This is a genomic window from uncultured Lactobacillus sp. (genome assembly GCF_947367125.1).
Lineage (GTDB): Bacteria > Bacillota > Bacilli > Lactobacillales > Lactobacillaceae > Lactobacillus.
Window position 1 is genome coordinate 1 of record NZ_CANBCQ010000025.1, and the last position, 40,901, is coordinate 40,901.

The 40,901-nt window shown below is 36.6% G+C and carries 42 protein-coding genes; 34 read left to right on the forward strand and 8 right to left on the reverse strand.

The features are described 5' to 3' along the window. Window positions 1-390: 390 nt before the first annotated feature. The 4 genes from Q0Y84_RS07600 to Q0Y84_RS07615 all read left to right on the forward strand — a co-directional run bounded on the left by Q0Y84_RS07600 (window position 391) and on the right by Q0Y84_RS07615 (window position 4,085). On the forward strand, window positions 391-1,158 hold the full coding sequence (locus Q0Y84_RS07600) for a helix-turn-helix transcriptional regulator (RefSeq protein WP_297952341.1): 768 nt from the start codon (window positions 391-393) through the stop codon (window positions 1,156-1,158). A gap of 103 nt (window positions 1,159-1,261) precedes the next feature. Then, the gene (locus tag Q0Y84_RS07605; protein ID WP_297952343.1) at window positions 1,262-1,948 is read left to right on the forward strand and encodes a zinc ribbon domain-containing protein; all 687 of its coding nucleotides are present in this window, start codon (window positions 1,262-1,264) and stop codon (window positions 1,946-1,948) included. 83 nt (window positions 1,949-2,031) lie between these two features. Beyond that, window positions 2,032-2,970, forward strand: a complete 939-nt coding sequence (locus tag Q0Y84_RS07610; RefSeq protein ID WP_297952345.1) for a hypothetical protein — start codon at window positions 2,032-2,034, stop codon at window positions 2,968-2,970. Between the two features lie 11 nt (window positions 2,971-2,981). Next, window positions 2,982-4,085: a zinc-ribbon domain-containing protein gene (locus Q0Y84_RS07615; RefSeq protein WP_297952347.1), complete on the forward strand. Its 1,104-nt coding sequence runs from the start codon at window positions 2,982-2,984 to the stop codon at window positions 4,083-4,085. Window positions 4,086-4,281: 196 nt separating this feature from the next. Here the strand turns inward: Q0Y84_RS07615 and Q0Y84_RS07620 are convergent, their stop codons facing one another. Then, window positions 4,282-6,210, reverse strand: coding sequence for a hypothetical protein (locus Q0Y84_RS07620; RefSeq protein ID WP_297952349.1), 1,929 nt, complete (start codon window positions 6,208-6,210; stop codon window positions 4,282-4,284). Window positions 6,211-6,561: 351 nt separating this feature from the next. Here Q0Y84_RS07620 and Q0Y84_RS07625 point away from each other — a divergent pair, with 351 nt between their 5' ends. From Q0Y84_RS07625 to Q0Y84_RS07665, 9 genes are all read left to right on the forward strand, one after another. Then, window positions 6,562-7,542, forward strand: coding sequence for a hypothetical protein (locus Q0Y84_RS07625; protein ID WP_297952351.1), 981 nt, complete (start codon window positions 6,562-6,564; stop codon window positions 7,540-7,542). A gap of 278 nt (window positions 7,543-7,820) precedes the next feature. Continuing rightward, window positions 7,821-8,414, forward strand: coding sequence for a hypothetical protein (locus tag Q0Y84_RS07630; protein WP_150352163.1), 594 nt, complete (start codon window positions 7,821-7,823; stop codon window positions 8,412-8,414). Continuing rightward, the gene (locus Q0Y84_RS07635) at window positions 8,411-8,803 is read left to right on the forward strand and encodes a hypothetical protein (RefSeq protein ID WP_150352164.1); all 393 of its coding nucleotides are present in this window, start codon (window positions 8,411-8,413) and stop codon (window positions 8,801-8,803) included. Before Q0Y84_RS07630 ends, Q0Y84_RS07635 begins: the two co-directional genes overlap by 4 nt. Beyond that, window positions 8,803-9,258, forward strand: a complete 456-nt coding sequence (locus Q0Y84_RS07640; protein WP_150352165.1) for a protein-export chaperone SecB — start codon at window positions 8,803-8,805, stop codon at window positions 9,256-9,258. The genes Q0Y84_RS07635 and Q0Y84_RS07640 overlap by 1 nt, the downstream gene beginning before the upstream one ends. Window positions 9,259-9,912: 654 nt before the next feature. After that, window positions 9,913-10,941, forward strand: coding sequence for a hypothetical protein (locus Q0Y84_RS07645; protein ID WP_297952356.1), 1,029 nt, complete (start codon window positions 9,913-9,915; stop codon window positions 10,939-10,941). Window positions 10,942-11,251: 310 nt separating this feature from the next. Continuing rightward, window positions 11,252-11,653, forward strand: a complete 402-nt coding sequence (locus Q0Y84_RS07650) for a hypothetical protein (RefSeq protein WP_297952358.1) — start codon at window positions 11,252-11,254, stop codon at window positions 11,651-11,653. Window positions 11,654-12,446: 793 nt separating this feature from the next. After that, window positions 12,447-12,593 carry a hypothetical protein gene (locus Q0Y84_RS07655; protein ID WP_005718346.1) on the forward strand — a complete coding sequence of 49 codons (147 nt, stop codon included), beginning with the start codon at window positions 12,447-12,449 and terminating at the stop codon, window positions 12,591-12,593. Between the two features lie 353 nt (window positions 12,594-12,946). Next, window positions 12,947-13,216, forward strand: a complete 270-nt coding sequence (locus Q0Y84_RS07660; protein WP_057726813.1) for a hypothetical protein — start codon at window positions 12,947-12,949, stop codon at window positions 13,214-13,216. Between the two features lie 5 nt (window positions 13,217-13,221). Then, window positions 13,222-13,581 (forward strand): type II toxin-antitoxin system PemK/MazF family toxin, encoded by a 360-nt coding sequence (locus Q0Y84_RS07665; RefSeq protein WP_068813410.1) that lies wholly within the window; start codon window positions 13,222-13,224, stop codon window positions 13,579-13,581. 131 nt (window positions 13,582-13,712) lie between these two features. Here the strand turns inward: Q0Y84_RS07665 and Q0Y84_RS07670 are convergent, their stop codons facing one another. Beyond that, entirely contained in the window at window positions 13,713-14,189 is a 477-nt protein-coding gene (locus Q0Y84_RS07670; RefSeq protein WP_297952366.1) for a nucleoside 2-deoxyribosyltransferase, read from the reverse strand. 114 nt (window positions 14,190-14,303) lie between these two features. Between Q0Y84_RS07670 and Q0Y84_RS07675 the strand changes: the two genes are divergently transcribed. Then, entirely contained in the window at window positions 14,304-14,798 is a 495-nt protein-coding gene (locus tag Q0Y84_RS07675) for a PTS sugar transporter subunit IIA (RefSeq protein WP_297952368.1), read from the forward strand. Between the two features lie 25 nt (window positions 14,799-14,823). Here Q0Y84_RS07675 and Q0Y84_RS07680 read toward each other — a convergent pair whose 3' ends face one another. Further along, window positions 14,824-15,627, reverse strand: coding sequence for a tyrosine-protein phosphatase (locus Q0Y84_RS07680; RefSeq protein WP_297952370.1), 804 nt, complete (start codon window positions 15,625-15,627; stop codon window positions 14,824-14,826). A 148-nt stretch (window positions 15,628-15,775) separates the two neighbouring features. Between Q0Y84_RS07680 and Q0Y84_RS07685 the strand changes: the two genes are divergently transcribed. The 16 genes from Q0Y84_RS07685 (at window position 15,776) to Q0Y84_RS07760 (ending at window position 34,039) form a co-directional block, all read left to right on the forward strand. Then, on the forward strand, window positions 15,776-16,270 hold the full coding sequence (locus Q0Y84_RS07685) for a universal stress protein (RefSeq protein WP_297952372.1): 495 nt from the start codon (window positions 15,776-15,778) through the stop codon (window positions 16,268-16,270). A 358-nt stretch (window positions 16,271-16,628) separates the two neighbouring features. Further along, a complete protein-coding gene (locus tag Q0Y84_RS07690; protein WP_297952374.1) occupies window positions 16,629-17,561 on the forward strand; it encodes a phosphate/phosphite/phosphonate ABC transporter substrate-binding protein in 933 nt (310 codons plus the stop codon). A gap of 28 nt (window positions 17,562-17,589) precedes the next feature. Next, window positions 17,590-18,363, forward strand: coding sequence for a phosphonate ABC transporter ATP-binding protein (gene phnC, locus Q0Y84_RS07695; RefSeq protein ID WP_297952376.1), 774 nt, complete (start codon window positions 17,590-17,592; stop codon window positions 18,361-18,363). Next, entirely contained in the window at window positions 18,363-19,160 is a 798-nt protein-coding gene (phnE, locus tag Q0Y84_RS07700; protein WP_297952378.1) for a phosphonate ABC transporter, permease protein PhnE, read from the forward strand. The genes phnC and phnE (Q0Y84_RS07700) overlap by 1 nt, the downstream gene beginning before the upstream one ends. Then, window positions 19,160-19,972: a phosphonate ABC transporter, permease protein PhnE gene (phnE, locus tag Q0Y84_RS07705; RefSeq protein WP_297952380.1), complete on the forward strand. Its 813-nt coding sequence runs from the start codon at window positions 19,160-19,162 to the stop codon at window positions 19,970-19,972. The genes phnE (Q0Y84_RS07700) and phnE (Q0Y84_RS07705) overlap by 1 nt, the downstream gene beginning before the upstream one ends. Window positions 19,973-20,131: 159 nt before the next feature. After that, on the forward strand, window positions 20,132-20,617 hold the full coding sequence (locus Q0Y84_RS07710) for a hypothetical protein (protein ID WP_297952382.1): 486 nt from the start codon (window positions 20,132-20,134) through the stop codon (window positions 20,615-20,617). A 56-nt stretch (window positions 20,618-20,673) separates the two neighbouring features. Next, the gene (locus tag Q0Y84_RS07715) at window positions 20,674-22,071 is read left to right on the forward strand and encodes a metallophosphoesterase (protein WP_297952384.1); all 1,398 of its coding nucleotides are present in this window, start codon (window positions 20,674-20,676) and stop codon (window positions 22,069-22,071) included. A 123-nt stretch (window positions 22,072-22,194) separates the two neighbouring features. Continuing rightward, on the forward strand, window positions 22,195-24,144 hold the full coding sequence (gene asnB / locus Q0Y84_RS07720) for an asparagine synthase (glutamine-hydrolyzing) (RefSeq protein ID WP_297952386.1): 1,950 nt from the start codon (window positions 22,195-22,197) through the stop codon (window positions 24,142-24,144). 21 nt (window positions 24,145-24,165) lie between these two features. Then, entirely contained in the window at window positions 24,166-25,449 is a 1,284-nt protein-coding gene (locus Q0Y84_RS07725) for a carboxylate--amine ligase (RefSeq protein WP_297952388.1), read from the forward strand. 188 nt (window positions 25,450-25,637) lie between these two features. Beyond that, on the forward strand, window positions 25,638-27,845 hold the full coding sequence (gene nrdD / locus Q0Y84_RS07730) for an anaerobic ribonucleoside-triphosphate reductase (RefSeq protein WP_297952390.1): 2,208 nt from the start codon (window positions 25,638-25,640) through the stop codon (window positions 27,843-27,845). Next, window positions 27,845-28,558 carry an anaerobic ribonucleoside-triphosphate reductase activating protein gene (gene nrdG, locus Q0Y84_RS07735; protein WP_270770209.1) on the forward strand — a complete coding sequence of 238 codons (714 nt, stop codon included), beginning with the start codon at window positions 27,845-27,847 and terminating at the stop codon, window positions 28,556-28,558. The genes nrdD and nrdG overlap by 1 nt, the downstream gene beginning before the upstream one ends. Window positions 28,559-28,609: 51 nt before the next feature. Beyond that, window positions 28,610-29,188, forward strand: coding sequence for an iron-sulfur cluster assembly protein (locus tag Q0Y84_RS07740; protein ID WP_297952394.1), 579 nt, complete (start codon window positions 28,610-28,612; stop codon window positions 29,186-29,188). Further along, complete coding sequence (locus Q0Y84_RS07745) at window positions 29,181-30,377, forward strand: DUF438 domain-containing protein (protein ID WP_297952396.1); 1,197 nt, start codon at window positions 29,181-29,183, stop codon at window positions 30,375-30,377. Before Q0Y84_RS07740 ends, Q0Y84_RS07745 begins: the two co-directional genes overlap by 8 nt. Then, entirely contained in the window at window positions 30,378-30,674 is a 297-nt protein-coding gene (locus tag Q0Y84_RS07750; protein WP_297952398.1) for an LPXTG cell wall anchor domain-containing protein, read from the forward strand. A 129-nt stretch (window positions 30,675-30,803) separates the two neighbouring features. Continuing rightward, window positions 30,804-32,021 (forward strand): MFS transporter, encoded by a 1,218-nt coding sequence (locus tag Q0Y84_RS07755; RefSeq protein ID WP_297952400.1) that lies wholly within the window; start codon window positions 30,804-30,806, stop codon window positions 32,019-32,021. 80 nt (window positions 32,022-32,101) lie between these two features. Beyond that, the gene (locus Q0Y84_RS07760; RefSeq protein ID WP_297952402.1) at window positions 32,102-34,039 is read left to right on the forward strand and encodes a M13-type metalloendopeptidase; all 1,938 of its coding nucleotides are present in this window, start codon (window positions 32,102-32,104) and stop codon (window positions 34,037-34,039) included. Between the two features lie 172 nt (window positions 34,040-34,211). Here the strand turns inward: Q0Y84_RS07760 and Q0Y84_RS07765 are convergent, their stop codons facing one another. Both Q0Y84_RS07765 and Q0Y84_RS07770 read right to left on the reverse strand, forming a co-directional pair. Beyond that, a complete protein-coding gene (locus Q0Y84_RS07765) occupies window positions 34,212-36,233 on the reverse strand; it encodes a KUP/HAK/KT family potassium transporter (protein ID WP_297952404.1) in 2,022 nt (673 codons plus the stop codon). A 278-nt stretch (window positions 36,234-36,511) separates the two neighbouring features. Further along, window positions 36,512-36,946, reverse strand: coding sequence for a hypothetical protein (locus tag Q0Y84_RS07770; protein ID WP_013085710.1), 435 nt, complete (start codon window positions 36,944-36,946; stop codon window positions 36,512-36,514). A 191-nt stretch (window positions 36,947-37,137) separates the two neighbouring features. Here Q0Y84_RS07770 and Q0Y84_RS07775 point away from each other — a divergent pair, with 191 nt between their 5' ends. Together Q0Y84_RS07775 and Q0Y84_RS07780 are read left to right on the forward strand one after the other, a co-directional pair. Beyond that, on the forward strand, window positions 37,138-38,217 hold the full coding sequence (locus tag Q0Y84_RS07775) for an NB-ARC domain-containing protein (protein WP_005721691.1): 1,080 nt from the start codon (window positions 37,138-37,140) through the stop codon (window positions 38,215-38,217). 67 nt (window positions 38,218-38,284) lie between these two features. After that, window positions 38,285-38,491 (forward strand): hypothetical protein, encoded by a 207-nt coding sequence (locus Q0Y84_RS07780; protein ID WP_013085713.1) that lies wholly within the window; start codon window positions 38,285-38,287, stop codon window positions 38,489-38,491. A gap of 144 nt (window positions 38,492-38,635) precedes the next feature. On the opposite strand, the gene Q0Y84_RS07785 is transcribed toward Q0Y84_RS07780, so the two are convergent. From Q0Y84_RS07785 to Q0Y84_RS07795, 3 genes are all read right to left on the reverse strand, one after another. Beyond that, window positions 38,636-39,010 carry a type II toxin-antitoxin system PemK/MazF family toxin gene (locus tag Q0Y84_RS07785; RefSeq protein ID WP_023488853.1) on the reverse strand — a complete coding sequence of 125 codons (375 nt, stop codon included), beginning with the start codon at window positions 39,008-39,010 and terminating at the stop codon, window positions 38,636-38,638. After that, entirely contained in the window at window positions 38,997-39,272 is a 276-nt protein-coding gene (locus Q0Y84_RS07790) for a hypothetical protein (protein WP_005721688.1), read from the reverse strand. The genes Q0Y84_RS07785 and Q0Y84_RS07790 overlap by 14 nt, the downstream gene beginning before the upstream one ends. 105 nt (window positions 39,273-39,377) lie before the next feature. Further along, the gene (locus Q0Y84_RS07795; protein ID WP_297952417.1) at window positions 39,378-39,797 is read right to left on the reverse strand and encodes a hypothetical protein; all 420 of its coding nucleotides are present in this window, start codon (window positions 39,795-39,797) and stop codon (window positions 39,378-39,380) included. 152 nt (window positions 39,798-39,949) lie between these two features. On the opposite strand from Q0Y84_RS07795, the gene Q0Y84_RS07800 reads away from it, so the two are divergent. Together Q0Y84_RS07800 and Q0Y84_RS07805 are read left to right on the forward strand one after the other, a co-directional pair. After that, a complete protein-coding gene (locus tag Q0Y84_RS07800; protein WP_195922191.1) occupies window positions 39,950-40,165 on the forward strand; it encodes a DUF1659 domain-containing protein in 216 nt (71 codons plus the stop codon). A gap of 35 nt (window positions 40,166-40,200) precedes the next feature. Next, window positions 40,201-40,473 carry a DUF2922 domain-containing protein gene (locus tag Q0Y84_RS07805; RefSeq protein ID WP_005718399.1) on the forward strand — a complete coding sequence of 91 codons (273 nt, stop codon included), beginning with the start codon at window positions 40,201-40,203 and terminating at the stop codon, window positions 40,471-40,473. The last annotated feature ends 428 nt before the right edge of the window (window positions 40,474-40,901 follow it).

The window sequence follows — 40,901 nt, forward strand, 5'->3', positions numbered from 1 at the left end:
ACTTTGATTAAATAAATAATTAAAAAATCAATTTACGAGAAAGATCTATTTACACAAAAGATTTGACAGTTTCATTTTCTTATTTAAGTAAAATTGAAAATAATAAACTTAGCTTAACGTGTTCGATATCAAGCTATTATTACTTCATTATTAATGGTGATATTCCAAGCGCTATCAAAATTTTGGATTACTTAAGAATTATCGGTTTCAAGAATATTAATAGTACTTTGCCTTCTTTCGATTGAAATGGTTACCTTGTCATGATTTATGACAAGGTATTTTTTTAGTCGTTTAGGAAGATTCACGGACAATATTTTTCATTTTAAATATCATTGCGTCAGAGGATTGAACAAATAGTGAAAAAATCTTGATAAGGATTAGGTATTTGAAATGAAAATTAATGAGAAGTTATTAGTAGTAAGGAAAAAGTTAGGCTTAAGTAAAGCAAAGATGGCAGATGGAGTTATTGATCCATCATATTACTCTAGAGTTGAAAGAGGTGAATCTAGTATCTCAGCTACTGATTTAATTGGGCTTTTGCAGAAACATAATGTTTCAGTTGTAGACTTTCTATCAGAATTTGGTGATATTCAGCCTAAAATTGAGGTTTATCAAAGGCAAGCGTTGAAAGCATTTAATAATAAAGATCTGGAAAAGTTAGAAGAAATCAAAAACGATCCACAATTGAATTATGTAATCTTAAAGAAAATTGTTGAAGGGATGCTAGATTATTTAACTACTGGTAAAAAGGTGGAAATCTCTAGTGATCTTAAATCATATCTTTCTAATGTCGATCATTGGTCGGACTATGATTTATGGAATTTATGGGTTTGTTTGCAGGTATATTTACCAACTTATTTACAGTCATTAGCTGAGATGGCAGTGGCTCAATTTCTAAAACATGATTATGAAAAAGAGAACTACATTAGTTTAGAATTAGCGGCCAAGATTGCAATGACCAATCTGAAGCTAGCATATAGTTCTGGTGAAGATGGCCTTGTTAGAAAGATGATTGATTTATTAGATAAATTTCCAGCGGTAAATAGTACATATTTTCCTAAAATGGTGGGCAAGTATTATGAGGCCGCTTATAATCAAGATAAATTGATGAAAGCCAAGATTGAAGATGCTTTGGAAGTGATGAAAGGGCTGAAATGATTATTCGAATGCCATTTCATGCAAATTCGAATATTTATTTGTGGTCTGAAATAGAAGATATATATTGTGATGGATGATGTAAAAAAGTGTAAGGAGTTATTTTATGGTAGAATCTAATATTTCTGCAAACGAGAAAAATAAATTTTCAGTTAGTTTATTGGCATTTTGGGTAAAGGGAAGCATTATTGCCGATAATAATTTTGTTCACATTGATATGCCTAATACTGTTCTTTTTGGTTTAATTCCAGCAGGAAAAAATAAGAAGAGTATCCCATTACAATCAATTTCTAATGCTGAAGAGAGCAATTGGTATAAAATTGCTAATATGATTTTCGGTATAATAATAGCTATTGCCGGATTCTATTCTTTTCAAGAAGAGGCCTTTGGTGGATTAGTACTGGTGCTATTAGGTATTTTACTATTTCTTACTGGTTTTAAGTTTAGAATGACAATTGAAAGAAACAGTGGTGTAACAGAAAGTATTGATGTACCTTTCTTTGAAGGGGAAAAAATCAGAAATTTAGTTTCTGAAATTAATGAGAGTGTTGCATCATATCAACAATCATCCAATTATAGAGATTATGGCGCTCAAAGCACTCAAGCAATTATTAATGCTATGAATGCTAATACACAAACTCAGCAGGTTAATAATGTTGCCTCAAATCCTGTTCAACCAAATTCAGTTGGCAGTAACGATTCAACTGGTCAATTTTGTCCTAATTGTGGAACAAAAAATGCAGGGAGTGCATCATTTTGTACTCATTGTGGCACTAAGCTAGTGAATAATTAGAAGGTAAAATAAAGACTCAAGGGGCTCGTTCAAATAATGTTGGATGAGCCTTTTATGTTGAATTTAGAAGGAACATAATAATTGTGAAAAAGAATATTTTGCTAACTTGCATTGCTGTAGCGGCATTGTTAACTTTAAGTGGCTGTAAACATCAAACTCAAAGTGGTATTACTTATACTCACCATAAATCAAAACCTATTTCTAATGATAAGACCAATAATTCAACTTCAACAAATCGGACGAATCAGAAATCCACTGATGATTCAGATGATCAGTCCTTAGCCAAAATTTCGAATGATGAGTGGATTTTGATGGGCTATATGGCTTATGCTCGGAAAAATTACGAGCAAAGTGAAAATGTGCATAGTACTGCAGAAATGGTAAATGCTGTCGAAAACGATTTAGATAATGATGATTTAACCTGCACTAAGGACGCTGATAATAAATACAGTTTTAGTAATAAGTTTGGTAGTGTAGATGGATCTGTATCTTCTGACAATATTACAATTACTGGGGACGGTACTACTACAGTTGATAAGTCTAAGCTAAAAGATGAATATGTTGATCATATGAGTCAAATTCAAGCAATGACTAAAAAAATTGGCAGTCAATCTGATAACAATCATCATGTTGATAAATTTTCTTTACAAGAATATGTAGTGGCTGGTTTTCTTGAAGCTAACCGCCATGGTAATACACCTAAAGAAAAAATTGAACATGTTGAAAACCAAATAGCTAAAGGAATTCATGTCACTAATGATGGGTATCTTTCAGGATTATATAAAAATAATGGAAAATATGGAGCAGCATATAATCCTTCCACATCCCAATATACTGATTTTACTTTTAACGGTAATAATATTACGGGAACCAATATAAGTGCTGGTGTAATATCAGGGAAATTACATCTTACTAAACAAGAATTGGAACGTAAGTATGGTCCATATAGAGCTGATTTAACTAAAATTCTGCAAGGACTTGAGTATAACAAGAAACATGCAATAGATTTTTATAAGAAGTAAGGGTGGAAAAGGTGAATAACTTTTGTCCTAATTGTGGTAAAAAAATTGATTCTGGTTCTAATTTTTGCCCATACTGTGGTGCAAATTTAGTATCTGGAAAGTTTGCTCCTAAAAAAACAATAAATAATCAAGCTTCTAAAAAGCCAATCGTAAAACCTGTTAAATCTGCTAATATATCCACCGCTGAACAATTGGGTCTTACTAGAAAGCGCGTAAATTCAAATCGTCTTAAGAAACATAAACGAATAAAGACACTACCAATTGTAATTGCGATAATAGTATTACTTATTGCTGGGACAGGATTGGCAGTGGGAAACTACTTCAGACAAGAAGCAGAACTAAATAGTATTCCTAAGGATAAATTAGCCGGATTAGCAATTACATATGCTCATGTGCATTACCCTCAGAACGAGGCTTGGAAGCAAGTTTATAGACAGGCGTTTAAAGGAAATGTCTCGATAGCTAAAAGAAAACACTACGAGATTAATGGAATAGAGCTTGAAGCGACTAAGGGAAATAGCTTATATGTAATTAATGATAAAGTTGCCTATACAATTGAAGCTCATGGTAAAAATAGTCAGTCAGACTTTATTCTGAGTGATGGCAAAAAGAATTTAGGTACAGTTAATGTATCTAAGGCTTATCATGAGGTCAAACAGAATCACTTACTAGATCGAGCAAATAAAATTAGCGCTCGTCAATCAACGGCCCAAACTATAGGAGTTAAACAGCTAGGAGTATTGGTTGGGGCTAATTACTTAGACTTGAAGAGTGTTAAATTTCAAATTGATGCTAAGGCAAGAAATAAAGACAATGATGTATGGGGATATAACTCTGACGGTAAACTGAAGGGATACTATTGGATTCACCTTGGTTTAGATGGTGCATCAGAATTTTTCTATAGATTGTCAGGCAATAAGGTAATTGTTAAAAGGCTGGATGTAGAGGATGCGCCAAATGCAGCCAGTGCAAAAATGATCACAGAAACTATGTTACTAAATAAGTTGCTTCAGAAATATTATTCAACATCAGCTCAAAAAGAGATTGTGAATCAGTTAGCTGAAATGCTATCAACAAATGATACAGATTCAAGTAGTGATACTCAAGATAATTAATCAGTCGAGTAAGTTATGCTTGTCCCAATTTTCAAATTGCTAAAAAGGGAAAGGTGACTAGCTCTCCTAGTATAAAGTCGCTAAACTGTCAAAAGTTTATTAGCGGCTTTTTAGTTTGCTCTACTTTTTCTACAAATTGCGGCAGGTTAAAGAGCGCTATAGTTGATTTAACCGTTTTGTAGGTTGTGATTGAGCTTCAGTGAGCCACAGTGCCGCTGGTTTGGGTAGTAACGTATTCCTTGACAGAATCGTCAACATGAGTTGAACCAACTTTATCTTTGCTTACGTCAAGCGTAGTGCCTTTCTTAATCAAATTGTTTGCCATCTTAAAATCAGTTAGATTGTATTTAACGTGATCTGCGGTAACTGGAATGATCAAGTGATAGACGTGGTTGTAGAAAGCAGTATTGCTGGCTTTTAAAACGCTTTTCTTAGCCGAAGCTATAACAAGGTGTTTGCCATCGCTTAGTTTTTTAGGATCAGGGATGTCGAACCAGCTGGTTACATTTTTAGCATGTCCCAAGTAGCCGTAGCTTTGTTTATTAGAGTCTAGCATTAATTTTCCGGCTTGATCGCCATTTTTGCTATCGTTGCTGTAGTACTTGGTATTAGAAGCTGTTTGATAGACCTGAGGTTTGCCGACAGTCAATTGTTCATCAACTTTGTCCTGCAATTGGAATGTTGGCAAGCCTTGATAGTTCATATTATCAGTGCTTCCAGTAACACCGCCAGTCCTCATGCCTGGCCACTCAACATCGCCATAGACATCAAAGTAGAACTTCTTGTTTTTAGAGCCAGCGAGTGCCAAGTGGGAATAGTATTTGCCTTTTTCGCTGGTACCGACTATTTTGCCCGTAAACGTGATTGGCTTGTCAGGTTCATCAGCGGTTCCGCCCAGTGAAAAGTAGTCTAATCCGGCTTTTTTATCGACTTTGCCCGTTGACTTAAGGGATGCTGGATTATAAAGATGTTCACGCTTGCCAATATCAGTTGAACGTACAAACGTCGTATTCATATATCCTAATCCCTTAGTAACATAAGGGTGTTTCTCATACATACCGTAAGTAGTGTGGTAACCGTTCATGTTGTGGTGAAAAGTAATTACTAACGGATTTCCGTTTTGGCTCCACTTGTCAAAGAACTTGATCCAGCCACGTGGGTCATGCGTATAAACAGTATCGCCGCTAATGCCCTTAGGAACATAATCATCGCCTTGGACTTTAGGGTCACCCTCAAAAGTTGTGTTGGTTGGGTTAGAGCCATACGCGTTATCATATTTGACCAAAGTATGTGACTTGTATCGCTTCTTCTTTTTGGAGTCATCATAGCCGTAGTAAACCCTGTCGCCAGCTGAACCGCCTTTGATCAAGTTGCCCACGCTAAAGTGTTGTCTTTCATCCATATCCTTTAAAGTGTAGGCAGACTTAGGATAAACACGTTTATGCGTCTTATGATCATAAAACTGAATAGCAACCGAAATCGAGCCTTTGCCTTGAGCAGATAGACCAATACTGTTGGTGTCAAACCAAACTTGATTTCGAACATTCTTTGCGTGTTTACTAATATAATTATAAATATTGTGGCTTTCAGAAGACCCGTGTTTCTTGTCAAGGTAGTATTGCTTTATCCTATTGAAGTCTTTGTCTTGGGCTTGATTCCAGCCAACTACTACCATTGCCGCATCTAAGTGTTGCGCAGTCATCTTGCCGTGGGGCCTAAATGAAGCTGCGTTTTCATAGAAACAGCCAATTTTGCCAGCTAGATCACCAGCAGTTTCAGCACTAGACGGGATTTTCCAAACAAAATTGGTGGTATTGCCATCCTTATTCTTAGTGAACGAAATACCGCTTGGACCAAATGGTTTGGCTTTTAAGATGTTTTCAGCCTTCTTTGCCTTGCCCTTATATGTAGTTTTAGAATTGTGAAAGACTAAGTAGCCTTGGTTCATGCCTTTGCCTGGCTCTTTTTTCTTTGGACTAGCGAACCAGCTCATTGCTTGGTTTTGGGGCAAGCCTCTAAATGAACCAGCATAAGCAGTGCTAGTAGTCGCAATTCCGCCAGCTGCTAGCAATATCGTACTGACAATCAGAGCAGTCTTCGGAATGAACCTTTGTTGCTTTTGCATATTTTATGCTTCCTTTCTATTAATGTATCCGGATATTCTATTATCAAGGAACAAAAAATAAAGTTAGACATAGTTTAAACAAATGAGCCTAAACTACATCCACTGTTTATTTTAAGAAAAAAGAAGCTTTGTTTTTCAGAGGGCCAAAAAATAATGCCGATATTTTCTCTTTCAAATAACGATCCTCATGTAATTTGGCATAAGAGTAAACTTAATCAGTCTTTCTAATTATGATAAATTCAGTCAAAACAATAAATATATATAGATGGATGGATAGAACTCCCTCGACTTCACCTTGGCAGCTTTGTAAAAAAATAAAATTTAAGAAATTATTTAGAGAGGATTTTTACTATGAAGACAAATAAATTAATGACTAAATTAAGTCTGGTATTGTTGTTATCAGGCATTTTTGGTGTAGGAATGAAGGCCAACACTGTTCACGCAGATGACTGGGGATTAGATGTCGGTTACGGTTTAAACAAAGGACTAAATGATCAAAACGATCAAGCTAATAAGCAACACAGCGTACACGATTCCGACTTTGATACGCCTTATGGTTATCACTTATTCGGGCCTATTTCAGATGTGCCAATGTTTACGCCAAGTGAAATTAAAGCACAGTATTCAAGAGATAACTTTAAGACAATTTCAGGTAAAGAACAGCGCGAAATGGATAAAGCTGATAATTATAGACATCCTGTTAAACTAAAGGGATATCGAGTAACTAAATTAGTTAAAAAGTATTACAACAGTTGTTCTACTAAATTTGCAAAGTTTAATAAATTAAGAAGTCATTATGATTCATACGACGATTTGGTTCATCATAATGGATTTTTTTTATGCGGTAGTTTAGCTCCCGATGGTAGAATATATCACAGTAATAATGATAGCGATCCTCATGAAATGCCTAGTGAATATGTATTAGGCTACAAGAAAATTAATGGTTTTTGGATGGAATTAATAGCTTATAAGTTTCCACATCAAAATGTCTTAGTGCACCCTGAATTCAATATGATTAGACCAATGGCATCTAAGGCAGTTTATAAGGTTATTAAACATACCAACACATATGTTGACGGTGATGATGGTACAGCTAACGGTTTTGGCGACAAGGATCATCAATATGCCCAAGTTTCTGAAGCTATTGAAAAAGGAACTAGAATTCATCTTATTGATGACAAATCCAACTGGCGTGCTAATTACAATGTTCAAAAAGTAGACGGTAGTCAACAATGTGGTACAACAAGTCTATCAAATTCCGATGCCTTTAAAGGTGGAGGTGGCTACATTAGCCTGATCAACTTCAACAAGTACTTCAAGCGCATCAAGTAAGCTTCAGAGCTGTCATGACATTATTTATTGCGATGACTAAGTTAATTAGAGTCAACTAATCTTGGCTCTTTTTTTCTTTGCCGTTCTTTTTTAGCACACTTTTCTTTAGAGCGTTTTTTATCAGGTTAAATTTATTTAATATAATTTGAAAGTATTGTGAGGATAGAAAATGATTATTTACAATGTAATTACAACAAATATAAAGCTTTAAATATTGTAATCTATAGTGTAAAAAGATAAACTAATGTATATTATACTTAGGATGATGAGGTTATCATGTGGAAGAATTGAAGATACAAATACCGCTATTTCATGTTGATACCCAAAAAAACAATGAAAATTTTATTATGGGAGGAACGCTACCACCATCTTTAGAGGACGGTGATTGGGCCGGAAAAGGGGTATATTTTTGGGATAATTTAGGAAATGCACAATATTGGTTAAAAGAAAAAAACAGAAAAAATCAAAAACAAAAATATAATATTGTAAGGACATATTTAAGTGTCCCAGCAAATGAAGTACTAGATTTAACAGAACCCACGGAAATAAGGAGTTTTGAAGAAAGTATATCTACGATGCAAAGAATGAAGTTGCTAGATAAAAAAATAGGGACTAAGCATAAAGGGGCAATCATAAACGCCTATTGGAAGGTTTTGAATTCTTTTGGAAATGCAACTTTATTTTCAGTAGTAAAAGTTATAGGATATTATCCTAAAATTAATAATAGTATTTACTTCAAAGAAAATGACACTCAAAAGAATATACAGCCTTATGTAACAATTAAAGGTAAAGTGATCTATGCAATTAGAGATTTGCAAGTATTGAGTGATAATTATAGAAAAATTATTGAAGTTAAGGAGGAAAGACTATGAGTTTTGAATTACCTTCAGTTACTGAATTAGAAAAAATGATTAATGCTCTTAGTGACAAAGAGTTTAATCAGATTCGGACTGAGTACTCAGCTGAAGTATTTTATCAAGAGATGAAAGAATTACAGAAACGCATTAATAAAACGTATAGTAATACGATTACACATAATTATATTACTAATTCTGAAAGCTCCTTAGATAATAAAAACTTTGATAGTAAGAATATTACTCCAACTAACGTTGATCCCCTTAAAGAATCAATCTCTACAATAAAGAAAAATATGCAATTTAATAGGAAGAATGATATCTTCGCTAATTCTACTACATTTGTTAGTTCAGGTTTCAGAAAGAAAACATCTTTAAAGTTAAATGAAAAAGGAAAAGCAGCATAATGGATACACAAAAAAATAAAAGTAATTTTAGTTTTATTCCACCAACATTGGTAGAGTCTATATTTATAGAAAATCCTGAATATAAAGGCGATTTTTGCTCTGTAAAAAATTTAAAATTTAATTTGAATACTAGTGTGGAAAAACCAGAAAAAAATCCTGCTAATAGTGATCAAAATCAAGCAGTTGTAATGTTAACTTTAGCCACAGCTAACGATTTGGAATTTACTGAAAATGATGCATGCTATTTAAGAATAACAATGAAATCTAAATTTGTTTGGCAAAAAGATTCCTATAATGATAATGAAGTTGATTCGTTATTAAAGATTAATGCTCCTAGCTTGCTATTATCATATATTCGTCCTCAAGTTGTAAGTTTAACTGAAAATTCAGATATCCCTACACAACATGTTCCATTTATTGATTTTTCACAAAATATTTTCAAAGATAAAAATTAAAACGCTTTATTATGAGGAGGTAGGTATTGTTCATCATGATACCAAAGTATTTTATGGTGATAACCTGCGCGGCTCTACAACAATAAATAGAGGCATTGTCAGCCTGATCAACTTCAACAAGTACTTCAAGAGAATCAAATAAGTAATTTAGAGTCATATCTTATCCGATATGCTCTTTTTTTCTTTGCCGTTCTTTTTATCATCCCTAAACAAAAAAGCAGGCTCTTTCTCCTGCCTTAGTTTCCATTATTATTCCTGCTTTCTAAGCCCTTGATCTGCTCTATCGCCCATTTCCCGTTTCTTTTCTTGATCTCTAATCCGTATTCGTCTGGTTCGATGTCGCTTTCCTTCGTTGTCCCCGTTAGCACTCCGCTTTCTGCTTTCGCGTAATAGTGTCCTTCTGCGTACTTCGTGATTGTCATCTTCTTTACGAACCGTTCGTTTTTGTTACAAGGTAGATCACGTAAAAACGTGATCGATAGGATTAAAGATCCTTAATAAATTAGTGTGAGTGGTGATTGCCATATATTAGATAACATTTTTTGACAAGTGCTCCCATGCAATTTTGCATCTTCATAAGATTAATTGGACTCTTGGTTTACGATAACTCCAGTTAAGTAGTAATTATGAATAGATAATAAGGTTAGATTATTTATGTATAAATACAATAAGGTCAACAAAATTATTGATAATATTATAGGAATAGGACTAATTACATTAGTCGAAATACCTGTAGCAATTAATTTGTATCAAGGCAATAACTGGATGTGGTTGCTGTTAGGGGCCGGAGTAATAGTAATAAGTTCTCTTATTGTTACAACCGATAGGAGAACATTAAATGCTGCATGTATACTATACTGTTTTTCTGCTATTTTGATGTTTGTTGGATTAGGCTTGTTTTTGCAAATTTTAGTTCAATTAAAAATGATAGAAAAGAATGGTGTCGCTACTTTGTGGGGTAGTTCAATTGCTGTTATTACTATATTAGTTACTGTATTTAAATATCTTGCCTCTAATCAACTAACATGGGAATTTTCCATTTATCCTAAAGAAGGAATAAATTTCAGTAAGAAAATTCCTGAAATTGACTCAAAAATAAAAGAAATTAATATTAAAGCCAGATGTAATAAAGATAATTCTAATTTAAAATTGTTAGGCTTGTGTGCTGGAGTAAATGAGGTAAAGATTGCCAAAAGAAAAGGAAATTATATCTCTTTAATTTATAATCCTAAAACGGATGTTCCAATAACAGATGATGATATAAAGTCAGCTTTAAACGATCTTAGATCTTATCCGAGCCATAGCGCAAAGTACAGCATAGATAAAACAGTAGATTTAACAAATGTCAAAACGGTTCTAAGTAAAGCGAATGCTAAAAAATGGTGTCATCCATTTAATTATCATAGAGTATGGATTGTATTTATCGATGACTTCGGAGAATTTTTCGCTATGCCATTCAAAGTGAAAGATGAACCAGACAAAAAAGATGAAGGTGAGAATAATAAAGGTAATGAAAATAAGGTAGTTGAGAAAATGCAAAATAAATGTCTACCTATTAAAAGTACCGATTTAGTTTATGACGTAGAAACCAGAGTTGAATATTGGAAGAGCCCAGATGGAACCCTAACTCCACGTTATGAAGGAAAAGATAAGTCGTTGTGTCTTTATCTTGAAAAAGAGTAGTCCAAAAAAATACTGGTTGAAAGATCAAAGATTGATATGAACCCCGAAATTCGGACAAGAATTTCGATCTTTTTCTTTGCTACTAACTAAATATGCATATGTGAATATTCTAGGTGAAAAATCAATTAAATTAGCCAGTTTAGCTACAATAAAGTATCCATTCATACGATGGGGATTCTCTTTCTAAGCAGCGAGTGAGTCCTTTTATGATTATTTCAGCTGCGGAGATTGGAGAAGTAAAAGATAAGCCAGAAGCTAAAAAGATTGCTAATAAATTGTCTATTTATAATGAAAATGAGGAGAGATGAAAATGAAGAAAGTTATTTCAATTATTGGATTTATTGCACTAGCTTGTGCGTTTGTAAGTGTAGCAGAGGTGAATACGACTTCAGTTAGTGCGGCCAGTTTCGCTCAGCGCAATCATTTACGTCCTTACATTGTTCCTAAAAAGTTTCGTGGAACTTGGCGAAGAGGAAAGGAAGTCATGCGTATAACTAGGAGAACAATTGGCTCTAGTAAAGCCTTAACTTATCGCTATAAGAGCAATATTAAGTCAAACTTATCTGGAGCGGATAGGGTTCTATTTGTTCAAAAGCATGGTAAAGAATTGACTTATAGTGGACCACAGAGCTGTGGTATGGGAATGTATAGAAGTGGTAAAAATCTTGTATTGACCGGGATGGGATGCAAGTTTATTTATCATAGGGCTTAGAAAAAATAAAAAATCGTGGTAGTATAAAGATACAGAAGAAGAAACATCTTGCATATGCGAGAGATTAAGACATAAAAAAATCGCTACTCTAATCGGACAAATGAGTAACGATTTTTTCGTTCAACCAAATTTTACAGCAGAAAAACTAAGTGCATTGGTCATAGACTAGTGACGCTTGTGTTGTTTTTTAGAGCGTCTCTTATGGGTATTGCGCCGTCGGCGATGACGAGCATTATAGCGAAAGGAATTATTAGGTGCCTTTTTGTTTTTCATTAGATTGAGTTTATTTAATATGACTTGAAAGTATTGCTAAAATATAAAATAATTATTTTATGTAATCGCTTTCAATTTCAAAATAAATGTGCTATATTATGAGTGTAAAGAAATTAAGAAATAAAAAATATTTAAATAAGTTTAGGTAAAAGGAGACAGGTGAGTTCCGATGGGCACTTGAGAGTAGAAAGTCAGATATATAGAAAGGTTTGTGATACCAATGGGCATCGTAAATTGAAAACACAATGTAGTTCAATAATCGTCAAGTGATATTAATGTACATAAGAGGCCGTGAAATTATTAGTAGGCATAGAATAATAACTATTTGATGAATCACTTGGATTAGGATTAAGAAAGACTTTCATACATGATAAATATTAATAAGAAATGACCTTTCGCTGAAATGAAGTATGCGAAGGGTCATTTAATTTTGGCTTGAAAAACGTTTGGTATTTAGCATTATTGTTATCTGTTAAATATAATATGAAGTACATGTACTAGGCCGATAGAGAGGAAAGTTATGACAACAGACTCAATTAATTTTAAAATCGATGCAGAAAGTAAAAAAGTGATGATTAAAGAATTAGCAATTATTAATGGCTTAATTCCTGATGATGATAATACAGTAGATAATCTAAATGATTATTTCAAAAACTTAGGAATTTAATGGTTTATTGGTCTTTTATCTGATGTAGTAAATCATGATTTAGTAAGTCGTAATTTAGTAAAATATAATTTAGAAGATGGTGATTGTATGTTTATTGGACGAAAAAAGAACTTACTAAATTAGAGTAATTTGATTAGCGTGGCTAAAAGGCATTACTACTTGTTTTCAAAGTCAGGTTTTACGGATTCATGTACGGAGCTGGCAGAACAAATGGGGTGCAAGTTGATTAGTTTTGATGAAATGTAATATCATTTTTCCTATTATTTTTATCTGTTGTGATCGGAGTAAGTACTTGTGCTTATATAGCTGCGAGTATATACTAATATTTACACAGAATGATAGGAGTGAATCATATGAAAGATCAAATTTTAGGAACCTATACAGTAAGGAAGACAGGAAACGCTAATTCAGTTACTATTCCAGCAAGTACCGGTTTTAAAAAAGGCGATAATGTGGTGTTAATTCTAAAGCCTAATGGCAATCTTGAAATGAAAAAAGAAAAAACTAATTTTTGGGACGAAGTACCAAAAATGTCTGCTCAAGAAAAAAGATTGCAGATTGAAGATTTGGGATATGATCCATTAGAACAAAGACCAAAAGGTAGAGAAAGAGTTGAGGAATAAAAGTTATGGAATATCCTAAGCAAGGTGATTTCGTATTTATGGATGCTGAACCACATGCTGGTCATGAAATTGGAGGATATGATCCAGAGAATCAAAATGATAGAAGACCATATCTCGTGTTAAGTAAAGAAGCTTTTAATTACAAAACTGGATTAGTACATGCGATGGCCATATCTTCCAAGGTCAGAGAAAGTCCATTTAGAGAGCGTATTGTAGATTTTGCGGCTGGGATAAATGGGGATTTGCTTCTGACACAGGTTCCAGAGTATGATTTTGAAGCTAGAAGAGGAGAAATAGTAGGTCATATTACTGATCAAGGAAAGTTAGAAAAGGTTCTTGGAATCTTTTTTGATGAATTTAGGTAATCTAAACAAAGAAACGGCACCGCTAGATAATTAGCGATGCCGTTTTAGTTAGGTTTAGCAATAATCAACTAAGACATAATAAACATACTAACCTAGCTTAGGTAGCTATATTATTATGCCTGCTTATTTGCTTAATAAACTGCGCCGTCGTAGAAGTTGTAACGTGGACGGTTAAAGTCAAAGTCCTTTAATTCACTGATCTTGATGGCATTGTCACAAACGCCCCAGCTCATCAAGTTAATTGGCTTACCGTAATCTTCATCAGGAATAACTAATAAAATATACTTGCCTTGTGAAAGGGCGTAACCGAGTTCCATACCTAAACCAACGTCTTCTTCTTCAGGTAAGTAAACACCCAGCATAACGTCACTAGACTTGATCCCAACCAAGTCGCCGTGGTAAGTAGCTGATGCCCATTCAATGTCATGCAAATATTCTGGATGTTCATCAACGCGGATATCTTTGTATTGATTATCAAGTGGAACATAGCTGTTTTCTAAATCAACAGTAGGATTTTGCTTCAAAGCTTCCATTGCTTCTTTGTAAGCCTTGTTCTGCTTTTCATTGAACCAACCGGCACCAAAGTATAAAGTTTTTGTCTTTGTCATGATTTTCCCCTTTAAAAAATAATTTACTTTAACTTTAACATCTTTTTGGTTGAAAAAAAGGTCTTGTTAACTTATGGTGAAAATGTTAATTCCATATTAGGAAGGAAAAATCCAATGAATAATCAAAATCTTTTTGCAGCCGATGCAGTTTTTATCTCTGACCAAACCGAGCAAGATATGGTTCTAAAGGAAATCTATGATCATTTGCGTGAGAGTGGCTATGTGAAGGGAAACTTTTTACAGCATATCGTTGAAAGAGAACATAATTTTCCTACTGGTCTGGATACTGCAACATTAGGTAAAAATATTCCTAATGTTGCTATTCCGCACACGGAAGGGGAATTTGTTAATACGAAGTTAATTGTTCCAGTTGCCTTGAAAACACCAGTAGTTTTTCATAATATGATTAATCCGGCGCAGGCACTGGAAGTGAAATTTCTTTTTATGCTTTTAGATAATGATCCAGATGGGCAAGCTGCTTTGTTAGCACAAGTGATGGATTTTTTGGCAAATACTCCAGTCAATGAATTGCGAGAGGTGCTAAACTTTACAGATCCTAGTGCGATCTATGCTTTTTTAGAACAAAAATTCAACAAAAGAGAAGACTAAAAATTTTTCAGTCTTCTCTTCTTGGTTAATCTTCAAGATAAATAGCACGTAACTTCATGATGTCTGCGCTTGAAAGCTTCATTACATCACGCAAGTAGTTGTTAATGCCGCCATATTCGTCATTTAGCACCTTAACCGCGTGGTCAAGATATTCGCTGCGAACACTTTGGATGTCACGAATAGATTGCAAAACATTGTCATTCTTGCCATTTTGCCGGGCATGTTCAACCATGCTATCAACAAAATCTTTGGTAGTGATATTGGTTAAAAGATAGTCCTGCTTAATTGTAGCTAAAGGTACACCAAGAGCAGATAAAATAAGTAATGCACCGAAGCCAGTTCTGTCTTTACCAGCAGTACAGTGAAAAATGACACTTTCGTCTTTGCCGGTATTTTTAAGTAAAATATCAAAGAATTTGCGGTAAGCTTTTTGTGCAGAAGTACTTTCGATCATATCTTCATAAGCATAATGCATATGATTAAAACCAAAGTCAGCGTCATCACGGGCTTGTGTATCAAGGTCAGTAATACTTTTGGATGAGTTGGTTAAGTCTTCACTAAAAACAGGGTCAAAGATATATTCAACACCAGCTGGTACGCGATCAGGTTGGTTATCAACTTCTTCTTTACTTCTAAAGTCTACATCGTATTTAACACCGTAGTCGGTTAAAAACTGCTTATCAAACGGTGAAAGATCAGCTAAGTTACCAGTTCTAAGCAACTTGTGCATCTTGATTTTCTTACCAGATAAAGTCTCGTAGCCTCCAAGCTCACGGAAGTTACGGCCACTGGTAATGCCGATTAATTGGTTGGTTAATTTCTTAGTCAAAAAATTCTCCCCTTTCTTTTATTATTGCTTGTCATGAACATTATTTTAGCAATATTTGGCCGAACTAACAATCAATTAAAAAGTAACGGCTTACAAAATTATGCTAAAATAAGAAGTAATATTAGTGCATTATAGGAGATGAATTATAGTGACAGATAAAGCAAAAGAAAGCATTTTGGTTCCAGTTGATGGTTCAGAATCAGCTGAAAGAGCTTTTGATAAGGCTGTAAGAGTAGGTTTACGCGATGGTGCGCATGTTGATGTATTGAATGTCATTGATACTCGTCAATTTATGGGTGAAATGCAAGATACATTGATTTCTGGCGATACTATTTATCAAATGACCCAAGATTCTGAGGAATACTTGAAGAGTTTAAAGAAATGGGCTCATGACAATTTTAACTTTGATGATGTTGATTACCACATTCGTTATGGTAGCCCTAAGCGCATTATTTCTTATGACTTCATTAAGGACCACCACAACAATTTGATCGTGATGGGTGCCACTGGTTTAAACGCTGTTGAAAGAATGTTGATGGGTTCAGTCACTGAATATGTTAACCAGCACGCTTTAGCTGATGTTTTGATTGTTAAGACAGATATGGCTAACAACCCAGTAAAACCAACGATGAAGAAGAACTAAATCTTATAAAAATGGGCGTTAGATGTGAATATACTCATCTAACGTCCTTTTTTGGAAAAATTAGCTAAAAAGCTTGATAGAATACGAATGTTTTTGGTATCATTTTATAAAATAAACGTGGAATGACTGAAAGGGAGTGGATGAAGTTGTTTAAACAAGTAACTACAATTGAAAACGTTTTTCTTGCTGTGGCAAAATCTTCCTCCCGCGAAGATGTTTTTTCTATCCGTTTGTTTGATAATAACGTTCTTAAGAAGGCTTAATTATTGATCGTCTTTTGACGACCTGTAATTAGGCCTTTTTTAACGTCGTGTTTGTTTTATCACTGTTTGTTTATTTTATGGAGGACCGAAGGTTCATGAAAAGATTTCGAAAAATCTTGGTAGCTATCGTTGCACTTTTTGTAGCAGTTGTTGCAACAGCATGTTCAAACAAAGGAAGTGGCTCAAAGAGTGAAAACTACACTCCTAAGTCATTAACTATTCAATTTGTGCCAAGTCAAGCAGCAACTAAGTTGCAAGCTCGTGCTAAGCCACTTGAAAAGATGCTTTCAAAGAGATTGGGCATCCCTGTTCACGTTTCAATGTCAACTGACTACAACACTGTTGTAGAAGCAATGAAATCAAAGAAAGTTGATGTTGGTTTTCTTCCACCAGATGGTTACGTATTAGCTCACAAGCAAGGCGCTGCTGATTTACTTTTACAAGCTGAACGTTGGGGTGTTAAGCAACCAGGCGGTAAAGCAACTAACAAATTGGTTAAGAGTTACCGTGCTGAAATTTTAGTTAAGAAGGGCTCAAAGATTAAGTCATGGAAGGACTTAAAGGGTAAGTCAATTTCAGTTCAAAACCCAACTTCATCTGCAGGTTACGTTTTCCCAGTTGCTGAACTTAAGGAAAAGGGTTTGGATGTAACTAAAGATTCAAAACTTGTTACTGTAACTGGTCATGACCAAGCTGTTTTAAACGTATTAAATGGTGATACAGATGCTGCCTTTGTTTTTGAAGACGCACGTAACACTGTTTTAAAGGACAACCCAAAGATTATGAGTCAAGTTGTTCCAATTTACTTTACTAAGCCTATTCCAAACGACACTATTTCAGTAATTCCCAACATGTCTAAGTCATTCCGCAAGAAGCTTGCTAAGGCATTTATTGCTGTAGGTAAGTCAAAGGAAGGCCGTAAGGTTATTGAAAGTGTCTACAGTCATGAAGGTTATGACTATGCTAAGGACAGTGACTTCAACATTATCCGTAAATACGACAAGATGGTTGAATCCACTAAAAAATAATAATTAAAATTAAGGGAGCTGCGATTAAATGGCAGATAAGCCAATGATCCAATTAAAGGATGTTTCTAAGATCTATGATAATGGTACTGTTGGTCTGAAAGACATCAATTTAACAATTAATAAAGGCGAATTCGTAGTAGTAGTTGGTCTGTCTGGGGCAGGTAAATCAACTTTATTGCGTTCAATCAATCGCTTGCACGATATTAGTTCAGGCGACATTTTGATTGATGGCAAGTCAATTACTAATGCTAAAGGAAAGAATTTGCGCATGATTCGCCGTGATATTGGAATGATTTTTCAAAACTTTAACTTGGTTAAGCGTTCCAGTGTTTTGCGCAACGTATTAGTCGGCCGAGTTGCTTATTATCCAACTTGGAAAACTACATTTAACTTATTTAGCAAAGAAGATAAGCAAAAAGCCTATGAAGCTTTGCAAAAAGTCGATTTAGCTGACAAGGTTTACGCTCGTGCTGATGAGTTGTCTGGTGGACAACAACAACGTGTGGCAATTGCCCGTGTTTTAATGCAAAATCCAAAGATTATTTTGGCTGATGAACCAACTGCATCACTTGACCCACAAACTTCAGTTAGAGTAATGAACGACTTGAAAATGTTGAACGAAAAATACGGTATGACGGTTGTTGCCAACTTACACAGTATTGAATTAGCACAACAATTCGGTAAGCGAGTAATTGGTATTCGTGCCGGTCAAGTTGTTTATGATGGCGAAATGAAGGATACTCCTAAGTCTGTCTTCACTGATATTTATAATGGTGGCGACGGCAGCGAGGAGGCAAAATAATGCCTGAGACAAAAAATGCAATGAATTTGCCTAAACGAAAATTCAAGCTAATGAACCTAGTTTGGGTCATCATTATGGTGGCTGGTTTATTCATTTCAATTGATGTAACCAATACGCATATTTCGGTTTTATTCCAAAATTGGGATCAATTTGCGGACATTTTTGTGCAAATGTCTCATCCAGATTGGAGCTATATGAGCGTTATTTGGCCAAAATTAATTGAAACGATTAAGATGGCTGTTTTGGGAACAGTAATTGGTTCAGTAGTTGCCTTTATCTATTCACTATTGATTGCACGCAACATTGTCAAGAATAAGGCTGTAACTGGTGTATTACGCTTTATTATGAATATTGTTAGAACGATTCCTGACCTTCTTTTAGGTGCAATTTTCGTAGCGATTGTCGGAATCGGTCCTGTAGCTGGTATTTTGGCTTTAGCAGTTTTCACTTTCGGTGTAGTTGTTAAGTTGTTTTACGAAGCAATTGAAACGATTGATCCCGGCCCAATCGAAGCTTTAACTGCTGTCGGGGCAAATAAATTGCAAATCATTCATCAAGCAGTTTTGCCGCAAATCATGACCTACTTCATTTCATATGTTTTGTATGCATTTGAAATTAATGTCAGAGCATCAACAGTCCTTGGATATATTGGTGCTGGTGGTATTGGTTTGAACTTGCAACAAACTTTGCAAGTCTTCAACTATGCTCAAACAGGAACAATTATCATCGTAATTATTGTAGTCGTTGTTTTGATCGACTATGTTTCATCTAAGTCACGGGAGGCGTTAATGAGATAATGGATACAACTATGAAGAAATTACCTGCTAAACCCGTTGACCGTAAGAAGCAAATAGCTCATTGGTTAATTGCGATTGCTACAATTGCGGTTATTGTTTGGTCATTCACTGGAATTAACTTTGGTGGGATTAAAGAGACTGCTGGTCAAATTGCTGGTGCGATTTTTGCCGGAATTTTTCATCCAGACTGGAAGTACGTTTACAACGGTTCTGGCGAAGATTTGATCTCACAATTATGGCAAACTATTTGTATTGCTTTCTTAGGTACATTTATTTCTGCCATTATTTCATTACCATTTGCTTTTTGGGCAGCTCATACTAAGCATAAGCACTGGTACACTTCAAGAATTGGAAAAATTGTTTTAGCAATTATTCGTTCTTTCCCAGAAATTGTTTTAGCTTTGATGTTTATTAAGGCAGTAGGACCTGGTTCAGCTGCCGGTGTTTTGGCTTTAGGTTTCCACTCAGTGGGGATGTTGGCTAAGTTGTTCTCAGAAGCAATTGAAAACTTGGATGATGGACCAAATGAAGCTGTTGCTGCAGCTGGTGGTTCTAAGTTCCATATTATTATGTTTTCAACTTTGCCTAACTTAATGCCAGCCCTGATTTCCAATACGCTTTACCGTTTTGATGTTTCCATCCGTTCTGCATCTATCCTTGGTTTGGTAGGTGCCGGTGGTATTGGTTATCCATTGATCATTGCTTTGCAATATCGTCAATGGGACCGTGTAGGGATCATCTTATTGGGAATCATCATTATGGTGGTGATCATTGACTGGATTTCTGGTTGGATCAGAAAGAAATTAGTCTAGTTTTCAAAATTTGAATATTGAAAAAGCGAAGATAAAACATCTTCGCTTTTTTGTTGGTTAATTTTATTACACAAAAATTTTGAGATATTTTTATGTGTTAAATAAGGGCTTTAATAGGTTTTTTTGCTATAATTAAGGTTGAATTTTGAGGAGGATCATATGGAAAAATTAGATACCATGATGTTGGCTGATGACTTAGCCTTATCACAAGACAAGATTTTAAACGGCGAACAAGACTTTGACGCTGAAGCTGTTTACAAAGTAATCGATAACTTGGGTGTTTTGAATAATCCAATCAAGGATTATTTCGATATGACTGAAGAACAATATTATGAAGCTGAAAGTGATCATAAGTTAACTTTGATTAAAATGGATAGTAAGTTGACTGATTTGCATGATCGTATTTTAACTAACCACGTTGATGGTTATGTTGACAAAGATGAAATTAACTTGACTTACAATCATGAAAATCCATATGAAGATGATTTATACGACCCAACTACTGATTACCGCGAAATTGCTTACAGCTTAAAGGTTATCGGTGCAGTTCAAGCAATTGCAGCTAAGGATTTACAAGAAGTATTATCTAAAGATGCCGTAGTATCAATTGGACTTGCTGCATATGCTTTAGCACATAACGCATAAATTATTTGAGTCGGCTGATAAGCGGCCGGCTTTTTTTGCTTTTTTGAGGCGAAAATATGAATTTGTTTAAACATACCAAGGGAATAGTTGATCGAATTATGGGCGTAAAAAAACGCTCAGCAATGAATAAAGACAGTGAATTGCTTGATCCGATGCAAAAATACACTACTATTGGAGAATATCATGTTGGGGCTGCTGATGGGACACCTCATGGTAAGGATTATGTTTTAACCGTTTATCAAGATGAAGATGGTGTATTGCGGCAAGCACTTAGCCCAGAAAGCACGACCAAATTAGCACCAGAATATGTGCGTAAATATAGTGAAAATTTGGGTCGCTTTCGCGCTTTTCATAATAAAAATACTGGCCGGCGCTATTGGGTTGAAAATTACCTAGATAATTTCACCGCAGAAGTGAAAGAGCATATTCGTTCTGGTGTCAATTCAGTTAATATTGGCGTAATTACGGATACGCACTTTAAAGATAAAGACAGCAGTGACTTTTATGGCTTTAACGGTCTGCAACATGTGCAGGAATTTTCTTACCTAGATAAGTCAGGTTTATTAGATTTAAAGGCTCATTTAGGTGATTGGATTGATGGCTCTGATGCGGGACTAGTTAGTGAAAGTGAATTAGTTAAAATAAACCAGTCTTTTAGATCAACTGCAGTGCCATATTTGAGTATTAAGGGCAATCATGATGAAAACGATAAATTTGACGAGCATCATGATTTAAAAGCGTCATTTCCCGAAAACGAATTTGAAAATATTATGTGGCCTGAGATGTACCGCCAGCAAGGAATTCACTATGTTTCGCGTCAACATGGCGTTGCTTATTTTGACTTAGATGATGTGCGAGTAATTTCGGTTAATACCTCAGATGTCCCATATACATTGAATAATCGCGGACAAAAGCGTTACGATAATAAGATTGTGTTAGCTGTGCGGGAAGATCAAATTGAAGAAATTATTGAGATTTTGACCAATTCGTCTAACAAGAAGATTATCTTAATGTCCCATGCTAATCCAATCAATCGCAAAGGTTCTAATGCACTCAAGTATAATGGTCGCTCACTTCATGAATTATTAGTTGCCTTTAACCAACGCGAACGCGGCCGGATGCATACTAGTGACGGTGTCCCAGCTGAATTTCGCTTGTCGAACGACTTTGATTTTACTAATGTCAAAAATGCTCGGATCGTTGCTTACTTTTGCGGTCACCGGCATCGTGAAGATCAATACCGCATTAATGGGATTCAGTATATTTTGTTTAACTGTTCTGCTTTAATGGGACCAAATCATTCATTAACGACTAAATATAATAAAAATTTGGATCGCCAGATTGATCATAGTAATGAATTTGCTGGTTATATTGTGAATGTTGATTTAAAGCGGCATCGCATTCAAGCCTTTGGTTATGGTGCAGCTTCTAGACGCCGAGTTTACTTTATTTGATTAAGGAATAGTAAAGGCATTTGGCTATTACAAGTGTTTAGCTTATAATAGAAAAGTTAAAGCAAAAATAACGAATATATCATAAATATTAAGATTTAGAGAGAACTTAGGGGAATTTAAATTATGTGCGGAATTGTCGCATTTTATGATCCAAAGATAAATGAAAAACAAGCTGTTATTGGTAAAATGATGGCTACAATTAAACACCGTGGACCTAGTTCTGACGGTTATTATACTAACGATGAAGTTGCCCTTGGCTTTAGAAGATTGTCGATTATTGACCTTCGTGGGGGCAGTCAACCTATTTATAACGAAGATAAAACTCGAGCAATTATTTTTAATGGGGAAATTTATAACTTTAAACCATTAAGAGAAGAATTAATTAAGGCAGGTCACGTCTTTTCTACTAAGGCCGATACTGAAGTATTATTGCACGGCTATGAAGAATGGGGCATGGATGGCTTACTTAAGCGTGTTCGCGGGATGTTTGCCTTCCTTATTTGGGATGACAACAATAAGACCCTTTATGGTGCCCGTGACTTCTTTGGGATTAAGCCAATGTACTACAGTAACCAAAATGGGCACTTGCTTGTTGGTTCAGAACTTAAGAGTTTCTTGGAATTTCCAAAGTTTAAGCGCGAATTAAACGTTGAAGCAGTTAAGCCATATTTGATGAACCAATACAATGACCTAGAAGAAACCTTCTTTAAGGGCGTTTACCGTTTTCCAGCCGGTCATTGGTTCGAATATAAAGATGGCGAGATGAAGACCCACCAATACTGGGATGCTGAATATAAAGAAAACAGTCTTTCCTTTGAGGAAACCTTGCAAAGAATTAATGAAGATTTGAAGGAAACTGTTGATTTATACCGTAACGCTGATGTTAAGGTCGGAGCATTCTTATCAGAAGGGATTGACTCTTCATATTTGACTAGTTTGCTTAATCCAGATGACGTCTTCTCAGTTTCTTTTGATGACTCAACTTATGATGAAGCATCTAAGGCTAAGGCTTTGGCTGACATTAACCACTGGAAATTCTTTAGCGACAAGGTTGATGCTGATGAAGCTATGCGTGACTTCCCAGAAATGCAATACCACATGGATGAACCTGATGCTAACCCATCAATCATCCCACTTTGGTATTTGTGTAAATTAGCGCGTAAGCATGTTACTGTTGCGCTTTCTGGTGAAGGTGCCGATGAATTGTTTGCCGGTTATGTGAACTACGGGATGCACACGCACAATGATATTATCAAGGTCTTTACTTCAGAACTTAAGAAGTTGCCTGAAAAGAAGCGCGTGAAGTTGGCACATAAAATTAAGAAGATGCCTAACTTCCCAGGTAAGGTACATATGTACACCAACTTGGCTGACCCAAGTGAATTTTATGTTGGTCAATCAGTGATCTATGATATGGATTATCCAACTATCTTCACTTCTAAGGATGCTAACAGCATTTTGCAGCCTACTTACCGCAATAAGTTAACCGTGAACGGTATCTATCAAAAGGACTTCAAGAAGGTTAAGGGCATTGACAACGTTAAGCAGATGCAATATATTGACTTGCACCACTTCATGCTTAATGACATTGAACAAAAGGCTGACAAGATTTCAATGGCTCACTCATTGGAAGTTCGTGTACCATACCTTGATAAAAAGATTGCAGAATTAGCTAACTCAATCCCAACTAAGTACTTAGTTAACCGTCATGATACTAAGTATGCTTTGCGTAAAGCTTCAGAAAAAGTTTTACCAGATGAATGGGCTAAGAGACCGAAGTTAGGTTTTCCAACGCCAATCAAGCAATGGCTTAAGGAACCACGTTTTTACAAGCAAGTACGTAGTTTGTTTGAAGAAGAATTCGTTAATGATATTTTTGACCAAAAGAAGATCATTAAGCTGCTTGATGACAACTATGAAGGTGATGGCTCACACCGTCGTCAGATCTGGGCTATTTACACTTTCCTTGTTTGGTACAAGTTGTTCTTTGTTGACTATGAAAATACAGTTAAGAAGTATCAACACGTGCAACCTGAAGTTGCTAAGCTAATTTCACAAGGCAAATTACTATAATTCTAGGGAGATTTTTTGAGAATGAGTAAAAAATTTACGCCGATCTTACTCGGTAGTGATATCAACGTGTATGGTATGGCACGTTCATTTAATGAAGCATATGGTATTAAGGTGAAGGCTTTAGCTGACGTTCAACTTGCTGCTACTCGTTATTCAAGCATTGTTGACGTTGAATTGCACCATGGTTTCAGTAGCGATCCAACTTTTATGGACGTAATGCACAAAAAGATGGAAGAATACAAGGATCATGAAGAACCAGTCATCTTGATTGCTTGTGGTGATGGCTACGCTGAACTGCTTTCTAAGCACCAAGATGAATTGAAAAAGGTCTTCATCGTACCTTACATCAAGTACGATTTGCTTGAAAAATTAATCTCCAAGGAAGGCTTCTATGAAATTGCCGAAGAATATGGTTTGCCTTATCCAAAGACTAAGATCATTACCATGGATGATTACAAGTCAGGTAAGTACGAAGATGTTCCGTTTGCTTTCCCAGTAGAATTAAAGCCAGAAGATCCTGTTTCATGGCTTAAGTGTCAATTTGAAGGTCGAAAGAAAACCTTTGCCATTCAAGATAAGGCTGAATTTAAAGATATCGTAACTAAGATTTATACTCATGGTTACAAGGCCGACCTTATTTTGCAAGACTTTATCCCTGGCGATGACTCTAATATGCGGACCTTAAACGCTTATGTTGATAAGAACCATCAAGTTAAGATGATGTGCTTAGGTCACCCACTTTTGGAAGATCCAACTCCTCAATCAATTGGTAACTACATGGCAATCTTGCCTGAATACAATGAAAAATTGTATGAAGAAGTACAACAATTCCTTGAAAAGTTGAACTACACTGGTATGGCTAACTTCGATATTAAGTACGATCCACGTGATGGTGAATTCAAATTTTTTGAAATTAACTTGCGTCAAGGTCGTTCAAGTTTCTATGTAACTTTGAATGGTTACAACTTGGCTAAGTGGTACATCGATGACTATGTTGAAGATGCACTTAAGGATAAGAAAACTGTTTACGGCAACAAGCTCGAATCTAAGTACAAGCTTTGGTTAGGTGTACCTAAGAAGATTTTTAATGACTACGCTTATGACAACGACTACAAAGAAACCGCGGATGAACTTATCCGTGAAGGTCGTTATGGTACGACTGTCTTTTATGATAAGGACAAGAACTTTAAGCGTTGGTTATTGATGAAGTACATGTTCCATAATTACTTCAAGCGTTACAAGACTTACTACGAAGTTAACAAGGGTAAGATCTTTGATGAAGAAAATAAAAAATTAAATAAATAATTTTCAAAAAGAACTGCAGCAATGTGGTTCTTTTTTTGCCTAAATTTTTTCAAAATAAAATTTGTTAGACGATTTTCCCATTGTCATCGCTTTTTGGTTAATACAAGATATATTCATCTATATTTGAACAGAATACAAGATGTTGCGTTTTATGCTATGATTAAGACACGATATTTGGAGTGATCGAAATGCTAAAAGAAGAATTTAACCAACAAAGCGTAACCAAATTAAACACACCTAAAACCTTCGTTAAGCGAGATGGATCAAAGTATCCTTTTGCAGTTTTTAAACTTAACATGGTTTTACATAACCTTGACTTGGATGATATAGCACCTGCCGTAGTTGAGAAAATCGTTGCTAAACTTGATACTGCTGAAGAGGTAAAGGCACAAGATGTAGCGCAGGCTTTTAAAGATAGCTTGAATGAATTAGGCTACTTGGATGAAGCCAAAGCTTATGTACAATACCGCAAGCATGATGAAGAAGAATGGATTAAGCAAACAGATACGCGTGCCCGGCTTGAACGGATGGTTCACGGCGACCCAACGATTGTTAACGAAAATGCTAACAAAGATAGTGAAGTTTTTAGCACGCAGCGTGATTTGACTGCGGGGACTGTGGGCAAAACAGTAGGGTTGACCATGATACCACAACATATTGCTAAGGCTCATTTGCGCGGCGATATTCACTGGCATGATTTGGACTACACGCCACTTTCACCAATGACTAATTGTTGCTTGATTGACTTTAAGGATATGTTGACTAACGGCTTTAAGATCGGTAATGCCTACATGACTAGTCCTAACTCGATCAATGTAGCGACCCACCAAGTTACGCAAATTATTACTAATGTAGCTTCTAGCCAATATGGTGGTTGTTCTTTTGACCGGGCTGATGAAGTTTTGGCTCCTTTTGCCGAAAAGAATTATCAAAAGCACTTAAAGGATGCTGCTGAGTTTATTGATGATTCTGAAAAGGTAGAGCAATATGCAAGAAAGCAAACCAAGAAAGACATCTATGATGCGATGCAAGGACTAGAATATGAAATCAATACCATGTTTTCTAGTCAAGGACAAACACCATTTACCACTTTGGGCTTTGGCTTAGGTACTTCTTGGATTGAAAAAGAAATTCAAAAAGATATTTTGCGCATTAGAATCAAGGGTTTAGGTAGAGAACGGAGAACGGCGATTTTCCCTAAGCTAGTTTTCACTATTAAAAAGGGCTTGAACTTGCATCCTGGTGATCCTAACTATGACGTTAAGCAATTGGCAATTCAATGTTCAACTAAGCGGATGTACCCTGATGTCTTAATGTACGACACGATCAAGAAGATTACCGGTTCCTTTAAGGCACCAATGGGTTGTCGTTCATTTTTACAAGGTTGGAAAGATGAAAATGGTCGCGAAGTTAATTCGGGCAGAATGAACTTAGGTGTAGTAACCGTTAACCTGCCTAGAATTGCAATGGAAAGTCATGGCGACAAAGAATTATTCTGGCAAATTTTTAACACGAGAATGCGTACTTGTCACCAAGCTCTTGCCTTTAAAGGCCGTCGTGCTATTCAAGCTAAGCCAGAAAATGCGCCGATTATGTATCAATATGGCGTTTTTGGCAAGCGGCTTAAGCCTGGCGATGATGTAAACCAGCTGTTCAAGAATGGCCGAGCTACGATTTCTTTAGGCTACATTGGCTTGTATGAAGTAGGGACCGTCTTTTATGGTCCTGATTGGGAACACAATGAAGAAGCACATGATTTTACAATTGAGATTGTGAAGAAAATGCACGATTTGTGTGCTAAGTGGGAAAAAGAAGATCCATATCACTGGCACTACAGCCTGTACTCAACGCCAAGTGAAAGTTTGACGGATCGCTTCTGCCGGTTAGATACGGCTAAGTTCGGCAAGGTAAAAGATATTACCGATAAGGAATACTACACTAACTCATTCCACTACGATGTTCGCAAACACCCAACACCATTTGAAAAATTAACGTTTGAAGCACCATATCCATACTATGCAGCTGGTGGCTTTATTCATTACTGTGAGTATCCTAACTTGAAGCAAAATCCTGCAGCACTTGAGGCTGTTTGGGACTGGGCTTATGACAAGGTTGGTTATCTTGGCACTAATACGCCAATTGATAAATGCTACAAGTGTGGTTTTGCCGGTGAATTTAAGTCGACTGCTAAAGGCTTTGAATGTCCTAAGTGTGGTAATCATGATCCGGCTACTTGTGATTGTGTTAAGCGGACATGTGGTTACTTGGGTAACCCATTGAAGCGACCAATGGTTCATGGTCGTCATGAAGAAATTGTGCACCGCGTTAAGCACATGGACTTTGGTTTAGAAGACAGTTTAGCAACCGAAGAAGAAGTGAAAAACGGTGAGTATTAATGCCTGAAAAAGATAAAAATACACAAGAAGGGCCAGATATTCGCAGCAATTTGATCAAGGTTAATATGGGTGGAGATACCATGTTTGTGGATCCGGACCAATATAAGCCGCAACTAGACCACCAGCGCGAATTAAAACGGATGCACCGCAAGCCGAAAAATCCTAAGCCACAAGAATGGAAGACGGAGGATTATTCTAAACATAAAATTGCGGATTATAAGCCATTTAACTTTGTCGATGGTGAAGGAGTCAGATGTAGTCTTTATGTTTCGGGATGTTTGTTTGATTGTCCCGGCTGCTACAATTTAGCGGCTCAAAACTTTAATTATGGTTTTCCTTATACGCAAGAGTTGGAAGATCGCATTATTCAGGATTTAAGCCAATCTTATGTTCAGGGGCTAACCTTATTAGGCGGTGAACCATTTTTGAATACTTGGGTTTGCTTAAAGATTATTAATCGGATTCGCCGTGAATTTGGTCATAGTAAAGATATTTGGTCTTGGTCAGGTTATACCTGGGATGAATTGCAAAAAGAAACACCCGATAAAAAAGAAATGCTCTCCAAAATTGATATCCTGGTTGATGGGCGCTTTATGAATGATTTGAAGGATTTGACCTTGCAATTCAGAGGCTCAAGCAATCAACGCATTATCGATGTTCCTAAGTCGCTTAAGGCGGGCAAGGTAGTCATCTGGGATAAATTGCAGAAGTAAGTTAAACTAAAGTCTGGAAGAATTTTCCAGACTTTTTTGCTAGGTGGAAAAATGAAAGAAGAAAATATTAAACAAGTTGACCAAATTATGACCGCATTAACTAAAGTGATTGATCCAGAATTGCAGGTTGATGTGGTGAACTTGGGTTTGATCTATGGCATTGATATTGAAGGTGAAAAAGCCACAATTAAGATGACTTTGACCGTGATGGGTTGTCCTTTGTCTGATTATTTACAAAAACAGATTCAAAAAGCTGTCCTTTCGGTTGCGGGAATTACGTCTTGCGAGATTAAGTTAGTCTGGTACCCCGTTTGGACGACAGAGCGACTATCTCAAGCGGCCAAAAAGCAGTTAGGTGTAACTAACCATGGTGAGCAAATTAAAACCGCAGAGCCGGTAAATGAGAAGATTATCGATTTCTCCATGCCAATTAAGAAAATGGCTGATAAATACCCTGATTTTGTCCAAATTATGTATGATTGTGGCTTCACCCGAATTAAGATCCCGGGTTTGTTAAATACGGTTGGCCGAGTAATGACGATTCCGTTAGGCGCCCAGGCAATGAAAATTGATTTGGCCAAAGTAAAACAAGCATTTGAAGATAAAGGATATAAAGTAATCAATGACTGATAAAAAACGACAGGATGCAATTTTAAAGATTTTGCATTACATCCAAGATGGTGGCGACTTTGCGACCGCTAAGAAAATGTTTCAAGAAGAATTTGATCAAGTTGATGTAGCTGAAATTACAGCTGCAGAGCGTGAATTAATTAAGCAGGGACTGAATCCGGCAGATATTCAATATCTGTGCAATGTTCATGCCGATGTTTTTAAGGGTAATATCAAGGAAAATGTGGAAAATCCCGATTTTTCTGTGCCCGGTCATCCCGTACATACAATTAAGTTAGAGAATATGGTCTTAAAGTCCTTGATCAATGACGCGCTTTTGCCAGATTTAGAAAAGTATGAGGCAGGACAAGATACTCTGAAAAAGATTCGCCAGGAATTAAGTGATTTAGTCACGATCGATAAACATTATCGCCGTAAAGAAACATCACTTTTTCCGTTAATGAATAAATACGGTATTACGGCTCCGCCTGAAGTAATGTGGGGCGTTGATGATGATATTCGCGGCTTGATTAACAAGGCATTGAAAATCGCTAATGCCGAAAAATTTGATCGAGACAAATTAGCTGAAGCAATCAAAAAGGCTAGTCATGAAGTGCTAGAGATGATCTTTAAAGAAGAAAACATCATGATTCCGATGATTGATGAGGTAGCTGATCAAGCTGACTGGTATAACGTTAAGTGTGAAGAAGGACAAATCGGTTACACTTTGATTCGTAAGCCAATGAATTGGAAGCCTAAGGAAGCCAAAAAAGCGGCCGGTCCAGTAGAAGTTGCTAATTTGTCCGCATTCTTTATCAATTTTGCAGAAGGAAAGCTAAATTTAGTGCAGTTAAATGCCATTTTAGACTTGCTGCCTTTTGCGCTGACTTTTATTGATGAAAATGATAAGGTGGCTTATTTTGGCGGTGGCGCGGCTATTTACCCTCATTCACGCAATGCTTTAGGCAATAACGTCTTTTCTTGTCACACAGCTAAAAGTCGACCGTTAATTAAAAAGATTTTTGCCCGATTCCATGCTGGTGAAATCGATAAATATGAGTTCCACTTTACGCCGCATAAAATGGGGCGCTGCCTTTATTTGCGTTATTACGCGGTGCGTGATAAAAATAATAAGTACCTGGGTTGTTTAGAAGTCGCGCAAGATGTAACCGAAATTAGAAGTTGGACTGAAGAAAAAAGAACAATTTAAATGATTGCTCCAGTACACGGACAAAAGAAGGCAACTAATGAAGCAAAAGCTAACAAGGCTAAAACTATTGCTAAACAAGGGGCTAAGGTAACGCCAGTTAATACAGTTAAGCCCAAGGCAACTAGAGTACCAAAATTAGTGCAAACTAATGTCGAACAAGGCAAAAAAGCTGTGGCTCATCCTGCAACTTTACCGCAAACTGGTAGTGAAAATACTACCGTTCTTGGAGTAATTGGGATGTTACTAGCAAGCTTAGGTTTGTTTGGCTTAGCTGATCGTAAAAAGAAGAATAATTAATTAAGCTGTCTTATAATTAAAGCTGCATCCGTGAGGGATGCGGCTTTTTCTTTTACCCTCGTGCAAAAAATCACAATTCTTGCTAGACTAGATTGAAAGAATGAAAACAAAAAGAAGGGAAGAGAAAAGATGCGCACAGCACATGGAAAACAACCTACTGATGAAATTAAATTGCACTGGCTATTGCTAGGTGAACTATTAACCTGGTTGGGTTCCAGTTTCATTTGGCCCTTAACTTCAGTATATCTGCACGACCATCTTGGCGTTTCATTAGCCTTAGTTGGGGTCGTTTTGCTATTCAACTGTGTTGCGAATATGATTGGCTCATTTATTTCAGGCTGGTGCTATGACCACTTTGATCCATATGCCTTGCTGATTGCAGGTGCAGCTTTAGACGCAGCAGTTTTATTTGGCATGGCCTTAAATCATAGTTGGCCGATCTATTGGCTATGGATGACCTTAACTGGCTTTTTAGGTGGCTGGAATGGGGCTTTGATCAATTCGATTGCTACGAGTATTAAGTCTAAGCCAGGCCGCTATGTCTTTAACATGATTTATTTTGCCCAAAATGTGGGCGTAGTTTGCGGAACCTTGGCCGTTGGTTATCTGTATGATTATTCAGTAACCTTATTGTTTGTGATTGCTGGACTGCTATTTGTTGGGGTATGTCTCAATGCGATTATCAACTACCGGCCAATGATTCAATTTCACAAAGAGCGTCTGGCTAACCAGGATCAAACTGAGAAAAAGACCTTTGAACCGATGCCAAAGTATAATTTGATCATGTCAATCGGCTTCTTTATTACGATTGCGGTGATTTGGCTGATGTACATGAACTGGGAATCTAATTTATCAGTTTATATGGTGTCACTAGGAATCCCATTTCACTTGTATAGTCTGTTATGGACGATCAATGCCGGAATTATTGTAGTTGTGCAGGCTATTTTAAGTCGGGTGACGATTTTTAAGAGCTTGTTTAGGCAAATTTTATTCGGCACTTTGATGTTTGCCATTTCTTTTGTAACTTTGATTTTTGCTAAAGATTTTGCGCACTTTGCCTTGTCGATGATCATTTTAACCTTGGGTGAGGCAACAGCCATGCCTTCAATTCCAACTTACGTTAATGACTTGTCGCCTGATTCGAGTAAGGGTAAGTATCAAGGTTTGACCTTATCGGCTTCTTCAATTGGTCGATCGCTAGGGCCGTTATTTGGCGGTTTAATCATTGAAGACTTTGGCTACATTCAATTCTTCGCCGTAGCTGCAATTGGCATCTTTTTGCTCTTGGTGATGCTAATCCCAATGCATGCTAAACTGCAGAAAAAGATAAAATTATTCATAAAATAAAAACAACATGATAGCTTTAATTTTTTCATAATGCTATCATGTTTTTATATAAAAAATTTTTCCAATAGGGAGGTAATTTAATGCATTTTAATGTACGTGGTGGTGCTGGTGATATCACTAAGGCTGACACTTCAGCTCGCCCACAAGATAATTTGTACTTGGCGGTTAACTCAGAATGGTTGGAAAATGCCAAGATTCCATCTGACCGTTCAAGAACTAGTTCATTTGACGGTATTGATTTAAATATTGAAAAGAACTTAATGCAAGACTTTGCGGATTTTGCAGCTGGCAAGAAGGAATTGCCAAATGTTCCTAACTTTAGTAAGGCGGTAGAACTCTACAAGATCGCTAAGGACTTTGATAAGAGAAATACCGATGGCGCTGCTCCTATTCAAGCCGACTTGCATGAAATCTTGGATTTACGCAACTTCGATGACTTTAACTTGAAGGCAGCTGATTTTTACAAGAACGGTTTTGCAGTTCCATTTGATTTCAGTGTTGAAGCAGATATGAAGAACACCAAGGTTCACTCATTGAATTTTGGCGGTCCAAGCACATTCTTACCTGATACGACAACCTACAAGACACCAGCTGCCAAGCAATTATTAGATGTTTTGCAAAAGCAATCAGTTAAGTTATTGACCATGGCTGGTCTTGATGAAAAAGAAGCCGAAAACTACGCTGATTTAGCAATCAAGTATGATGCTAAGATTGCTAAGGTAGTTAAGTCAACTGAAGAATGGGCTGATTATCCGGCAACTTATAATCCAGTTTCATTGGCTGACTTTGAAGCAAAATTTGACTCCTTCAAGATGGATTACTTCTTGAATGGCTTGTTTGCAAAGAAGCCAGAGCGGGTAATTTCAACTGAACCACGTTACTTGGATCACGCTGAAGAATTATTGAATGAAGAAAACTTTGACGAGATTAAGGCTTGGATGTTAGTCAAGTTTATTAACGGTGTTGCTTCTACTTTGTCACAAGAATTCCGTGAAGCAGCCTTCCCATTCAGCCAAGCTTTATACGGTCAACCACAGCTTTCAACTGGAATTAAGCAAGCTTATCACATTGCTAACAGCGACTTTAGTGAAGTAGTTGGTGTTTACTATGGTCAAACTTACTTTGGTGCTGAAGCTAAGGCTGACGTTACCGACATGATTCACAAGATGCTCGACGTTTATGAAAAGCGGATTCGTGAAAATTCATGGCTTTCTCAAGCAACCAAAGACAAGGCTATTGTTAAGTTGCGGGCTTTGATCTTGAAGATTGGTTATCCAGATAAGATTGAAGAAATTTACGATCGCTTGCAAGTTGATCCAACTGCCAGTCTTTATGAAAATGAAGTTCAATTTGGCCGGGAACAAATTAAGTACAACCTTGAAAAGTTGGACCAAGATGTTGATCGGACTGTATGGCTGATGCCAGGTAACTTGGTTAACGCATGTTACGATCCACAAAGAAACGACTTAACTTTCCCAGCAGCAATTTTGCAAAAGCCATTCTACGACTTAAAGCAAAGCCGTGCTACTAACTATGGTGGTATTGGGGTAGTAATTGCACACGAAGTTTCTCATGCCTTTGATAATAACGGTGCTCAATTCGATGAATTCGGTAATATGAAGAATTGGTGGACTGATGAAGACTTCGCTGAGTTTAAGAAAAGAACTCAAGCTGAAATTGATTTGTTCGATGGCATTAAATACGGTCCTGTAATCTTGAATGGTAAGCAAATTGTTTCAGAAAATATTGCCGACCAAGGTGGTTTGACTGCTGCAGTTGAAGCTAACAAGGGCGAAGGCGGCGAGATGAAGGAATTGTTCGAAAACTTCGCTCGCGTTTGGGCAACTAAACAATTGCCAGAATCAATTAAGACGCAAGTATCTATCGATGTACACGCTCCAGGTCCAGAACGTGCCAACGTGCAATCACAATGTCAGGAAGAATTTTACAAGGCATTTGGCGTCACTGAAAAAGACGGCATGTGGCTTGATCCTGAAAAACGGGTCGTAATTTGGTAGTAACTTTTATTAATATTCAGGTATAAAAATTAGCTAAATTACATATAGGCTCCTATAATAAAGATGACTACAGTGCTACTACTACACTGCAGCCCTTTATAACTTATTACCCATTAATAAATTTTTTGCACTAAAAAAGGCTCCCTGTTGGGAGTCTTTTTTAGTTTAGTAATTATTTAGTTTTAGCTGTCGAGTAATCCTTTGGCTTAATCCGCTTAATGTAAGATGGATTTGGTTGACCAAGGATTAATGGTACACGCTCGATTACGGTATCGGCGTATTCTAAGCCGAACCAGGAAGCTGGGTTAGAAGACAAGTTTTGCAAGCGAACCCGTGCTTCCACAAGCCATTTTTCATAGCCAACTAATTGTGTTTGCGGACTAATTACGTCTTGAACAATAACGAAGGCAAAGTCACCAACATCACGACCTGGGGTAGTAGTGTATTCTTGCGGTTGGGCTTCAATTGTCCCGTCAGCAATTAAGTCATGAACGATCTGACGAATGTAGACATTCACACTAGTTTGCTTCTTAAAGCCGAGGTAGAGCTGAATGTTAATTACGTTCTTAGTACCGTAAGTGTTAACAGCATATTCAGCGGTAAATGGTTCGTTGGTTACGTTAACTGTGACGAACCAGTATGCCTTAGCTCGTTTAGGCCGTTTGTCCAAAATTGAGTACAAGATTTCACGTTTGATGAACTTGTTGTACTTAACATTAGCCGTGTAAACCAAGTTAGTGGCATAAGTTGGATAATTTTCATCATGACTTAAGTTCGTTAACATATCAGTATATTCATCTAAGCGAACATAAGCATTTCTAGATTCACGTTTATCGCGGATCTTGTTACCGTAGTACCAAACATACATAACAAAGCCGATCACACCGGCGATGAATAGTGATACGTAACCACCGTGAGTGAACTTGGTTAAACTTGAAATCATGAACATAATGTCAAGAACGCCGAAGAAGATCAAGAAGATCCAATTCCAAACCATGTGGACTTTCTTAAGGACTAACCATTCATAAAGCAGAATAGTCGTTGCGAGCATTGAGATCGTAATTGAAAGACCATAGGCTGCTTCCATGTGAGCCGAAGTTTGGAAATATAAAACAATGGCGATGGTTGCAAGACAGATTCCTTTGTTAATTGAAGGAATGTAGATCTGGCCTTTTTCATTTGATGGATAATCAATGTTCATTCTTGGCAAGAACTTAAGTCCACTGGCTTCAGCAACTAAAGTGAAGGAACCAGTGATCAAGGCTTGTGAAGCAATAACAGCAGCAACAGTAGCCAAAATAATGGCAAACAATCTGATGTTAATTGGAATCATTTCATAGAATGGATTAAGCACACCGCCGTCAGCTGGACGGAAGGTTGGATTGTTTAAAATCCAAACTCCTTGACCGAAGTAGTTGAGTGATAAACAAACAAAGACAAATGGCCAAGAACCAATGATGTTGCTCTTACCAACGTGGCCGACGTCTGAATACAAGGCTTCAGCACCAGTAGTAGCCAAGAAGATTGATCCTAAGATAAAGATTCCGGCCTTGTTGTAAGGACTGAACAAGAGCTTAATAGCATAAACTGGATTGATGGCTTCTAAAATTGACCAGTCACCAGCCATGTTGATGATCCCCATGAGTCCTAAGAAGGCGAACCAAACAAACATGATCGGACCAAAAGCTTTACCAATGATGCTAGTTCCCATTCTTTGAATTGAGAACAGAATCAGCAGGATTACTACCGTGATGAGGATGACCATCTCTTGAGTGGAAACAGGAACATTGCCGCCGAATTGGAGCCCTTTTAACCCTTCAATCGCAGTTGTTACAGTAACAGCTGGCGTTAAAGTACCATCGGCTAAGATTGCGGCCCCACCAATTAAGGCTGGCAAAACTAGCCATTTAGCACGCTTTCTAACCAAGGTATAGAGGGCAAAGATACCACCTTCACCATGGTTGGTAGCCTTTAGGGCAATCAGCACTGTTTGCAAAGTGGTAAGCAGGGTTACAGTCCAAAGAACTAGGGAAATAGAACCCACGATAAAATCACGGTTTACATTTCCGATCCCGCCGTTGCCTTCAACAATCGACTTCATAACATAAAGTGGACTAGTACCAATATCACCATAAACAATCCCAATGGCGATTAGCAAGCCAGCCGCGCTCATACGTTTTGACTTATTATTCATTTATAAAAATCTCCCACAAATAAATTGTAGCTTTAACAAAAAAAGAAAATGCCACTATGACATTTTCCCTTGTTGTACCTATTTTCGTCTATTTTGCTGGACAATGCAAGCTAGATTTATTAGAAATTGTAAAAAGAGGGAGGTAAGTGTGATGAAATCGGGCTTTGTTTATTAAGGGTGTTCGATATAACTGACAAAATTTGCATTTTTTGTCAGTTATATCGAACACCTTTGAAACAAAAATAAAAGGCTCCCAATCGGGAGCTTTTTGATATAAATTATGAAAGTGATGAAGGAATCTTAGTACGTTGGTCTTCGTCCCATTTTTCCCATGCTTCATAAGTAAGCATTTCTTCTGGCTTAACACCAGTCTTTTCTTCCATGGTCTTAAGCAAGTCCTTAAAGTTGTAGTCGTGGTATTGTAACACATGATCAACCAACTTCTTGCGTGGGAAGTGGATGTTGTTTAAAACATAGCGATTGATATCAACCATGTTGTGATTTTCATCGTAAAGGTTGATAACTTCAAGATCGTCTTCATCGAATTCAGCGATGTAGAAGTTAGCGAAGACCTTTAAGTAATCAGGTTGTTCTTTGAATTCTTCCTGTGGCATAGTAGTCCTGTTAGCTTCTGGCATTACGACTTTAAGGTCGTCGTTTTCTTCATTTTCTTTATCAGCTTGAGCTTGAGCGTTCTTTTCTTCTTCAGTCAAAGTTGTTACCCCTTTATTTATAAATAAATAGATACAAAGTCAATAATAATTTTACAGACTTCTACAAATAAAAGCAAATAGAAGTGGTTGAGAGATGCAAAAGTATAGAAGTCAGTTTTGATTAGTAAAATGGAGTAAAATGAAGTAAAATATAAATGTAAAAAGTAAAATGAAGTAAAATGAGGAAAAATATGTATAATGAAAATCCTTTTGATGCTGAATTTGGCGGGATCCCAGAGCTATATCTTGATTTTAATGATGATGCAGTTAAATTTGCTCAAAGAGCCCATCGTCTCAAGAAACATCCAACTTATTCTCTCTTTATTACAGGGGTACGAGGTTCAGGAAAAACAGTTTTTATGAACAAAGTGGGTAAAGAACTAAAAAAATATAAAGATACTATGGTAGTCACTTTGCACAATTCTGATGATCTTTTTCGAATGATGTATATCAAGCTAGTGCCTATGCTAGATAAAATCAAAAAATGGACGCCATCAATTTCTATTAAAGTTCCTTTTGTATCAGTAGATTTCACTGAAGCAAATGAAAAGCATGATGAAATATATTATAAAGTAGAAATTAACAAGATTCTTAAAGCTTTGAACAAAGTGGGGATTCGTGTTGCATTTTGTATTGATGAAGTGTCAAATACACCCACAATTCAAAAATTGGCTGAGGAATTCAACGACTGGAGCCTAAATAACTATCAAGTTTCAGTGATTATGACCGGACTATTAAGTGAAGTGGCGGAACTATCAGGCACACATAATTTAACCTTCTTGGTTCGGGCGGATAGGTTTCACGTCTCTAAACTATTTGCGTCGTCAATTGCCAGAACTTACATGGATGTATTAGACATAACAGCTAAGCAAGCAGAAATTTTGGCAGATATGTCAAAAGGCTATGCTTATGCATTTCAATTGATCGGAGATTTGATGTATGAAAATTTGAGTCAAAAGATGACGTTTGAAAAAGCTTTGGAATATACTAAACTTAGATTCCGTGATGTACTTTTCAACCAAGCGTATGATGTAATTGCTCATGAATTAACGGATGTGGATTTTCAATTTTTGTACGCTATGGCGCAAGATAATAGTATTAGTTCAATTATTAGGACTATGCAAAAAAGTAAGCAGTATGTTAATAGCTATCGTGCAAAATTAATTAAATATGATCTAATTAAGCCAATAATTAGGGGAAAGGTCGGTTTTACCTTACCTTTGTTTAGAGATTTCATTCAAGCAAAGTATGATGAACTTAATTGGGGCTAGAATTATTGAAAAAATTCGACAGAAAATCACAGAAATGAACGCAGATCCAATTTGGAGGGATACTATTATGGACTATGAGACTAAGCTAGCTGAAGAGCGTGAATACGGTGAAGAAAAAGGAATTTTAAGTGCAACAGTGAATGCAATTAAGAAGATCATTCGTCGTAACCGAAGCTATGGTGTATCAGATTCCAAAACTTTGGAGGATCTGACAGAAGACTACCATGATTCTGTTTCCCGGGATCAAATTGAACAAATGATGAAAGAAGCCTAGGTCTAATGAAAATAGCCGCTACTCAATGTGAGTAACGGCTATTTTTTACTTCTCGTCATCATCGGAGCTAGAACTTGCGGCAGATGATTGACTGCTGCTTGAGGAAGCTGCGCTGGATTGGTTGATGGATGATAATTTAAGTAATTATTCTTTTGAAAAAATATTTCTTACTTGTTGGAGTAAATTATCGAATTCTGTTGATTCTTTTATGTGGCCGATTATTTTTCCATGACGGGCAATGAAATCATACGATAGCATTTGAAATAATAATGCATCTCCATTTGTGTGACTAGCATAATCTAGCACATAGAATCTAAATGGATCATCTGTAATATGGTTATGAGTAATTGCTAGTCCTATTACTAATCCAGACTTTTTAGTGTAAGCATGTCTGCTAACTACTAAATAGCGTCTACGAATATTTCCTTTTTCAGGATCATGTCCACCCATTTCGTGACCAGCATGTGGTTCAGCATCGATCATTATTATGTCACCTTGATGGACATCAATCCTTCTCATTTGCTAGTTCCTTTCCGACAGGTTTGACTTCTCTAGGATTGTATCCTAATTCTTGGTATTCTCGCTTTATTTCAGTATCATAATCATAATCGTCATAAGCGGGGTCTGACCATAAATCATAATTGTTTTTAGCAATTCTTTTGTATACAATATCACCGTTTTTATTTACATCAACAGAGAATTCTGTATTAAGTGGAACTTTGATAGTACTTGGAATGGTAAGCACTATTGAATTTCCTTGTTTTCTAGCCTTGACTACCATGATAAGCCCTCCTTATGCTAAAAATATTTTATTATTTAAGTATATACTGTGAATACAGTGAGCACAAACAAAAAAGAGCCAAAAATTGGCTCCTTTTTCGTTCAATTACTTACTATCATCATTAGCAGCAGAGCTAGAACTTGCGGCAGACGATTGACTGCTGCTTGAGGAAGCTGCGCTGGATTGGCTGCTAGATGATTGTTTCTGCTGGTCATCACTTGAAGAAGATGAAGAACTTGATTGATCATCTGACTTCTTGCTGGATGAGCTGGAAGTCTTGGATTGCTCTTTGTCCTTATCAGATGATGACTTGGCAGAATCATCCTGACTAGAATTATCCTTGTTAGAATCTGCATCAGAATTATTAGATTTTTGCTGGTCAGGATCAGCGTTCTTTTTATTGGAATTATTATAGGAAGTATTATTGTGCGTTTGAGTGTTGGCATGGCTAATGTAAGCACCGGCGCCACCTCCACCTAAGATGAACATCGCAGCAATAACACCCCAAAAGACCAATTTCTTCATAATAATACAACTCTCCTTATTTTTAGAAAAAAATATTAACGAATTTGAGCCAATTGGTGACTTTGAATCGTTAGTTATAGTGTAAGACATCTGGCCGGCAGGTTGATTACAAAATACTCAATTTTAACTAATTATTAAGAGGTAGGAAGAACATGAATTACGAATTAACTGAACAATCAATCCAATATGTATTTGGCAACAAGAAGTATAAGAATGGGCAAAAGACCCGCAATTTGAAGAACGTGAAGACTGGCGCTAAGGCAGATGAGTTGCAAAAGGTGGGTCAAGCAATTGCTAGTTTGCAAGAAGACTCATTTGATGAAGCATACTTAGTGCAGAAGTCACGTCTTGTGCCAGCAGCTGAATAAATTAACGAACATAAATATAGGAAATAAGGAGAGAAATGATGGCAAAAACTACTAAGACTATGAAGTTAACTTTCTTGAACGGAGAAAAGAAGAAAATTAGTATTACATTGGGGGATGCAGTCGATAATCTAACTGCGGATCAAGTGCGCGGTGCGATGAATACGATTGCGGAAGCCAATGCATTCGAGAAAGACGGTGTTGCATATTATCACACTCCTCAATCAGCTGCATACATTGAACGCACTGTTACTGATATCTTTAATGATTCAGCAGAATCTGCAGTTGAGCCTGCAGCTAAGCAAGACTAATCTGGACTTGCTTGACCAACTAATTAGCTTGGTCAAAAGGCTCAGGAGAAAATATCGCAAGATGTAGAGTTCACACTTAGACCTTTAACAGAAATCGTATAGTAATATTACTTTTTCAATTGATTTTGTTACATCGTTGTAAAATTTAAGAAAAAGTAAAGAAACAGTAAAGCGGGCGTATGCTCGCTTTTTCTTGTTGTGTCTAGGATTACGGCATTTTGTTATTTTAGATTTGTGTGAATGGTATTGGGATAGGGAATAGGTGAATTATTACAAAAGCAAGATTATAGTCAATTTAACTTGCTATTTTTTCAAGAGGTTAGTACAATATGAATCGTGGTAAGTAATAGGACGTGCTTCAGGCGTGTCGCCTGTACGCATGCTGATCCTTCAGCAATGACTACTACCTCATGAGAGTTATAAACTCA

What these genes read in the sequence shown, in the direction of transcription:
- Q0Y84_RS07690 (WP_297952374.1), top strand. Translation starts at nt 16,629, where the DNA reads ATGAAAAGATTTCGAAAAATCTTGGTAGCTATCGTTGCACTTTTTGTA.
- Q0Y84_RS07780 (WP_013085713.1), top strand. Translation starts at nt 38,285, where the DNA reads ATGGACTATGAGACTAAGCTAGCTGAAGAGCGTGAATACGGTGAAGAA.
- Q0Y84_RS07715 (WP_297952384.1), top strand. Translation starts at nt 20,674, where the DNA reads ATGAATTTGTTTAAACATACCAAGGGAATAGTTGATCGAATTATGGGC.
- Q0Y84_RS07795 (WP_297952417.1), bottom strand. Translation starts at nt 39,797, where the DNA reads ATGAAGAAATTGGTCTTTTGGGGTGTTATTGCTGCGATGTTCATCTTA.
- Q0Y84_RS07745 (WP_297952396.1), top strand. Translation starts at nt 29,181, where the DNA reads ATGACTGATAAAAAACGACAGGATGCAATTTTAAAGATTTTGCATTAC.
- asnB (WP_297952386.1), top strand. Translation starts at nt 22,195, where the DNA reads ATGTGCGGAATTGTCGCATTTTATGATCCAAAGATAAATGAAAAACAA.
- Q0Y84_RS07620 (WP_297952349.1), bottom strand. Translation starts at nt 6,210, where the DNA reads ATGCAAAAGCAACAAAGGTTCATTCCGAAGACTGCTCTGATTGTCAGT.
- Q0Y84_RS07645 (WP_297952356.1), top strand. Translation starts at nt 9,913, where the DNA reads ATGTATAAATACAATAAGGTCAACAAAATTATTGATAATATTATAGGA.
- phnE (WP_297952378.1), top strand. Translation starts at nt 18,363, where the DNA reads ATGCCTGAGACAAAAAATGCAATGAATTTGCCTAAACGAAAATTCAAG.
- nrdD (WP_297952390.1), top strand. Translation starts at nt 25,638, where the DNA reads ATGCTAAAAGAAGAATTTAACCAACAAAGCGTAACCAAATTAAACACA.
- Q0Y84_RS07710 (WP_297952382.1), top strand. Translation starts at nt 20,132, where the DNA reads ATGGAAAAATTAGATACCATGATGTTGGCTGATGACTTAGCCTTATCA.
- Q0Y84_RS07635 (WP_150352164.1), top strand. Translation starts at nt 8,411, where the DNA reads ATGAGTTTTGAATTACCTTCAGTTACTGAATTAGAAAAAATGATTAAT.
- Q0Y84_RS07755 (WP_297952400.1), top strand. Translation starts at nt 30,804, where the DNA reads ATGCGCACAGCACATGGAAAACAACCTACTGATGAAATTAAATTGCAC.
- Q0Y84_RS07760 (WP_297952402.1), top strand. Translation starts at nt 32,102, where the DNA reads ATGCATTTTAATGTACGTGGTGGTGCTGGTGATATCACTAAGGCTGAC.
- Q0Y84_RS07790 (WP_005721688.1), bottom strand. Translation starts at nt 39,272, where the DNA reads ATGGTAGTCAAGGCTAGAAAACAAGGAAATTCAATAGTGCTTACCATT.
- Q0Y84_RS07750 (WP_297952398.1), top strand. Translation starts at nt 30,378, where the DNA reads ATGATTGCTCCAGTACACGGACAAAAGAAGGCAACTAATGAAGCAAAA.
- Q0Y84_RS07675 (WP_297952368.1), top strand. Translation starts at nt 14,304, where the DNA reads ATGAATAATCAAAATCTTTTTGCAGCCGATGCAGTTTTTATCTCTGAC.
- Q0Y84_RS07775 (WP_005721691.1), top strand. Translation starts at nt 37,138, where the DNA reads ATGTATAATGAAAATCCTTTTGATGCTGAATTTGGCGGGATCCCAGAG.
- Q0Y84_RS07765 (WP_297952404.1), bottom strand. Translation starts at nt 36,233, where the DNA reads ATGAATAATAAGTCAAAACGTATGAGCGCGGCTGGCTTGCTAATCGCC.
- Q0Y84_RS07800 (WP_195922191.1), top strand. Translation starts at nt 39,950, where the DNA reads ATGAATTACGAATTAACTGAACAATCAATCCAATATGTATTTGGCAAC.
- Q0Y84_RS07655 (WP_005718346.1), top strand. Translation starts at nt 12,447, where the DNA reads ATGACAACAGACTCAATTAATTTTAAAATCGATGCAGAAAGTAAAAAA.
- Q0Y84_RS07725 (WP_297952388.1), top strand. Translation starts at nt 24,166, where the DNA reads ATGAGTAAAAAATTTACGCCGATCTTACTCGGTAGTGATATCAACGTG.
- Q0Y84_RS07805 (WP_005718399.1), top strand. Translation starts at nt 40,201, where the DNA reads ATGATGGCAAAAACTACTAAGACTATGAAGTTAACTTTCTTGAACGGA.
- nrdG (WP_270770209.1), top strand. Translation starts at nt 27,845, where the DNA reads ATGCCTGAAAAAGATAAAAATACACAAGAAGGGCCAGATATTCGCAGC.
- Q0Y84_RS07600 (WP_297952341.1), top strand. Translation starts at nt 391, where the DNA reads ATGAAAATTAATGAGAAGTTATTAGTAGTAAGGAAAAAGTTAGGCTTA.
- Q0Y84_RS07605 (WP_297952343.1), top strand. Translation starts at nt 1,262, where the DNA reads ATGGTAGAATCTAATATTTCTGCAAACGAGAAAAATAAATTTTCAGTT.
- Q0Y84_RS07660 (WP_057726813.1), top strand. Translation starts at nt 12,947, where the DNA reads ATGAAAGATCAAATTTTAGGAACCTATACAGTAAGGAAGACAGGAAAC.
- phnE (WP_297952380.1), top strand. Translation starts at nt 19,160, where the DNA reads ATGGATACAACTATGAAGAAATTACCTGCTAAACCCGTTGACCGTAAG.
- Q0Y84_RS07785 (WP_023488853.1), bottom strand. Translation starts at nt 39,010, where the DNA reads ATGAGAAGGATTGATGTCCATCAAGGTGACATAATAATGATCGATGCT.
- Q0Y84_RS07650 (WP_297952358.1), top strand. Translation starts at nt 11,252, where the DNA reads ATGAAGAAAGTTATTTCAATTATTGGATTTATTGCACTAGCTTGTGCG.
- Q0Y84_RS07670 (WP_297952366.1), bottom strand. Translation starts at nt 14,189, where the DNA reads ATGACAAAGACAAAAACTTTATACTTTGGTGCCGGTTGGTTCAATGAA.
- Q0Y84_RS07625 (WP_297952351.1), top strand. Translation starts at nt 6,562, where the DNA reads ATGAAGACAAATAAATTAATGACTAAATTAAGTCTGGTATTGTTGTTA.
- Q0Y84_RS07665 (WP_068813410.1), top strand. Translation starts at nt 13,222, where the DNA reads ATGGAATATCCTAAGCAAGGTGATTTCGTATTTATGGATGCTGAACCA.
- phnC (WP_297952376.1), top strand. Translation starts at nt 17,590, where the DNA reads ATGGCAGATAAGCCAATGATCCAATTAAAGGATGTTTCTAAGATCTAT.
- Q0Y84_RS07740 (WP_297952394.1), top strand. Translation starts at nt 28,610, where the DNA reads ATGAAAGAAGAAAATATTAAACAAGTTGACCAAATTATGACCGCATTA.
- Q0Y84_RS07640 (WP_150352165.1), top strand. Translation starts at nt 8,803, where the DNA reads ATGGATACACAAAAAAATAAAAGTAATTTTAGTTTTATTCCACCAACA.